Below are 57,671 nucleotides of genomic sequence, written 5' to 3'. Positions count from 1 at the left end.
GCCAGGTCCTGGAGCCTGAGTGTGATCAGGTTGGCGACGAGCGGAAGCCGGTCGGTGTCGGTCGGCCCGAGACAGTCGATGATGTGGTCCACGGTGGTCACCGGCTCCAGAACGTGTGCAGCAGGGCTGTCGGTGGACATGACGAGCTGTCTCCTCCGGAGGTAAGTCGAGGCAGGGTGGTTCATCGGTGCAGGAACGGTCAGGGGGATGCGGGAGCGCGGCCTGTCCGACCAGTTGGCGTGTTTCGGCCAGCAGCACGGCGAGCGCGCCGACAGGGCGTCAGGTGGCGGATCGCCGTGGCGGTCGAAGCGGTTTGACGTGGCCGTGAGTGCACTCGAAGTAGCCGCAGTGGATTCGGTACAGCACGCACCATGGCGAGCCAGGATGGTTCTGCGAGAACTTGACGGGCGGGCGGGGCTGCGCGCGTAGGTGCGGGGCCTTGATCGTGGCGGTGGTCGTGGCGGTGGTCATCGGCCGCCGCCAGGGGGCGCCTCCGCTGCGGCTGTGCCGGCGTGCCTGCGTTCCCCGGTGCGGTGACGCCACCACCGGTTGTCCAGCAGTGAGCCGACGACGACGAACGCTATGAGCACCAGCAGCGCGTTGATTTTCAGGTCCGACACCAGGTTGTAGGCGATGTGGCCCATGACGATGCCGGGCAGGCTCCGAGTGTGGCGCCAGCACAGCACGGTCAGGTAGACCGGGATGACCAGTACGAGCGCCCGCAGCCCGTAGTGCAGGTGATAGGAGAGATGGACCGCGATCACCAGCACAGCGGCGAGACCGGACGCGGCCCACGTCCGGCCGTTGCGGCGGCGGACGTGCTCGAGGATGACGACGACCAGGACGGTCGCGATGACCTCCTCGCAGAAGCCTGAGCTGATCGACCTCAGTGTCTCCACCCAGCCCGGCCATACCGCTTGGACACCGGTCCACGGCTGCAGCGACGGCCATGACAGCTCCACGGTCCGAACCACTATGAACCCGATGATCGCGGCCGGGCACACGAGCCGGAGGTAGTAGCCGAAGGCGGCCACGTGGTCCCGTGGTGTCGTGCGTTCGTCCAGGCCCATCATCGACCGCCCGCCGATGCTGTGCAGGCAGACGAGCACGAGGACGGCGAGCAGCATGAGGAGCACCACGCGCTTGGCTTCGCCGATTGGGGTCACGTCAAAGCGCAGCAGCGTCGTTGGTAGCGGCAGATGCAGGCCGGTGCCGGCGTTGACGAGAGAGAAGGACCGTTTCCACACTTCGCTGAAGAACAGTGTGGCGGGGATACCCGCCAGGATGACCCAGACGCAGCGCTGCCGGGTCCAGGTGATCGGTGCCGGCTGGGACGGGATGGCCGTGCCGGGGTAGAGCAGACCGGTGACGCGGCGCGTCCAAGGCGGCTTCGCGGTGTCTGCCGCCGCGCGGAAGTCGGTGCTCACGTAGATGTCTCGTCTCGCATGGTGGGTTCGCTGGGCGGTGTGTGGGACCGGGCGGCGGCGCGAAGTGGCATGAGGAGGTATCGCGCCGCCACCCGGCTGCCGCGGCCGCGGTGCTCCAGGCACATGTGCGCTGATGCGTCGTCGGTGCGCGGCGACCGCCTCGACTGCCGGGTGTCGGGCGGTCCGATCGTGTGGCTAGGTCGTGCTTTCCTGCTGACGGCGGCAGTCCGGCGCCAGGACGTGGCTCTCGCAGCGGCTAGGCCGTGTTCTTCTTGGGTGGACAGCGCATCCGGCTGCGGCGGGGGCGCGGGTAAGGGGCTGGGTCCTGCTTGTGGTCAGGCCGGTGAGGCGGTCGTCTCGGGCCGCCGGAACCGTGCTGGGTGCGTGACGTGATCGGTCTTGCGTGGTCGGTGGCGGGTGGTGGTGCGGCGAGCGTGCGGGTGCTGCACCACCTGGGCCGCCACGCACGCCCCGCGGTTCGGATACGCGTGGCTGTGCGGTGGTGTCCCCCAGACTCGGATCCGATTCCCGTCGGGCCGAGGGCTGCAACGAGGTAGGTCGTGCCGACCTCGAAGCCTCCGGCCAGCGCGATGGTCGCTGAGGAACGGCTGCTGGTTCTCACGCCTTCGCTCCAGCCGGGGGCTGCGGCGTGGCACGCACGTCCGGCGTGAGGAGGGTTCCGAACAAACCCACCAGCTTAGTGACTTCGAAGCCGACAACGCCCAGTTCGGCGTCAGGGCTGGCGAGCACGCCGATGCTGCTGCCATCGGCGACTGAGCTGACCAACAGGAAGCCGCGTTCCATCTCCACGATGACCTGTCGGATGCAGCCTGCGTCGAAGCACTTCGCCGCGCCCTGAGTAAGGCTGACCAGTCCGGAGATCACCGCAGCCAGTTGATCCGCACGATCTTTGGGCAGTCGCCGTGATCGAGCCATGAGCAGGCCGTCCGCGCTGAGGACGGCGGCGTGCGCCACGTTGATTGTCCGGTCGACGAACTCGTCGAGTGACCAGCTCAAGTCAGTAGGTGCTGTGCTCATCGGTCGGTCACCTTCGTGGTAGCGATGTGGGTCCTCGGCGTGCCGTCCTCCTCACGGCCTCGCTGCACGCCTTGCTGGAACCTCGCGAGGCGCTCCCGTATCCGCGCCGGATCGGTCGCCGATGCGGATACGGGGGTCGGCGCGAGTGGTGAGCCGGGCACGAGGCGGGCTCGGGGGGTGCGTTTGGGCAGATGACCGGATGACCGCGGAGCGGGCGTGGCAGCGGCCAGGATGGCGTTCGCCATCTCCCATCCGGGATCTCCCGGCGAGTCCCAGACGGTCGCCTCGCGGATTCTTTTGCGCGAAGCGGACAGCTCAGCCAGCGCAGTTTGCCCGCTGCGAGGCTGCGCGCCGTCGGACTCGGCTTCGCGTGCCCTCGCGCCATTTCCGTCCGCTGCTTCCAGGACCGCGTCCTGAGCGGGCGTGAACCATTCGGGCAGCTGCGTGATCGGCTCGAGTACTTGGGTGGAGTCGTGGTCTGCTACACGGTCGTCGTCCTGCGGGGCCGGGGCATCAGCGACGTGTCTTGCCAAAGTGTGCCGAGCCGGTGGCGACGACATGGGCAGCACGGCGGTGTGCGCCTCAGCCGTGTCCGGGGCATGCTCGCTTTGCGCACGGGGCTGGAAGAGGTCTACATGGTGCGTATCCGCGAGGAGTTCTGGTTGTGGAGCAGTGCTTGCTTGCGGAGCGGGTGCCGCGGGCGGCTGGGCCAGGTCGAGCAAGTCGGCCGGCACTGCGACTCTGGCGGTGATGCCCCCGCAGAGGTCGTCATTGGCCCGCAGAGTGACGATGATGCGGTGTCGCTCTGCAAGGCGGCCGATGACGTGCAGGCCCATGCGTTCGGCCGCTCTGACGTCCAAATCAGGGGGCGCGGCCAGCTGGCGGTTGTACTGCCTGATCTGGTTGTCGTCCATGCCGACGCCGTCGTCGCTGACTTCGATGACGAGGTCACGTGCGCGGCCTAGGGCACCGCGCAAGGAGACTCTTGTCGTCGGTTCCGACATGACGGTGGCGTTGTCGAGCAGTTCTGCCAACAGGTGCACGAGATCCTTGACGACGTGTCCGAGGACCGCCACCTCTGCTTGCACCTCGGTATCCACGCGGGTGTACCGCTCGACTTCGGAGACCGCGGCTCCGAACACCTCATGCAGCGCCACCGGGCGAGTCAGCAGCGGTATGCCCAGCCCTGCACCGGAGAGCACCAGGAGGTTCTCCGAGTTGCGGCGCATGCGGGTGCCTACATGGTCCAGCTCGAACAGCTGCGCGAGCCGGTCGGGATCCTGTTCGTCGCTTTCCAGCACGTCGATCAGCTTCATCAAACGTTCGATCAGGGTTTGCGAACGCCGGGCGAGGTTGACGAGCCCAGCGTTAACGCCGTCGCGCAGGACGGCGTGCTGGGCGGCGAGGCGCACGGCCGCGGTGAGGACCGTGTCGAACGCGCGGGCCACCTGACCGATCTCCTCACTGGAGTCGATCGGTACCGCCTCGATCGCGGTGTCGACCACGGCAAGGGGATCCTTGTGGGCGAGGATGCGGTCGATCGCGACGGGTAGGTCACGCCTGGCCACGCGCAGGGCGGTACCGCGCAGGACCCGCAGCGGCCGCAGAATGGTGCGAGCCACCAGTGCGGCCACCGCGAACGCGATCAGTAGCACTACGACGAGCCCTCCGCTGACCGCAACAGTCGCCGTGCGAGCGGCGGTAGCCAGGGCATCGGTCGTGGTCACGGCACCGGTAGTGACCTCATCGCGCACCGCGGTGATGCGGTTGGCCGTGGCCTCGCCGGTGCGTGCAGCGGCAGCTGCGTCCACGGTGATCGGCCGGTTCGCGCCGGACTGGACAAGGGCCAGCTGAACCAGCCGGCTGCGTTCGTCCACTTCCGCACCGCTGACCGTGTCCTGGTACCGCTGCCGAAGCGCCGGTCCCGCGGCCGTGTTGAACTCACCGATCGCCGCGTCGAATCGGGACTGTGCCGCCCGGAGCAGGATTGCTTGTTGCGGCGGGAGATCACGGGTGTGAGCGGCGGCGAGCAGGATCACGTTCTGCACGGTCAGGTGTTCCTGCGCGGCGCCAAGGGACTGGAGCGCGGCCACATCGGAGCCGACCGGCAGTGTGCTGACGCTGTCGGCGGTGCTGCGGCCCAACCGCACGAGCCCATCCAGGATCTGGCCGTAGCGCGCGAGTGCGGAGACATCCGGGTACCGCGTCTGCTGCACCGTTCGACGCAGACCGTCCAACCCGTCCAGCTCGGTCAACGCCTTGTCCGCGGTAGCCGCCATGACCACTGTCAGCTTCTCGGGCTTCCGAACGGCCGCACGCAAGGCCTCGTGCGCCGTGTCGACCCGCTGCGCGGCCTCGACCAGCGAGGTGGTGTCCCTGCGGCCACTGTGGATATAGCTCATGACGGCGCTGCGCTCGGTCTGCAGAGCGTCGGTCACTTCCCAGCCACGCGTGCACACATCAAGAGCGTGCTGTGCGCTGACGAGCTCGCCGTAAGTGTTCTCCTGCGCCACGATCTGTTTGCCGGCCAGCCCGAACACGGCAAGAGCCAGCGGCACCATCACCACAACGAGCTTGGTGCGCACGCTCCAGTGCGACATCGTCGACAGCCGCCAGGAAGACACCATGGTCAGCGGACCTCGCTGTGGGCCGGTCCGGCCTGAGCGTGCGCGAGTCGGCCGCGCGGTGCCTGCGGCAGGCCGCCTGACTTCACCTGGTGCCCCGCACCGGACGGAACCTCTTCGTACGCCGAGAATGTTTCTTTCATGCCGCAGTGTGATCCCTACTGGCTCGACACCATACGAGCGGGATATTGCTGCCCGTAATCTCTGCCGTTGATGGCACGAAGGATCTTGGAGTGATGCGGGCAAGAAATAAAGACCGCAGGAGGGGACATTTTATTGGGGCATTTATAGATGCCCCCGCGTCAGAAGGATCGTGATGGTTGGCACTGCGCCGGCCAAGACGACCAGCATGCGCGGACGGCCGCGCGTATGCGGGTCGAGGATGTGTGAACTGCGCAGATATGGAGTCCCGGCGTATCGCCGGCGTCGAAGCGTCATCGCCGCCTTGGGCTTACCCGAATGCGGTTGACCGCAGCTATCAGGCAGCTGGCAATGGTTGAGGCAGCCCTATTCGGGCGCGACGCTTTGCCCGACGACGGCGTCGATGATGTCACCGCTGGCGCATACACGCGACCGGGTGGACGGTGGCTCGCGCGGCGCCCAGATCGGAGCCTGGATGCAACTCTGCATTCGGCGAGGCCGGTCGTCTCGTTCTGCGGCGATGAGGTTCTGCCTGTGACCTGGTCTTAAGACCGGTCAGGGGACAGCGGTCCAGCCTGACCATGGCCGGGGACCGAGATCGCCGCGAAGGCAGGCGAGCCGGTGCGTGGCCTGCTGCTGCTGGCGAGGATCGTCAGCAGCGATCTGGGCGGCGAACAGGGCCAGGCGGAGCTCACGGATATCGCGTAGCACCGGATAGCCCTGCCAGTCGGTCACGTCGAGCCCGTACTTGCGGCAAAAATCCTGATACTCCCGCTCAGGCACGATGCCCACGGTCGCGTGGCTGATGGCGGTGTGCAGCAGATCCCACTCGGGTGGTCCGACGGCGATCTGCTCGAGGTCCAGCACGAGCAGCGAGCCGTCGTGGGTTCGTGCGATGTTTCCCGGCCAGGCGTCGCCGTGCACCACACACTGGGGCAGACCGGCGGGCAGAGCCGTGTACTGGGCTTGCAACTGGGCCAGATGGCTGCGGAGGAAGTCCTGTTCGCCGCCGGCTGTGCTGCTGGCGCTGTCGATGAGGCGCGCGAGCCCTTCGAACGGGTCCAGTTTCGGCAGGTCGAAGCCGGGAGCGGGCAGCGTGTGCAGCTCGCGCAGAACCGTGGCGAGCTCGACCCGGCTGGCGTAGTTGTGCGGCGGCAACTCGTGCCAGAAGGTCACCGCGTGCCCGCGGACCACGATCGGCTGGTCGATGTCCTCGATCGGCCGTACCACAGGCAACCCGACGCCGGTCAGCCAGCGGGCGACTTCGATCTCCTTGCGGGCCACTGCGAGCCGGTCAACACGGGCGATGCGAGCGATCACGGCCTTGCGCAGCCGGTAAATCGCGTTGTGGCCCAGCCGGATGAGATGCGCGTTGTCGCCGCTGGCCCCCGCATGGGCGGCCGCGGCCAACACGACAGGGCGCAAGGCGTCCGCGTTCACTAGGTCAAGACTAGTGCGCCAATCCTCAGACGCGCTGACCCCTTCGCGGCGGTGGCAGCAGCGCCCGGATCCGTCCGTGCAGTTCGGCCACGTCTGGGTTGCCGGTGCGCTGTGCCGCGAGCTTGCCCAGATCCAGCACGGTGCCGTCGATCCGCGCCGACCGGATGGATGCCGCCTCCTCGACGGCCGAGATGCCCACAGCAGCGCCTTCCTGGAGTTCGCCGGTGGCCAGCAGCATGCGCGCCAGCCGCAGCTGGCAGAAGGTGCGCGACCTGGTGTAGTCCCGCCCGTGAAGGCCGATGGCGGTGGTCAGCCGCCGTTGTGCGGCCTCGGCGCCACGGCCACCGTGCCGGACCAAATCCGACAGCGCGTGTCCGGTTTCCCCGTGATGCTCGGCCATGTCGTAATAGGCGGCGTAGCCGACGTCGTCGGTGGCATCGGCGAAAGCGTCATCGGCCTTGGCTACCGCCTCGAGCGCTTCGCGGACCTGGCCGAACGTGGCCAATGCCCGCGCATGCACGGCGAATACCATCGCCCGCTCAGTCGGCGTGATCAGATCCAGGCGCACCATGGCGTACTCGATGTTGGTGCGTCCGTTCTCGGCGTCACCTTGCCAGAACGCCTGGCGTGCCATCGAGGTGTAGATGCTGGCTCGCAGGCTCCAGTCGTCGACTTCCTCCGCGCAGTCCTTGCCGAACGTGAACAGGCTGGTGGCGTCGCCGTACTCCTTGGCGTCGAATCGCATGAACGCCGCCGCCTGTGCAAGCCGTCCCACCGCCGAATACAAGTCCTTGCGGTGCTTGTCCGGGCAGGGAACCCCGAGCAAACGCGCGGCGAAGTGGACACGGTCGAGCGCCGCCTGGCGCAGCACGCCGCCGCCGTGGCTGGCATCCCAGAGCCGGAACAGGTCTGCGGCCTCACGTATGTCGTTGATGTCGTCCGGGCCGACCACCGTGGGCAATACCACTGCCGGCAGGGATTGTGCCGTGACCGGCACATGCCGCGTACCACTGGCGCGGGCTGGGCCGTGGCAGCCGGAGCTCGCGACGACCGAAACGCGTGCGGCGTCGTGTGCTCTGCGCTGGCTGGGTGGAAGGAACCCGAGCTCCGCGTCATGTTCGACGCCCAGAACGGCGCGCAGTGCCTCACGGCGCACCGCGTGTGGCCATCGCACAGCCTGACGCTCCAACCGGGCCAGATCCTTCGGCCCGAGCACGTAATCGTGGCCATTTTCCGGGTAGTGCTCTCGGATGTACCGGTTGACAAGCGCGGTGAGCTCGGCTGTGCCCATCGTCTGGCCAGGTTTGTGCTCGGAGGGCAGCCGCATGCGTGCGGCGCGAAGGGGCAACTCGGGCATCGTCCGACTCTTTCGTACGCGCGTGTTCGAGCAGTTACATAACGTAGCGCGTTCGGGGGCGCACGGTAGGGGGCAGATAAAAATGCCCCCTAAAGAATGCCCCTCTGCTCGGGCTGTCGCAGCTGCCTTTGAATTCGCCATGATCACGGCCTGTCATTCATGTTGTTTCGAGGGGGTTGGTTCGCTGTGCTCGGTTCACTGCGCTTCCGTGGCCGTCACTGCAGGAAGGCTGGGGCGTTAGCCGCAGTGGCCATGCTGCTGGGCATCAGCTCCTGTGGCCTGCTGAATGGGACGTCCGCCCCGGACTCGCATTCAGCACCGCAGGGCGATCTGGAAAAAGGCCGGATCACGATCGGCATTCTGGCCACTGTGGACAACGCGCCGGTGCGCCTGGCCGAGAAGCGGGGGTTCTTCCAGCAGGAGGGCCTCGGCGTCGAGGTGAAGGTGTACGGGTCGGGCCCTGAGGCGTTGACCGCGGTCAGCGGCGGCTCGCTGGACATCTGCCTGATCAACTACGTCAGCTTCTTCCAGGCGGCGGCGAGTCGGGCAGTGAACGGCCGCATCGTGTTCGACGCCTACCAGGGCACCCAGGACTCGCTGGTGCTCGTGGCCAAGCCCGAGGCGAACATCCGCGAGCCCAAGGATCTGGCAGGCAAGAAGATCTCCGTGCACGCCAGTGGCAACATCAATGAGCTGCTGTTGCGAGAACTGCTACGGAACAACGGTCTGGAGCCCGGCGCGGCGGCATACGTGCCGGTGAAGTTCCCGGAGATCCAGGCCGCGCTCGCCAGCAACCAGATCCAGGCCGGCGTGCTCGTGGAGCCCTACATCTCGCGCGCCGCGCAGGAACTCGGTGCCAAACCGGTTCTGCCGCTGATCATCGGGCCGACGGCCGACATGCCGCTGAGCGGCTACGTCGCACAGACACAGTTCACCCAGGACAACCCGAAGACGGTAGCGGCGTTCCAGCGCGCGATGAAGAAGGCGAACCAGCTCGCCGAGACAGATCGCAACGCGCTCACCGAGGTACTGCCGGACCTGACGAAGGTGCCTGCGGAATCGGTGCCGTCGCTGTCACTGGGCCGGTTCCCGACCTCGCTCGACGCCACCCGCCTGCAGCGCGTCATCGACCTCATGCGCGTGCACGGGACGATGCCGGACAAGGACTTGCGTGCCGATCAGCTCATCGTGCCGAACGCAGGCTAGGACCCGATGACCACTGCCCCTGCACTGCGGGCCTTGACCGGGCTGGCCGGCACGCTGGCCGCATGGGAGGCCCTGAGCAGATCAGGACTGGTCGATCGCGCCTTCGTCCCCCCGCCCAGCGCGGTGACGTTCGCACTGGCCGATCTGGTGACAGACCGGGAGTTCGGGCGTCACGTCGTGTCCACCGGCCTGTCCTGGATGATCGCGACCACGAGCGCGACAGTGCTCGGCGTGACGCTCGGCCTGCTGCTGGGATACCTGCCTGTGCTGCGGCGGGTACTGCAGCCGCTGGTGGAGTTCCTGCGGCCGCTGCCCAGCGTCACGCTGATCCCGCTGGCGATCGTGGTGCTGGGCAGCGACGCCCAGACCAAGATCAGCCTGGCGGCCTTCGCGGCGACCTGGCCGATCCTGATCACCACTCTGCACGCACTCGACGAGATCGAACCCCGCCTGGTCGACATCACCCGGATCTTCCACATCCCGCGCAGGCGGCGGTTGCTGTGGCACGTGCTGCCCAGCATCGCGCCGTTCGTGCTGACCGGGGTCCGCCTGTCCACCGCGATCACGCTGATCGTGCTGGTAGGCACCGAGTTCCTGGTCGGCGGCACAGTCGGTATCGGCCAGGCCGCCTACCTGTGGGGCTCCTCGGCCGGGCGCATGGACCTCGTGCTCGCCGTGACCCTCCTGGCCGCCACCGCTAACTGCGCGGTCGACCTCGCGCTGAGCGCCGCACAGCAGCGATGGATGCCCTGGGCTTCGCGAGGTGCCACCGCATGAGGCTTCCCTCCGCCGCGTGGTGGCTCGCCGCGATGCGCCCGGTGGCCATGGCTGCGGGCTGGATCGCGGTGTGGCAGCTCGTCACCACCGCGGCCGGGCACCCTTACTTCCCCAGCCCGCTGCACATCGCCGACGCGGCTGCGCAGCTGTGGCTGGGCGGCCCGCCATCGCGGCTGTGGCTGGGCGACACGGTCACCGACGACATCGTGCCGAGCCTGGCCCGGATGCTCGGCGGCTGGGCCGGCGCGGGACTGCTCGGCGTGGCGTTCGGGTTGTGGCTCGGCCGCTGCCCCGCCGCGCTGGCCTACGCCCAGGTTCCGATCAACCTCGCCCGCGCGGTGCCGCAGCCCCTGCTCGTGCCGGTCTTCCTGGTCACCCTCGGCCTGACCCCGACCATGGAGGTGGTCACGATCATCACCGGAGTGATCTGGCCAGTGCTGCTCAACACCATCGACGGTGCCCGCGGCATCAGCCCCGAGCTCACCGACACCATGCGCGCGTTCCGGCTGAGCCGCGCGCGGTGGGTCTTCTGGATCGTCATCCCCGCCGCCGCGCCACGGATCTTCGCCGGCCTGCGGATCAGCTTGGCCATCGCGCTGATCCTCATGGTCATCTCCGAGCTCGTGGGCAGCACCAGCGGTATCGGCTACCAACTCAACCTCGCCCGCAGCACCTTCGCGATGCCGCAGATGTGGGCCTGGATCTGCCTGATCGGCGCACTGGGCTACACCCTGCACCTGCTGTTGCAGCGCGCCCAGCTCCGCCTGCTCACCTGGCAGCACCACGACACCGAGCGGCGGGGATCGGCACGATGACCACCTCCGCGCTGACCGTGACCGATGTCGGCCACACCTACGGCACAGACTCGGTGCTCGACAGCATCTCCTTCACCGTGGCGGAAGGGGAGATGCTGTGCGTGGTCGGCCCGTCCGGCTGTGGCAAGACCACCCTGCTGCGCATCCTCGCCGGCCTGTTGCCACCGACCCGCGGCGGCGTCACGGTCGCCGATCACCCGGTCACCGAACTCGGCCGCGGTGTCGCCGTCGTGCTGCAGGACTACCACCGCTCACTGCCGCCCTGGCTGCGCGTCGCGGACACCGTCGCCCTGCCCCTGCGCGACACCCCACTGAGCAAAATCGAACGCGCGCAACGTGTCCACGACGCGCTCACCGCGGTCAGCCTGTCCGATGTGGACGCCAGGTGGCCCGCGCAGCTCTCCGGCGGCATGCAGCAGCGGGTGGCGCTGGCCCGCGCGCTCGCGACCAGGCCCAAAATCCTGCTGCTGGACGAGCCGTTCGCCTCCGTCGACGCCCAAACCCGCTTCGAACTCGAGGATCTGCTACTGCGAGTCCGCGCCGAACACGCCGTCACCACCGTGCTGGTCACCCACGACCTCGATGAGGCCGTGTATCTCGGCGACCGCGTACTCATCCTCTCGGGCGGCTCCGCCACCACCGTCCACGGCGCGCTCACTGTGGACCTGCCCTCACCACGCCACCAGATCCGTACCCGCGAGTCCGCCGCCTTCGTCTCCCTGCGCACCGAACTCGCCACCGCGCTACGACCCGCCAGCGCATCGGCCACGCCCCAAGAACCGAGGAGAACACCCGTGCCGACCGTCCGCGACGCCGTCCGCGACTTCCTGCGCGCCCAGGACATGACCACCGTGTTCGGCAATCCCGGCTCGACCGAACTCGGATTCCTCCATCGGTGGCCTGTGGACTTCCAGTACGTGCTCGCCCCCGAGGAAGGTGCCGCCGTGGCGATGGCGGACGGCTACGCGCAGATCACCAGCAACGCGGTGCTGGTCAACCTGCACTCCGCCGCCGGCATCGGCAACGCCACAGGCAGCGTCATCACCGCCCACCACAACCGGACCCCGGTCGTCGTGCTCGCGGGCCAGCAGGTCCGAGCGATGCTGCCGCACGATCCGTTCCTGGCCAACCTCGACCCCACAGGTCTCGGCGGCACCTACTTCAAGGGGGCCTACCAGCCCGCCCGCGCGCAGGACGTACCCGAGGCCCTCGCGCGCGCCGTACGGCTCGCGACTCAGCCGCCCTGCGGGCCGGTGCTGCTGTCCGTGCCAGCAGATGACTGGAATGAGGCCGCCCCACCGGTGGGCGACCGGCCCCGGCCAACGCCCTGCGGCCCGGACCCGGCGGCGGTGCGGGAACTCGTCGACGCGCTCGGGCGCGGCTCGCGCACGGTGTTCGTCGTCGGCGCGGCCGTGGACCAGGACGGCGCCGTCCCGGCACTGGTCACGCTCGTCGACCGGCTGGGCGCGGACGTGTGGGCAGCACCGCTGTCGCACCGCTGCAGCTTCCCCGAGGACCACCCACGCTTCGCCGGGCACCTCCCCGCGTCCGCGCAGCCGCTGACCGCAGTTCTGACCGACTACGACGTGATCGTCGTACTCGGCGCGCCCGCGTTCACCTACCACGTGCACACGCCGGCACAACACGAACTGCCACCGCTCTTCGTGCTCAGCGACGACCCTCAGATCCTGGCCCGCACACCCGCCTGCGCCACCGGCATCCACACCAGCCTCAGCCACGGGATCGCCGCCCTGATCGCGGCGACCGCGTCCTGGGCACCAGTGCCACCACCGCCCCCGCGGGAACCCACGACGCGGCCAGCGGACAGCAAGATACTCACGGCCGCGCAGGTGCTCGCCACGCTCGCCCCGCTCCTGCCCCGCGACGCGGTAGTGGTCGAGGAAATCCCCAGCCACCGCCCCGACTTGCACAGGCATCTCCCGATCACGCACACCGACGCCGGATTCCTGACCACCGGCGGAGGCGTGCTCGGTTATGCGGTTCCCGCCGCAGTGGGCGCCGCGCTGGCCGCGCCCACTCGCCGCGTCGTGGCACTGGTCGGCGACGGGTCGCTGATGTACCGGCCACAAGCACTGTGGACCGCAGCCCAGCAGCAGACGCCGATCACGGTGATCGTGCTGGACAACGGCGGTTATGGCGCCCTGCGCGCCATGGCGGCAGACGCAGGCGCACACGGTGTGCCCGGTCTCGACATCGACGGTCTCGACTTCGTCGGGCTTGCACGGAGCTTGGGTTGCCACGCCTTCAGCGTCACAGCCTTCGGTCAGCTGCGCGATGCGTTGACCAACGCGCTCGCCGCCGACGTCCCCACCGTGGTTCACGTCGCCGTGCAGTAAGACCGGCAACCGATCTCCGCCCAGCACGCGCGTGAATCCAGCCGCTCGTCCGCGTGTCCGGTCCTGTGCCGACGGCCGAGCTCGGCAACTCGGACGAGGTCCCGCCACAGCACCAGACCGAGGACGAGGCCAAGTTCCACTCCTGGGGGCTCGGACATGCACCCAGTCCGCAGAGAGCTGATATCCGACTAGATGGCCACGACGCTGAGGGCAATGGGAATCAGACTGCCGACGGCGCCATCAAGCGTCAAACGGACGGCATCCAGCGTGCGAAAGCATTCGCCGAGACTGCCAAGGACATGAAATGCCCGTCATTCGGTCGTAGTTGACCCAGCTCAAGAGGCCTACGCGTGTGCGAAAACGCAACTAACGAACTGGCGCTGTTCGAAGTTGAAACCATTACCGGCAGCGGCAGAACAAAGATCTCGAAGCGGTACTACCAGGTCGAAGCCGTAGCAGCGTGCGCAGTTGGACTGCGCCAAGGTGGTCGCGGCCAGCTCCGGTGCGCGTGCGGTACAGGCAAAACGGTGATCGCACAGCGCGTCGCCGAACTGCTGTGTTCGCACGGCGGCCTGGTGGTCATCTTGTGCCCATCGGTCGCCCTCGTAGCGCAGACGCTGCGCGAGTGGGCCAGCACCAACAAAGATCATGTCGCGCTCGCCGTATGCTCTGACAACACCGTCGAAGACTCGATCGCGTACTCCGACGTCGACTTCGGCACGGCCGTAACCACCAACGTAGACAACATCAGCACGTGGCTGCGTCGACCCGCGTCCGCGGGCATCAAGCTCATCGTCGCGACGCACCTGTCGGCAGACCTCGTTGGCAAGGCCTTGCTGGCCACCAACAAGAAGGCCGACCTCCTCGTCGTTGACGAGGCCCACCATTCGGCTGGCAACGCAGAGAAGCACACCGCCATCGTGCATGACGACCGGTTCCTGCCGGCGGTACGACGCCTGTACGCCACAGCCACGCCTCGCATGATGAAGAAGAAGAAGGCGTTCGGGCCGGACGGAACAGAAGTCGAGCTCCTGGGCATGGACGACCTGCGGACCTTCGGCCCTGTGCTCTACAACTACGCGATCAGCACTGCAATCAGCGACGGCTTCCTCGATGACTACCGGGTCGTTGTCGTAGGCGTCACAGAGGCCGAGGCGCTGGCCTACCTCAGACAGCTGCCGAACACCGCGTCCAACGCGCCCACCGGGGCGCCGCTGCACATGGCCGTAGCTCAGGTCGCGCTTGCCCGCGCAGCGAAAGAGTTCGACCTCCAGCACGTCCTGGCGTTCTGCAGGAGCGTCAACGCCGCCGCAGAGTTCTCCAGGACGATGCACAGGACGCTGGCTGCCCTGCCTGCAGACCGCAAACCCTCGCGGCCGCTGTACGTGTCCCACGTCCACGGTGAGATGGATGTACGTCAACGCGAGCGCGAACTTGAACGGCTTGCCGACCCGCCCAAGAAGGGGTGGAGCGTCGTAGCAAACGTTCGATGTCTCGGCGAGGGAGTCGACGTTCCCGCGATCGACGGCGAGCTGTTCACCTCGACCAAGAGCTCCATCATTGACATCGTGCAGGCCGTGGGCCGCGCACTGCGGACCTCCACGGCGGGCCCCGGTATCGCCACTCTCGTAATTCCCGCCCTCATGTCTGCCGACCCCGACGGAACCGACTTCGCCGACATCGACGCCGCGTTCAACGAAGGATTCGACGTCCTGTTCCAGGTCGTGCTCGCGCTACGCGAGAGCGATGAAATCCTGGGCTCCGACCTGGACCGCCTCCGCTCGATCATCCGAAACGACGACCTTCGCCGAGTCAAGCCACTTCAAAGACTGCTCGTTCGGCTTCCTGATGGCTACGACCAAGAAGAGATGCTGCGGCAGATCACCATCCGGACAGTCAAAGCCACGACATCCTCATGGTGGGAACGCTACGGTCAGCTACTCGACTTCAAGCAACGCCATGGGCACTGCGATGTGCCTACAACCGGAAGCCCCGGCGACCAACTCAATCTGGGACGCTGGACCACCATGAACCGACGGATGTACAAACGAGGCCAGCTTCCCGTCGCATGCGTCAACGCGCTGAACGAAATTGGATTCACATGGGATCGCGCGAAAGCTCAATGGCAGCGGAACCTCTCCGTGGCCCACGCATTCTATGCACAAGAAGGACATCTAGTCCCACCGACCGAGCTGCTCGTAAATGGCATCAATCTGTCGAACTGGGTAGCTAACTGTCGCCTGAAGAAGCGACAAGGCAAACTGACCGACGAGCAGATATCCGAGTGCGAAGCCGCAGGCATAGTCTGGGATACGGACGAACGCCTTTGGGAATATCCGCTCGCCGCATGCCAAAAGTTCTTTGCGGAACATGGACACCTACGAGTTCCAGATGGCGTCTTCTATGGCGACAGGAAATCGTCTCTTCGCTCCTGGCTCACCCGGCGTCGAGGCGACTATCGTGACGGGCAGTTGTCGGCAGACCAGATCGCAGCGCTTGAAGCGGCCGGAATGGACTGGGATGCAGAAGGTTCATTCAGGGAAGAACAGTGGGCTCAGTGCATTCAGCCGGTGATTGAATTCTATCGACAGCACGGCCACGTCGATCTGCCGCATGACCATCAATCATCCGGCTGGCTGAACCGTCAGCGCAAGTTCAGGCGCGCGGGAACCTTGGCGGGAAGCAAGGTCGCCGAGCTGGACGCGATGGGAATCGATTGGGAGCCAAGTCAATACGGAGAACTCTGGCAAGAAAACTGGACGAAAGCTAAGGAATTCTTCGACGAACATGGCCATATCCGCGTTCCAGCGATCACAGGAAGCCCGACACACAAGCTGTACATGTGGCTTAACACGCAAATGCAACTACGAAGGGCCGGCAAGCTCTTGCCGGAACGGGAGCAGGCGCTTACCGATATCGACATAGAGTGGGAAGCGCCATCTCGCCCCGAACAGCGCTGGCAAGAAAAGTTTGCCGAGCTAGAAGAATTCGGTCGCGAACACGGTCACTTCCGCGTTCCAGCAGCGGGCGAAACTGAGAAACTTAGCGATTGGCTATGGGGTCAGAAAAGCGTTTTCAAGAGCGGGAAGATGTCAGCCAGCAGAGTTGCGCAGTTCGAAAAACTTGGCGTGGACCTCAAACCGCGCGACTACGCCACCGAGCGGTGGGAAGCAGGCCTCGAATCGCTTCGACAATTCCACGAACAACACGGCCATCTCAATGTCCGCGTGTCAGACCGCCCGCTCTATGGCTGGCTGCGCAATGTACTCAATCGCCACGCGCAGGAAAAGCTACCGCAAGAGAGAGTTCAAATTCTTCGCGAGTTCGGCTTGTTGCAATAGCGCAATTTCGACATATAGGTTGCCCTGGAAGGTGTCGAACCTTCGGTCTCCCACGCGTCAGGTAGGCGCTCTTCCGTTGAGCTACAGGACGTTATGAAGAAATCCATAGCGGAGCAGAGGGCCGCCGCAGCTCAGAGGTCTGGTCCCAGTACGCAGTTCTTTGTGCTCATGCCGGATGATGAAGCGCAGTCGGGGAAGGAAGTCGATTCTGTCGGGCTGCCGCCGTTGCAGGTCGGCGATGACACGCCAGCCGGCACACCTGGCCTTCGCTCAGTACCACGCAACTAGCTCCCACGAACGTCCCGGTCGCAGGAGCCCGGACCCCTACCACGGATTCGTGAATCTGCTAGCCAGCGTTGACCTGCCCGAACCCTCTGCACATTGTGGACGGACACCAACGCGGCGTGTGGACCGGGGGAAGCGCTGTGGCCGACAACAACAACATCGATAGCGCGACACCGATGCTGAATCTCGTCCAGCACATGGCGGGCGGGAACACCGCGGCGAACCGACGTGCGTCAGATGAAGTACAGCGGCGCTGGGACACCGCGGTCCAGTACCGCAACGCCGAACTCCAGGTGCTCTTCCCGCCTGGGCGGACCTGGCACAGCCAGTCGCCCACGCCTGATGACGTTCCGTACCACCTCGCGGCGATCGACGACGCTCGGCAGTTGCTGTCGGTGATGACCCTCGTCCATGAGCTCGCGATCTTGCAGCGAGCCGGTGTGCACCCAGCGGAGCTCTTCATCCAGCCTGACGGGCCTGGGCGCGTCTTCGAAGAGCTCAACGCCGAGCACGACCTTAGCCATACCGGCCCGAGCAACGACCCGTTGGAAACAGACGCGGCGCAGTTGTTCGCGCGCTGGGTCGAGCGCTCTCTGTTCGGTGCAAGCGCCCAAGTTCTCAGAGATCACCGCGAGGCAGCTGGCTTCATGCACCCTGACGGTCTGCAATGGTGCATCGAGCTGACGCGGCGCGCCTGCGCGCGGCTGGAGGGCCCGTGGACGCTGGAGTCCTTTCTGACCAACCCCGTCGGTAGCGGCTACTACCTGCCGCAGACCACTAGCCCCCGGAGTCCGTACGAGGGGACCGCCGTCGCACTCGGACGCCAGGGCGCCCCGCTGGGCAAGGCTGAGATCGACGCATCCCGCGCCCAGGCGGATGCCGACCTTGCCGCCGAGATCAACAGAGTAATCGCTGAGGACCCGCCGAAGGACTTGCCTGAACTGCGTGACATGCCACAGGACAAGCTCGCGGGCATGCATGCCGAGATGCGTTCAGTAGCGGATCTTCTCGCTGCGGCTCTCTGCGTGCGTCGACTTGCCGAAGACCACGGTGTTCGCCTGGACGGCCGACTAGTGGCTCCCGGTGGGCGGGGATGGGTCCTGGATCACCTGATCAGCCGAGCGCGCTTCGCGATGGCGGAGGTCGGCACACTCACCCTCGCTGGGACCCAGGTCACCTTCGCCCGGGACGACCGCGGCGTCGTCGCCACGGTCGACGCCGCCGGCATCCGCAAGGAGTTCGCGTCAGACAGCCTCCGGGACATTCTGGCCGTGCTGGAGTTCCCAGGCACCCTCACCACGGTCGCGAAGATGCGTGCCGGGGTCGACCGCATCGGAGAACACCTGAGCGCCGAGCGTGCGTCACCATCCCGCCGCGGCGTACGCGGGATCGATCCACGCCGCAGCCTCCACTACGACCGCGGGCCGAACAACGACGGGCAGCGCCGGCATCGTTGATCCGAAGTCGGATCGGTCGATTAGAGCCGGTGGAGCACGCGGCGCGCTCGCTGTCCGTGCCGGGCAATGAGCGCCACTTCACGAACGATCACGCCTTAGGTTTGCGGCCGACTGCGACGTAGTACAGGTCTGGATGCTGGCCTGGATCTCCTCGATCCGGGCGCCACTGCGCTGGAGTGGTGACGCCCGGCTCGAGGAGATCCAGGCCAGCGAAGCACTTGCGAAGCCACGGTTCATCTCGCGGCCACACCGGAGTGGTGGTCGCGGCGAAGCGCTCCTGCACGACGGCGGCTACCTCGGCATCGTGATCAGCGGTCATGTGAGACAACGCGAGATAGCTGCCAGGGCACAGCGCGTCGACGTAGGCCGCGACGAGGGCAGCGGCATCGTCATCCCTGTCTCCGGGAAGATGTTGCAGGCTCGCGCACATGAGCACCGCGATGGGCTGTGTGAAGTCGAGCAACTTGCGCGTTGCGTCGTTACCGAGAACGAAATCCAGGTCGGCCAGGTCAGCCTGGACGACGGCCGTGCAACGGTCTCCCTCGGTCAGGAGTTCTGCATGTGCAACGACCAACGGGTCGTTGTCGACGTAGACCACGACCGCCCCGGGAGTGACCTCGTTTGCGACAGAATGCGGAGCGCTTAGCGTAGGCAACCCGGCCCCGAGGTCAAGGAACTGGCAGACGCCGAGTCCGGTGATCGTGTGCACTGCGCGCCTCACGAAACCGCGGTGCGCCACTGCGGCGAGCTTGATGCCCGGGACGGTCGCTACCAGTCGTTCACCGGCCGCCCGATCAGGCCAGAAGTTGTGGCCCCCGCCCAGCAAGAAGTCGTCGATGCGCGCGACCGCAGGTATCGACACGTCGACCTGCAACAGAGGTTGGGTGTGAGCTGGCAACGAGAATCCTTGTACTGCCGGTCAGCGAGCGGAACGACAATCAGTTAAGCCGAACAGAGCAGCTGAAGGTACCCGGCTGGCTCCGGGCTGGCTCCGGGCTTCTATCGGGGCTGGAATCCCGAAGAGGCCACCAAGATCGGCGCGCATCGCGATGTCGGGCACGATGGAGGCTTGATGCTGGTGCTCGGATCAGAGAACCGCGCCCTCAGCGGCGGCGCGAGTGGGCTGGAGGAAGTTGTGTCGCGTTTCGATGCCGTTATCGACGCTGTGGTGTTCGACGTCGGCGAGATCGTGGTCGACGAGACCACCGAGTACGCCAACTGGGCGAAATGGCTCGGGGTCAGCACACACGAATTCTCCGCTGTGTTCGGCGCGGTGATCGCGGGAGGAGGCGACTACCGCGAGACCTTCCAGGTGTTCCAGCCTGGGTTTGATCTCACGGAGGAACGGCGCCTGCGGGCGGAGAAAGGTTTTCCCGAGACGTTCACCGAGCGCGACCTCTACCCCGACATCCGCGAGTGCCTGGCCACATTGCGTGAGAACGGCTTGCAAGTCGGGCTCGCTGGAAATCAGACCGCGCGGGCCGAGGAGATCCTCAACAGCCTTGAGCTCGGCGCTGACTGGATCTGCACCTCGGACACCTGGGGCGTGGAGAAGCCCGCGCTGGACTTCTTCGCGCGGGTGGTCGAGCAGACCGGTGTCCCCGCCGCACACGTGCTGTACGTCGGTGACCGGCTGGACAACGACGTGCGGCCTGCGCAGGAAGCTGGTATGCAAACGGTTCTCGTCAGGCGGGGACCGTGGGGCCGGATCCTGTCCGACCCCGCAGTCGAGTCCGCGTGTATGGCCGTGGTGAACGACCTCCGGGGGCTGCCAGACCTGGTCGCACGGCATAACGCCGCTGCAGCGTAGGGCAGTTCAGGAGGTAACAGCGGGAAGAGCGCGCAGCCGAGCATCGAGTTCGCCCGCGAACGGCGTTCCCTTCAACGCCGCAGTCAGTCCGGGAACGCGGGTCGTCAACGCGGTGGCGTAGGGCGCGGCGATCAACGCGTCGCAGCCCTCCCTCGCTGACGAGGCTGCGCGTTCAGCATCGGTCGGCACTTCACTGAGCGCGCGGTCGAACAGCAACACCGAGCGCTGCTTAGCGGCGTTCGCGCCGAGAGCGTCCAGCGCTCGTTGCAGGTGGGTCGTGGCAAGTTCGTGCTGACCTGCCTGCAAGTAGGCGTTGCCGGCAAAAGCGTCGTAGCGGTCATGGCCGAACCAGTCCAGCCACGCCGGGTCATCACCCTGCTTGGCGAGTGCGTCGTGCGCCTGCTTGACGCTGCGAATGCTCCGTTCTGTCCGACCCGTGAGGCCGTAGAGTTCCGCGGCGACGCATCGGAACCAGGCTTCCAACAGAGGACTGGGCTGGGCCCTGGGCAGGCATGCCTCCGCTCGTTCCAGCAACCAGTCGGTCCTCACGCGGTCCCCGGTAAATCCTGGAACAAACGCTTGATGGGTGTACACGGCGACCGCAAGGGTGTGGTCCATCGCGTGATCGACGGCTGCTCCGGCGATGGCGAAGCAGCGTTCGGCGCGTGCATGTTGGCCCAGATCGAAGAACAGCAGGCGGGCTGCGGTCAGCGCATCGTGTGCGACCGACGCCGCCAGGCCTCGGAAGCCCGAGGACTCGACCTGAGCGGGCTTGAGCATCCGCACGCCGAGCATCAGCTGCTCAAGCACGCGGTCCAGCAGTTCCTGAGGATTCCAGCTCCAGTACCAACGGAGATGAGCGCGACTGTTGACCTGCGCCGTCGTGACATCCTCTGGGTCCAACGACAGCATCGGACCCGTACCAAGCCCCACAGAGTTCAAGGCCGACTGGATCGACAAGATCTGCTCGTCGCGTCGAGTCGTCGCCGCGGAGTTCTCATTTCCTGACTGCACCTTCGACTCCATCTGGTTCACGGCCAGTTGCCCGGTCACAACCCCCTCTTGGGGTGGAGGCACAAAGTCGGCTGGCAGACGTCTCAGCTCATCTGGGGTGAGCAGCCCGAGTTCCGCGGCCGAAACGCCGAACACCAGAACGAGGTGCTTTTGAGAGTTCGCGCCAGGCCTGGAATGGCCGTTCTCCCAACGACCGATGGTCCTGACCAACTCGTCGATGGAGCCCACTGTCTCGCCGGCCTTGCGGATGCTCGCCGCGAGCCGCACGGCCAGTTCCTTCTGACTCCAGGCGTGCACGCATCGTCTGTAGGCGAACAACCTGTCATTCGGGGTGTGGCCAGGTGCGAGCACCACATCGCGCGCGTCGGCCTTTGCCATCATGTTCGCGCCTTCCCATGATCATCGTCTCGGCAGACCCGGCCCCTACTGCTCATGCAGACTGTAGAGCCGGAGGCGCAGTCGGATCGACGTCCGTCCCGCGACTTGCCGGGTCGTAGCCCGGTTCCAGCCGGGTACCGCAACCCGCTCAACCACGATTTGATCATTCCTGCGTTGGAATAGCCTCGCCCGGCCCTTTCTGTAAAGGCTGAACCGGCGCACGAAAGGCCGCCGTCCTCGTGACGCCCCCCAGCGTCGGGCGGCGACACCTGCTCACGACCGGACACTCCCCCCGAGAACGGTCGTGAGCAGGTCTCCGGACACAACAGAGCACGCCTTCCGTTGTGCGCTCGCGAGCCGTGAGGGCCACATCCCATCGCTGACCAACGATGACGACATGGAGGCGGGTAGTGAGCGAACCCGGCGGTGGCTCTGCCCGGTTCAGCGTTGGCGTGTTCAACATCGAACACTTCGGCGTAGATGGGGCGACCGGGTGTCACAGTCGCCTCCCGCTCGCCGTCGACTTCGTCAAGCAGACGACGCCCGTGCCACCCGATGTGTTGATCTTGCCCGAGTGCACACGCTTCGAAGACGACGGCCATGACGCTTTGCGTCGTGTAGTCAACGAACTATGCCGAGCACTTCCTCATGGCGAGCTGTACGAACCGTTTGTCGACGACTGGCGAGAGCGCCGCAACCCACCTGGCGTGCTGATCAATCGCGCGAAGTTCGAGGTCGACAACTATTACCGACCCAACTCCAACTCGGGGCCCTACAAGGGGGTGGTCAAAACGAGGATCGACGGCATCCCTGTGGTGTTCATCCCGGATCATTGGCCCGGCGGGGCTGGCCGACCCGAGTTTGACCGTTCTGCACAGCGGTGGAAGCCGTGGAGCACCATGAACACGGTGGCCGGCGGCGACCTCAACATCACCAGCTCATGGGAACGCGACTTCCGATTCGCAGATCCAGACGGACCGACGTGGTACCAGGCCTGCGAGCGACGCGGTGAACGGCACAAGTTGAAGCAGAAGGGTCGCAGGAACCCCGTCACTGGTGAGTGGGAGATCGACACCGAAGCGCTGGACGAACTGCGCGAGCTCGGGTGGGTCGACGCCGGCGAGGAGGCTGACAATCCCGCGATCACCGACCGGCATCCCGTCGACGGTCTCGGCCTGCGCATCGACCGCATCCTGCGCTCCCCTGGCTTCAACGGTGAGCAAGTGCCCGACTCGTACTTCTGTGCGCAGCCGCCTCGCAACGTCAGCGATCATGCCTATGTCGGCGCTGACTTCATCGTTTGCCGTTGAGGTCACTATCGTGCCCGGTCTACTGACCAGACGAGCGGAGGAGGGGCTCGCTCCCCCAGCGGACCCCTCCTCCGATGTTGCAGCTGCGCTAACTGATCGCGTCGAGCGGTGCCAGTTCGGCCAGCACCGCATCGCGGTCGAACTCACCCGCGACAACGCCGGCGCGAAACGCGATGATCTCGTCGTGCGTGAAGCTGAGCGACGCGTCGTTGCGGACGGCGTGCACCACCCATCCCTCGGGCACCACCTCGACACGAACGCCACCGTTGCTGTTGGCGAGTTCGTCCGTCAGTACCTCCTGCAACCACGCTGACCACTCGGTCGGTGTGAAGCTGATTGATGGCCCTGTGGGCGCCTTGGAGTGGCGGATTTCTGCGCCGTCGCGTGTGAAGTCCACGTCGACGCAGCTTTCGCCGTTGCTGCTGTAGGACGAGATGCGCCATCCGGCCCGGCCCGGTGCGGTGGTCACGACGTCCCTCACCTCCCGAAGGTTTTCACGCGGCAAGCCGTTCTTCGATGGCTTTGCGCGCAGCGTTGTCGGAGAGGGCTTTTGCCGCCAGATCAGTGGAGCTGTCAGTGTACTGAGTGACTCCGGCGCGAGTCGTCACGTACAGCGCACTGTTGGGCACCTCGATGTAGGCGACGGGGCCTGCCTGCACCTGTCCGTCGGGCGTGCAGAACGACGCGAACTGGAAGCGCCCTTCGAGCCCGTCGTGTCGGCCGACCTCCCGTGGAAGGATGCGCACGTCGACGTTGTCCTGCTCGGAGAACTCCAGAAGTCGACGCCACGCCTTGCGCATGCCGTCGCGATCAAGAATTGGCCGATCCAGCGCATCCTCTTCGATGACGACGGTGAGACCGAGGCTTCCGTTGAGCACTCGTTCTTGACGGAACATCCGGAAGTCGACGAGTCTGTTGGCCTTGCCTGGCTCCACTCGGGCGCTCGGTGCTGTCACCGCCAGGGCGTAGTCCGCCTCCTGTAGCAGGGCAGGAATGAACATTTGTGCGTAGTAGAAGACGTGGGTGGCGATGCCTTCTGCTCCGACGTAGCGGCGCATGAAGTGGTCGCCGGGAACGACGTCCTTCCAGCGGTCCAGCCAGCTGGTGGTACTGCTCTGGTCAGGGCGGCCGAACTCGATGAGTCGTTCCGCGGCCTCGAGTGAGGCGGTACAGAGGTTGTACCACTGGCGGATCTGATCCGGTTGCGGAAAGTAGCGTCCCTGCTCCCAATGCCCGATCAGGCCGCGAGTGACTCCCATTTCCTTGGCGAGTTTCTGCTGGCTAGGCGGTTCTCCGGTTTCGCCGTCGATGGCCTCTGCTCGCGTGTTCGAAAGTTCGACGCCAGTCAGCCATTTCCGTGCGATCGCGTCATCGCGGATCACCGCGCCGTACCTCCGTCTCTTCAGGGGTGTCCCCCTGTGGTTCGGGTTCAGTCTGCCCTGCGTGGTCACTGACAGACACCGGAGACCACCCAGACGGGGTATCGCGAGAGCTATCACGATAGCTAGCATGTAAGACGCGGTGCGGGTAACACCGTGGTCGCATGTGATGGCGGTTTTCCGAACGGCTCCACGTTCGGATCCTCAGGCCGCATCGCATGCGCAGCGGTCGGAACCGAGCTATCACCCCCGGATGTGCTCGGTCCCGGCCGCCTCGAAGCCACTTCGGGACGCAGGAGTCGATCATGAGGCGTCGTAGGAGGACTCGGCCTGCCGCATCGCCGCAGGCGGTCCAATGGCAAGGCGTTCAGTGCCGCGTTCACCTTGGGCGTGGATGCGCCCTGCCGAGCAGAAGCGCGATTCCGGCAGGCGGGACAACGGTCCTGTGGAAGGCGCCTAGTGAGTACGCGTCGTTTCCCTGCCGGGATTCGATCACTCGCACTGTCGAACTGGCCTGTCGCCAACAGCGGGACCGGGCCATCCAGGGAGCGTTTGCCGTTGCCAGCTGCGTCCTTACCAGCTCGGATCGGCAATACGACACCAGGAGCTTCGGATGACTCAGCCACTGAACTCGTCGACCGCTTCCCAGCCTGACGCTGAGCCGCGCGAGGTGACCAACCTCAAGCGCGTTCGGGCATCGCTTGCATCCGGTGGGTGCGCGACCCCGCACTTCAGGTCCGACACCGAGTTTCGTGCCGCACGAGTCGCCGTGCGCGAGCACGCCACGAGAACGCGGTTCGGTAGCGACACAGTGACCGGCTGGCGGGCGTGATGGGCGCCCACTACAGCGATTTCGTCGTGATACCACCGTTTTGCTGGGCCGATGTCCAGGTTGAGGACGGTGCCAAGACGCACAGCGTGCGCCACGCGGTCAAACGCGAGCTATGTCCAGAAGACTCATACATCGTCCACGCGGGACAGACGCTGTGCGGAATCGCCGTGACCAGTGGCAACGCCACCCGCGCCCTGCGGACCTGGCCGACCTGCGAGCAGTGCGACGCCTCGTGGCGCAAGCAGGTTAGGCAGGAGACCTTCGAGGAACTCAAACAGATCCCCGCGCAGGAACGTCGGAGGCTTCGTCTGCTGGCGGACGCGGCGTGACCGGGGCGGTGATTGATGTGAGGTGGGCGAGCAACTGCACTGACGCACGGCAGCGCGGCGACCACCCCTTGTTCACGCCGCCCTGGGTGGGGCTGTCCTCTCCCTCCGGCGATCTCTCGCGGGCCTTTTCTCGGTCTCGGCACGCTGGTCCACCACCGCTCACCGAAACGGAACGCACCGGCTTGATGCCCGCGGTGGGTGAGGATGGCTTGCCGGTCCAGCCGCAGGCAGAACAGCCGGCACTGTCGATGCTGGCGATGGCAGCGCAGACGACTGTGCTGCCGCAGTTGCCCAGCCACGCACGGCCACCGCTTGCCGCCTGGTGTCAGGACTATCGCATCCACCAGGTCAACCGCGACCTGTCGCCGTTGCGTGGCGGCCTGTGGTGGTCGGAGTGCTACATCACCGTGACTCGCCGCGCGCCCTGCGACCTCGATGCGTTTCCGCTCGCGCGGTTCTGCCCTATGTGCTGGGACATCGAACGTCTGGCGAAGCACCGACTTGAGGACGCTGACCGGAAGCCGGGAGGGGCGGCGTGACGAACGAAGCCAAGCCCGCCGTGCTTGGACCACCATTCATTCCACAGGACTGCCCTGTGTGCCAGCGACCTGGGTGGACACGTCAGCGTCACATCCAGCGCATCATCAATCGCGGCCAACTGTCCGTGACTCGTGAGCTCGTCGGGCCGCTCCTGAACGACCGTGGCGGCCAGTTGCGTGAGTTCCGTTGTGGACCGGACGCGGGTGGCTTGTGGCATCCGACCAATCTGGACACCCGCCAGTTGCAGGCGGTCGTAGCACCGACAGTCATCGCGCTGCCGCCCGCTCCCGCAGGTCGGCCACCACGAGATCCCGCCGGCCCATGGCATGAGTACCTGGCGCAGGTGTTCGACTTGCTGGCGGATGCCGTTCTCACACCCGCCGCTGGCCTCAGCGGTCAGAGTGACCACACCGCGCGGCCGCTTGCTTTGCCCGGAAGCACCGTGCTGGCTGAGCGGTACGGGGTACCGCGGTCCTGGGTGCGACACGTGCGTGCGGGTCTCGCGAGTGCTGGCCACTTGCGCTGCATCGGTCGCGTGTACGTCACCGTCGCGGTAGAGGTCGACGACAGGCCAGCATCATGACAGCGGCCTTCGAACTCCAGCCATCCCGACGTTGCTCATCGCCCGCGGCCAGTCCGCACGATCACCTCGTGAACGTGCAGAGGTTGGTGGCGGCTGCCGTTGTCGCACAGGACGAAGGGCTGATGCTGCCGTCGCTGGACCGCCTTCGCGCCCGCTTCGGCCTCAGCCCCGCGACGGTATGGCCCCTGCGATCACAGCTCGCTGAGAAGGGCTATCTGCGATGCCTGAACCATGACCAGTTCGACACCGTGCATCCCAGACGCCACAGCGAATCCACAGGAGTGGCTCATGGCCGCGACTGATCGTCTGCTCACACTTCCTCGCCGCCCCGCCCAGGAACCTTTCGCCGGAACGTCGACCTCGGCTCGTCTGGAACGCGAGCGGAGGTACCGGCTCGCTGCCTGGGATGAGCTCGTGCGAGCGGTCCGCGATCAAGGCCCGCGCGTGCGACTACCTAACCCTCGAGTGATCGCCGCTCACTTCGGCGCGCTCACGGTCACACAGGCCCTGTTCTGGTCAGCAGTGCTGTGTGAGAGGTACGGCGCTGTCCTGACGAACAACGACTCGAGCTGCCGACCGTGATCGCCACACCACCCGGACACGGCCCTGCTTCCTTCTACGAGCGGGCAGTGAACGCGGCTGAAGCCTGCAAGCGGCAAACCTCGACTGCCGCCCAGGAAATCGACGTAGTTCCTACCCTGCAACGCATTGGAGAACACGATGGCGGAGCTATCCCCCACCGCCAGCTGGGTACGCAGCACGCTGGCAGGGATGCCGGGCACCCCCGACGTCGTCCCCTTCGCCCTCATCGCAGCAGTCGTCGCTGACGCCGCGAACCCGCAGGACGTCATGGGTGAGCTCCTCGAGGCTGGTATGGCCGTCCGCGTGGACATGGCCCCCGACTGCTACCAATTCGAGCGCTTCGCGCCGGCGCTCGGCCTGGACGACGATCTCACGGGCTATGCCACCGTCCTGTGGTGGTACGCGATCGCCGCGGCGAAGGCCGACCGGACTCTGTACCCAGACGGTGACCGGCACGGCGTCGTGTACGAGAAGGTGACGGAACTCTTCAACACACCCGCAGCCGCGGCGGCGTGGTTCCACGAAAACATGTCGTGCCTCTCGCAGATGCTGACCGGAGGCATGAAGTACGGCATCAGCAACGCGACGTGCGAACTGGCCGAGCCCTTCGAGGCGTTGGCCAGCTATATCGGCGATCACCGCTTCGCACACCTTGCCTTGGTCATCGCGGACATGGCGCTGAAAACCGTCGAAGACAGGCATGATCACCGACGGGCCAGAGTCACCGCGCGCCTCGCGTACTCCCTATCGAGTATGAAAAACCATGAGGAAGCCGTCCCAACTGCCCATCGCGCGGTCGAGCTGGCCACGAACCTCGGCGCCACTCAGACGATGGCCTTCGCGCACGCGGTCCGAGGACGTGCCCACCAACTCAACACCAACCTGGCGGCCGCGCTGGTGGACTACACCACCGCGCTCACCATCCTGGGGCAGGGCAACGACTCCGCAAATCCGCGGCGGCACCTGCGGATCGCGCCCGACTTGGTCGTCGTGGTCGGCACGGCAAATGCGCTCACGCACTTGCTCACCACCGAGCAGTTGATGGTCGAGATCGGTGACGCTCTCTGGCTCAATATCGGCGGCAAGGTCAACGATCCCGGCTTCACCGTGTTGCTGAACCTGCACATCGCGTCGGTTCAGGCTGCGGTAGGCGACACGGCCACCGCCATCACGCATCTTCACACTGCAAAGCGGTCGCTGAAGGGGACTGGCAACGCGACCTCACGGGCGCTCGTTCTGACCTGCCTTGCCCGAACCCTGCTCGACGATGGGCAGCATGCCAAGGCGTTCGCCACGATCAGGGCCGCGGTCGACCTGCTCAAATCCGCCGGAGGCACCCTTCACTTCGCCGAGGCAGCGGCCATCGCGGGCGCAGCCGCCGAACCCACCGACCCAGCTCAAGCTCGCGGGCACTACATCCTCGCGATCTCGACTTTCGGCCTCCATGGCCAGCGCACTCGCGCTGCTCAGGTTCAACATCAGCTTGACCAACTCGATCGCGCACAAGATCGGTAGGCGTGCGTGGACTCGGTTTGCGAGCGCACGGATCGCGGCGCGCACGAACGTGAAGCCGGTGCCGTTCTCGGCACTCCCCCTTTTTTCGACAAGGCCGCCCGCGATTCCGAGCGACCTGCCACTGATGCCCGTCGGGAGGTGTTGCTCATGCCCGGCGATCGCGAGTTCTAGCGCACACCGAACTGCTCTCGCACGGGGAGCAGGGCTCCACGAATCCCCCATGTGCACGCGATGACGTGCCCTCATTGGAGGGCGCACCTCGTCCGCAAAGGAGTCACCATGGCCACGAAACTGCACGTGTGGCAGGAGTTGCTCGCTCCATCCAGTCCGTTGGTGAACCAGTCCCAAGAACTGCGTTCGGCGCTGATCGTCGGAAGCTTCATGGGCGCTAACGTCTGCATCTACCAGGCGGGGCGTGACGATCAGCTGTCCGCAGACGCCCAGCGGGTGTTGCGAGGACTCGCCGTCTACTTCGAGCACATGTGGTTCTCGGCGCGCCAGGACTACCGCAGAGCGGAGACGTGCCTTGAGTTGGCGTGCAGAGTTAGTGAGGGCGACACACAAGAGGTCAGGCGTCTGGCAAACGTCGTGACTGCTATCGCCGTTGGCACCCTCACCCCGCAGAACTTCAGGGAGGCGACGAACTTCATCCACAGCGTCCTCGATCCGGACCGAGCACGGGCCATCATGCAGACATTCCATGTTCGTCGGCCGAAGCTGCAAAGGTTGGCTACGAGTGCCATACATTTTGTCCTGCAGGGGATTCGCGCGCGGTCCTGCAGCTGGAGAGCAGCGTCTTCGCCGCCACGCCGGCGAAGGTAGGGATCGGTCAACCTGGGCACACGCAAGCCGTCGCCGCAGGAAAACCGGCGGGCGCATGACCCCGACTCGCGAACGAGTTCGCCCTTTCACTCGCCAGGGGCGAATCAACACACAAGAACCCCGCTGTACGCCCATCACGACCGAGGACGGCACGGCACCGATGTGCGGCTCGAGGTGAACATCGGCGGTCTCCACACAGACCAGATGCGGCATTCGAACCGGCTTGCCGTCAGCGGTATCGTTGTGACCCATCACGATCGCAGGGAGAGGGGGATAGAACGATGCAGCACCAGCACACTGCAGCGAACCCGTGGGCTGCGGCGGCCGACGTCCGCGAGTACCTCGCGCAAGGCGGCACGCTCCCGGCTGTCCACAGCCCTGTGCCGCTCGACGCCGGCGAGCACGCCGTCGCGGTCCTCAACCACCACACCGGCTCGGCGTTCCACTACGAGCGATACCTCTGGGCCGAGGTGACCGTGCCGGCCCCGGGCCCCACCGTCATCGTTGGACCTCCCGCGTTCGTGGCCGGCGCCGTCGCGATGAGCGCCCTGCGGCGCGCGAGAGTGCAGCACCAAGCGCAAATGGCTGCGGCATGGCAGTGGCGGCCGTCCCCGGTCATGGGAGTCACGCTGACCACGAAGCGGTTGTGGGTGCATCCGTACGGAACCGAGCGGCGGCACTTTACGTTCGACTCCGTCACCGGGCTGTGGGTGCACCACAACACGATGACGCTTGAATTCCCCCAGACAGCGGCAATGCGGCTGACCGGAGCGGCGGTGCCATGGCTGGCCACGGTGATCGAGCACTACCGCCGAGGCGCAGGCTTCGGTCCCGCGCACTTCGGCTGGTCCAACGCGGCAGCCGGCTGATCGGCCTGGTCTCGCCGCTCGAACCTGCGGCCAAGGCGGAGTAGAAGGACGCCGGGGCGAGGGGTGTTCTCGACGTCGCGCCTGACGCACCTCGTCCGTGCGGCTCGCGACTCCGCGCGCCGAAGCGCGCGGGTGACTGCCGAGAGCCCTCGCCCCAGCCTTCTTCCCCGCAACCCGCACGTGAATCCGCGCTCGTCACGAGAGCACCAGATGCTACTCGTCGGGATTCAGACGGCCTGCACCACGTCCGTTGCGTATGGCCTCCGTTGTGCCCGCTGCAGGCACGCCTGCCACCAGACCGACGGTCAGTTCGGCCGGGCCAGCGAGTCTGCGTTCGCTTTGACGGATTCCTAATCCCGCGCTGTGCGTCGACCTCGGTAAACGCCCATCTGTTTCTGATGAATCCCACAATGCTCAAATTGTGGCTATATTGAATGCGTGCCAAATCGGAGGTGACGCTCCCATTTGGCGACTTCTTCCCCACATTTTGACGCAGGGATTCTCATGCTCACAATCGCCGACCATTTCGCGGGGGCGGGCGGCAGTTCTCAGGGATTCGAATCGATCGACTGGGTCAGTCTCGCCCTGGCGATCAATCACTGGGATGTTGCTGTTCGCAGTCACGCGCTGAACTTCCCGAATGCCGACCACGCGATCACTAACCTATCCGTGGTGCCGCCGCGTTACTTTAAGCGCACCGACCTGGCCTGGTTCTCCCCTGAGTGCACGAACCACAGTGTCGCCAAGGGTAAGAAGCGCAATTCGAAAGCTGACCCGACGGCCGTGCGCTCGCGGGCCACGATGTGGGATGTCGTGCGGTTCACTGAAGCGCATTTGTATGAGGCCATCATCGTGGAAAACGTCGTCGACATCATGTTCTGGGACGAAATCGACGACTGGCTGCGGAGCATGCGCAATCTCGGCTACACGTACCAGATCGTTTACGCGAACTCCATGCATTTCCCGTCCGCCAACACCGCAGCCGCTCCGCAGTCGCGCGATCGCGGCTACGTCATCTTCACGAAGGTGGGCAACAAGGCACCCGACCTCCAGTTGCGTCCACCGGCCTACTGCCCGTCGTGCGACAAAGTGGTCGCGGCGATGCAGGTGTTCAAGAAGCGCACCAGCAAGTGGCCCTGCGCCCAGTGGGGCAAGTATGGCCTGCGCAACCAGTACGTCTACCGCTGCCCCAACTCGACCTGCCGCAACGCCGTCGTCGAGCCCTTCACGGTCGCGGCGGAGACGATCATCGACTGGGACACGCCGGGCGAGCGCATCGGCGACCGAGCCAACGAGCTCAAGCCCGCCACGCTCGCACGTATCCAGATCGGCCTCGACCGGTTCGCCAACCCGTTCGTGCCCTTCATCGCCGAGCTGCGCGGTGGCGGCTCCCGTAAGAAGGTCCGCCCGATCACCGACCCGTTCGCGACCATGTGCGCCTCGGGCAGGCACCACATGCTGGTGCGCAACAACGGCACGCGCGGCGCCAAGGACGGCAACATGTGCAGCCCGGTCACCGAGCCCGCGCGCACCATCACCACCCGCGGCCACCAGTCTTTGGTCGGCTGGGAGGGCCCGGCACCGGCCATCGAGGACTGCACCTACCGGATGCTCACCGTGGACGAGATCCGCGCGGCGATGGCCTTCCGTGCGGGCTATCTCCTGGAAGGGACCCAGACCGACAAGATCAAGCAGTTGGGCAACGCGGTCACTCCGCTCTCAGCGGAGTTCTTCGTAGGTCGAGTCGCGGAATCCCTCGGATACCCGCCGGTGGAATACCCCGACGACTACGGCCTCGCGGCCTGACCCGGTTGGGCTCCGGAGATAGATTCTCCGGAGCCCCACCCTGTTCTGTCGCCGAACGGCGCGCATTCGCCGAATCCTAAAGACGGCGAAATTGGATAGAGTAGTTCGTGTCGGACGGGCAATGTTCCGCCATCGACACATCTAATACTCTCTAATCTTCGTGGAGATTTCCATGAGCGAGGAAACTCGTCGCGCCGTTCGCCCTGCAAAACTGCTGACGCAAAACAGTCAGTTGAGAGCCCTTGGAATCTACAACTGGACCCTTCCAGCATGGGCCGACCGATTCGAGGACGACGGCTCCAGCTTCAATACATGCCCCTCGGCTGGCGTCTGCGCAAAACTCTGCTATGCACGGACTAATGCTTACCGTTACCCGGTTGTTCGTCGTAGGCACCAGCAAAACCTCCGCTACGTGCTCGACGACCTGCCCGGCTGGGAGAAGGCAATGACGGCCGAACTCAGCCACAAGAAGTTCCGCGGTAAGTGGATCCGCATTCACGATGCTGGCGACTTCTTCTCCGACGACTACCTCTCAGCTTGGCTTCGCATCATGACCGCATGCCCCGACTCTATTTTCTACGCCTACACCAAGGAGGTTCCGAGATTTCGGCAGCTCGTAGAGCCCGAATACCCGTGGAACTTCAAATGGGTGTACTCGCTCGGCGGCAAGTACGACTCGATGCTCGACCCCGCCTACGACCGCGTCGCCGACGTGTTCCCAAGCGAAGAGGCCATCGCAGAACTGGGCTGGTTCTCCCAGCTCGCCGACGACCGGCTCGCCGTCATCGGCCCAGCCCCGGTCGGCATGGCCAGCAACCGCATCCCGCATCTCCAGAAACTCCAGGGACCTTTCCGGTTCGGCGAACTCCAGAAAGCCCAGGACGAGCGCGCACAGGAACGCCGGAAGCGGCGCACGACAACACCGCCGCCCGACGCCGCGCCCGACTGAGCCGCGCGGCACTGGTACGGCCGCCTGACACCAGAAGTCCAGCGTCAGGCGGCTCTTCCGCCGACCAACAACCTCCCCCGCGCCGGACTGGCCGCCCACGACCAGCGCTGGGAGATCGCACGCCGCCTGCTCACCGACACCGACCTCGCGCTCGTCGACCGCGTCGCCGGACTGCTGCTCGTGCTCTATGCCCAGCCGCTGAGCAGGATCGCCATGCTCACCACCGCACACCTCCTGCGCACCGACACCGGCCACATCCAGCTCCAGCTCGGTGCGCTGGACCTGGTCGCGCCGCTCGATCAGCTCCTGCTCGACCTCGTCGGCAACCGCAAGGGACACGCCGTCATCGGCCACACCGACGACCACCCCTGGCCCTTCCCAGGCGGCTCCCCCGGACGCCATCTCGGCTCCGCCCGGCTCGCCCACAGGCTCAAGAAACTCGGCATCCAGCCCCGCGCTGGCCGCAACAGCGCGCTCATGGAGCCCGCCGCCGAAACGCCAGCCAAGGTCCTGAGCGACCTGCTCGGCATCAGCATCAGCTCCGCCGTTCACTGGACCGAGGAAACAGGCAACGCCCGGCCTGGTTATGCAGCCGAACTTGCACGTCGCCGGCGCTGAGGACTCCTGCCCCCCACCTCACCGCCGAGAAGCCTCATCAGTCATGACGGCGCGAGCCCTTCTTGCGTTTGTCCTTCTTGGGCGAGGTCGTGCCATCGGACGGGGGAGGGAGTTCCTTCTGATTCCGCTGTTCGACCAGCTTCTGCGGCTGGGAGTTCTCAACGTCGCGGGCGCGCGGGTCCTGCCGCTTGGACACGTCGCCGGTCGAGGGCCCCCGAAACAAGCGGTTGAAGGCGTCGATCTGGTCGGCAGTGAGCGTCATCACTCCCAGCAACAACACAGCACCGGTGAGGACCAGCAAGAACCACCACGGCGAACCCACGACCAGAGCGGTGATGAGCGTTCCAACACCGGCACCCTGACTAACAAGTCGCATCTCACGCTGCTTCCTAGGAACTCGCAGGAAGCAGCCTCGACCGCCTTATGCCACGACGAGGAGTCTTCCGCGAGTGGCTTCAACCGTCTGGGTTAGGGCCACTCGCGAAAAGTCAGGACCACGCGGAACACGCGCAGACGACACCACAACCTCACCAGGAGGCCGGTCAGTAGCCGTCGCTACTGCATGGCGAGCGAGCTGATGCCGTTGCACAGCCAGCTGCCGCGCCACGTCAGCACGCCTACCAAGCCTGACCAACCGCTCCAGGAACTGCAACAAGGCCGATAGAGGGTCGACCATGACAGCCCAAGTCCTCGGCGCGCTGAGCGGGCCGACGAGCGACATGACAGCCCAAGGACTCGTCGCACTGCGCGGGGCGAGAAGTGCGCGGGCCAGGGAATCGTGGTCCCCAATGATCATGTCGGCGGACGCCGACAACTCGCGCCACGAAGCCTGGGCGAACTCCGCGACCTGCTTGCGGCTAAAACCGGTCGCTGCTGCCGTCTCGTTGAGCAACACGACAGCGCCCGACGTCTTCAGCAACGCGCGGTAGTAATCCCTCGCGCGCTGGTTCTCTGGAGACGCGAGGAGATCGAAGGCGCTGGAGCCTGCGAGGGCGCGATGCGACTCATCCGCACTCGCCTCCGCAGTCGTCGCCATAGCACCCATTATGCCCACAACGTCTCGTTGCAACTCCGCAACATCCAATATCCGGGGTTACCAATAGCGCGGGCGTTCACACTCGCCGCCGAGAACGACATCCGCGGCCTGGTCGCCTTCTCCGACCCGATGGAGCGTTGGCCCGTGAGCGCGGACGGCCGGCCCGAGCGGTTCATGCCTGGGCACTACGGCTACGTCTACCGGGCCCTGAACTTCGCCTACCTCGGCACGACCACCCCGCGGCAGATCATCGTCCTGCCCGACGGTGAGCAGGTGCTGGAACGGTCCCTGAGCAAGCTCACCGGCGGAGAACGGGCTGCCGACAGCGTCATCGCCCGCCTGATGGCGAAAGGAGCCCGCCATCTGAGAACAGTGGTGACCGCGCGCTGTGGCTGGAGGCCGCACTGCGAGCCTGCGGAGCCCGAAGGCTGCGGCACTCTGGCAAGCACAAGTACGCGATCCGGATCGGGCGCACCCGAGCCGAGCGCACCGACACCGTGCTCGCCCGCCAGGCGGTACGGGCGTTCCCAAGCGGCATGCCCAGCTCGACATCTTCGCGCCGCTCGAGGAGCCGTCGTGAGCACGTCAAGGCGGTGCGTGGTGCTCACGCTCGGCACTCACGCCCCGCTGCGGATGAGGGTCTTGAACGAGTTGGCGAACCTGCGCCAGGAGTATGGCGGTCTCACAACCAGGCCCTTGATGCTCCCACGCGTCAACGAGATGCAGCAGATCAGCTGCCACTTCCGCCGACCACGGACGCCATCCCGCTGCTTCGACTTCACCGCGCGCCTGGGCTGCGTAGTCGGTGGGCACCAGACTCAGGATCTCGCGTGCGATGCCCAGAATGCGTTCATCGATGCCATCAGCTGGAGCACCCGCGTCGAGCTGGCTGAGTTCGATGCCGATCTCGTCTGCGGCGATCTCGGCCAGGCCGGCAGGAAGCACAGTCGAAGCGAGCGTGGCAGCGCGCCGCAATACGGCGGCGGGATGGCCGTTCACCGTCCGGGCCCTGTCTGCACAGAGCCCGCCTGTCCGTAGAGCGACGGCGGGTGACCTGCGAGCTGGCGCATGATCGCCTCTGCGATCTCGTCGTGCGCACTTTGGAGACCAAGTCCGTCCAGAGTGGACTCGACGTCGGTGAACTCAGGGTCGTGCTCATCACGCCATAGGGTTGCCCAGGCTCGTTCACCGTCTGCTGGTGCTACCACGAACAGGTGGTCGTCGTACCCAGCGATAGCGATCGCGGCCTCTTCTTCGTCCGACGCGCCGGTCAGACGAGCCTTGAGACCGTTGAGAGCCAACAGGGCGATGACGGGATCGGCGAGAATTCGGGCGTCCGCGACCGGGTGAAAGAATCTCTCGTACAACACGCCGAGCTCCACAGGGGCCGCGCCATCCACCTCGTCCGGGTCGTACTGCACGGTGATGCTCAGCAGTCTCACGGAGTCCTGGGTCTCCTCGGTCAGCCATGAACGCATCTCCTCAACGGCTGCGAGCGCGGTGGTGCCGCCGAACGCGCGGCGGGTCACGTGCACGTCCGTGCCGTAGCGACTGCGCGCGGAGGGCTGGACGGGGATCGCCTGAGGCGACAGGTAGCTGACGTGGACCGTGACGTCGTCGATCGGCACGCGCAGGTTGTGCGCGACGTGCGTGCGTGCAGCGTCGGCTACCGACGCGGTCGTGGACTCCTCGACGGTGCCCGGGAAGCCCTCAACCCGGATGGACCACCCATCCTCACCGTAGGACTTACGGGCGAACGCCGTGAAGCGGTAGCGCGGCATCGAACATCCCTCTCACCTTCATGTGGGTCTCAGCAGGTACACCCGCCGAGCCGCCACGCGCGCGCCCCGCCAGCCTCCGGGCACAACGCATCCAATCGCTCAACCTTGTTGCCGTCGCGCGCCTGGAGATTGAGCCTCAGGCACGAGATCAGGCATGCGTGGTGGCAGGTGTGGGAATGAGCGCTCACCCCGCCACCTCAGCTGTCCCTGAGGCCGACTGCTGTGGTTGCAGTCCTGAGCGTTAGACCAGACACCGGTTCACGGTCGCTGCTGGTGCTAGCCGGCGTCGACTGAACCATCCCGCTCGGCGCCGCCGAACTCCGCGGGTGGGTCCGCTGCGGGCGGCTCGTCCTGCGTGCTCTTCGATGCCGTGCGTTGTCTGGAGGCTGGGCGTGAACTCGGCTGGTCGAGGTTCAGGCCACGGAGTTCCTTCGAGGTCCACCCCGCCGAGCGGGCCGTCTGGAGGGCCACGCGCGCTTGCTCGACCCGATTGGCCTTTTCGGCTTTGGCGCTATCGAGGATGCGCTGTGCTTGTTCTTGCGCGTCCGAGAGCACTCGCTTCAGTTCTTCTGGCGCGGCCCTACGCGAGGCGACCGCGAGATCGGCGAGCGCCTTGAATTTTGGTTCGTGTAGCTCTCGGGCGGCCTTCTCCGCCGCTGCTCGAATCTGCTTCTCCCCCATGTACGGAGCCTAGCTACGTCGGACGCGATTGGATCCTGTGGGAGGGCCGAAATCCCAACGCGCGGCACCCATCGAACTGACTGTTTCTGTCGCTCTCGTCGAGATCTGCCACCTCTGCCGGTGCCGCTCGATCACGGGCCGTGACCAGGCGTGCGGGTCTCGTGGCAGCTTCGATGCAGTCGGCGATCGGGCCGCCGCGCCTGTGTGGACGGATACCGGGACCGTCTGCGCTGCTGATCGCTGATGAGCCACCTGGTGCGGCGCGGATCATTTGACGACTGGTGTTCTACGGCCCCGTGAACGAGAAGAGCAAGCGGCAGTCGAATGCAGAGGATCTGGCCCCTCGCTCCATTTTCTGCCGGTCCCCACGGCTAGCCAAATTGCGCTAGATTTGCCTTGTCGGAATTCAGGGTGACGCCCAATTCCCGACCTTCTTCCCCGCAACTCACAAGCCAAGGAATAGACCCATGCTTTCGCGTACCCTCCATCAGTCCACCGAAGTTCAGGTGCTCCCGACGTCTCTTCACAGGTGGGACGTCAACCAGGAACATGACCCTGCTATCTGGCCATACGACCTCGCGTGGCACGGGCTCGCTCTGAAGCCCGACGCATCGGCGTGCCGACTCGTCGCGGCTCGTCTCACCGGATTCTCGCTGCAGCGCCGCAGGCCCGCCGCGCCGCTCCCGGAAACGGTGACCGTCACGATGACCGAACCGACCGTGCGAACCGCTTCGGCAGCGGCCTGGGCGCTCGCACCGGGCGTGGCCCTGGTTCTCGAACTGCCCAGCGCGTCCGAACTCGCGTTCAGGATCCGGCTGGACGCTGACAACGGATGGTTCACCCTGTACCCGCGCATCGCCGAACGCTGGGCGTCCGCGCTGCTGACCATCGCCGCTCTGCTCGACGACGCGCACGCCTACGTCGCGACGGTGCTGAACCAGCGGTGGGCAGGCCACACCGTGGAGGCACGCCTCAACCTGTTTCTCGACGCGGCCGAGCCCGACCTCACTGCCGAACAGTGCGCGTTCGCCGACAAGGTCCGCAAGGTCCTCGCCGACGAGCAGGACGCCGCACAGACCGACCTGATCAACGCCGCGTTCGACGTCGCCAACCCGGATCTGCCCTTCGCGCTGAACGACCTCGTGCACGGCGACACCCTCGATCACTGCGACGCCGCCGAGGTCATCCGGCGCCTTGCATACAAGTACCGCATCCCGATCTTCGCGCTGTCCGCAGCACACACGGAAATCCGCGCCGCCCTTAAGCGCGATGGCATGGGTGACGACCGACTGACCGAGGCGCAGTGGCGGCGGTTGACGAACACCGAACATGTGCGCGAGCTCCCCGACCGGATCGCGCACGACGTCAGCTGTGGTCTCCTCCTGACCAACGTCGAAACCGCGCTGCTTCAGGCTGGGGTCGTGTGCCGGGGTCCGGCCGACGACCCGTGCCACTGCCCTGAACGCCTGGAGAACGGCGTGGACGTGACGTGGGGACGATGCGCCGAACACCGCCCCGCAACCCTGGCGAGCGCAATCGCCGCGCCGTGCCCGACCGGCTGGCGGGGCTTTGAGGAACACAACGACGACGGCACGGGCGTGTGCAAGGTCTGCTCGATGCCGCTGACCGAGCACGATCTCGCGGGCGTTGCCGACCCCGACGGGCACGTGCCCGACACGGTCTAGTCGACCACTGCTGGTCGTGTCCCGCACCCCGCCGGGCACGACCAGCCCACAACACCCGCTCATCGCCTATCTGGGCGGACATCGGAAACACCGGCAGAAACAGTCGCCGCACCACGTGCGCGCTGACGTCCCGTCGGCCGGACCGCACCTGTGCCAAGGAAACGATCACCGTGCTAATCCTCAACGGCGGAGCCCTGCCCACCCTGCAACGCTGGCGCTCGGAGAACCCCAAGGCCCAGCAGCACCTCGGGCGGCTTGCCCGCCCCCGGCATTGCTCGGACCTGCTGGAAACGCTGGACGCCGGAATCCCGGTCGGAGTCGACAACGAGGCCTTCAGCAAGTGGAACCAGCCGCTGTTCATCAAGATGCTCGGACGCCTTGAAACCGCGCTGTACGGCCGCCCGGCCCGCATGAGCGAACGATTCGCGCCACTCGCCGCCGGTATGGGGCTTGATATGACTCAAGTAGGTCTTCCTGCCGAACCGACGCTGCCATCGTGGCACGAAAACCTGCTATTCGTCACCGTCCCCGACGTACCTTTCGACGCGGCAGCCACTGCCGAGCTCTGGCAGCAGTGGACGCCGCTGATGTCGCACCTGCCTCTGGCGTTGTGCGTGCAGGACGGCGCGGGCGACATCGGCATTCCGTGGAACACCCCCAACCTCCGCTGCCTGTTCATGGCCGGATCGACCAGCTACAAACTCTCCGACGAGATGGCCGCTATCTGCCGCGAAGGCAAGGCCCGCGGACTGCACATCCACGCCGGCCGGGTGAACAGCCGCGCACGCATCCGCTACATGCTCAGCCTCGGCATCGTCGACAGCATCGACGGCTCCGGCTTCGACACCTGGCGCGACACCCACCTCGGATGGGGACTCGACGAGGTCTCCCGGCAGGACTACCAACTCACGCTCTCTCCGGGAATCGACCCAACCGCGAAAACACGATTCCCCGCAAATGCGCTAATGTTCTCGTAGGCCAAGAAAGCTCGTCTATGACTGGCGTCAAGACGGATCAATTTCTGGCTCCTGCATATATCGCGAGCGCGGCGTGACGGCCGCGTTCGCTACTTCTTCCCACGATTCGCATAAAGGCGGAAACCTCATGCAGCACAGCTCTGCCCAGACCAGCTCACCGACGGCGGAACCGCGCCCTAGCCGCGTCACGCTGACCGGCGCCACGAACGGCGTCGTGCCCGCCCCCTTCACCGCCCCCGAGTGGACGGTCGGCGACGACGTGATCGCAGCCCGGTGGTGCGTCAGCGGCCCCGACAGCCACGGCAAACTGGGCGCCACGACCCTCGTCACGACCCCGCTCCGCTCATTCCTCACGTCTCAGGACATGGCGGACGTGATCTCCTGCGCCACCCCGGAGTACCGCGAGGAGCCCACGGCGTTGCAGATCAAGTCCCGGCACCTCCCGGCTGTCCTGCCCGCTACTCTCCAAGAGTTCGCCGATACGGCCCTAGGAAACCTGCGTCACGCCGTGATCAGCGGCGATGCGGACGTCCTGGCGTTCTTTCCGCACGGCTCGTTCCTGTCCACCCCTACCACTGCTGTCGCCGCCTACTACATCTGTGACGCACTGGAAGCGATGGCACGGCGCCTGCGGGATGCCGCCCACACCGCGACCAGTCCGCTGAAGGAAGCCGTGCACCACGCTGCTCTGCTGCTGCACGCGCAGGCCGCACACGTCCACGTCGTGCAAGCACTGGGTGAGGTCCAGCACGAGATCGACGCGCGATTGATCTCCGTCGCCAGCAACCTGTACGACTGGGCCGGGCCTGCTGACGATCAGGAGACCGCCGCCGCCGTCGACGCCGTGGTGTCGATGATGCTCCGCCCGGCCGAGCCGTTGAGGCTTCCCGTCGAGGCCGCGGTCACCGCCGCGCGCGCCTTCGTGGACGCGATCGGATGCGCTGGTACGCACGAGATCGCTACGGACACAGCGGGAAGCAGCCCCGAGGACCAGGCACGGCTGCTCCGCGTCCTCGACGAGGTGCGCGACTGCCTCACGGAGTCGATCCAGGATCTTGCGGACGCCGGTGTCGGGTACGTCGGCTCCAGCGTGCTGGCTGATGCGGCCGCGAAGTTGAGCTCAGCGGGCGAGGACCTCCAGTCGCTGATCGTCGGGCTCGACACCGACGAACTCGACACCGAGGTTCGTCGCGCGGCCGAGTAGCCGAGGCGAACGGTCCTGGGTGGCGGGGCAGCGCATCGCACTGCCCCGCCACTCCGATCGCTGATCTTCACTCGGGCAACCGGCCCACTCCTTTTCTCTGCCACGAACAGCACGTTCCCGTCCACGCAAGGAGATCCAGTGAGCAACACCGCCGAAGGCTTCTACGTGCCCGGCCCTGCGGGTGGCCTGATCCACACCACTGACCCCGAGGTCGCCCAGGTCGCCATCGAGGAGCAGGGCGACGACTGGGACGACTACGACCCCAGGACCCACGACACGAGGACCTGTTGGCGTGACGCCGGAAGGTGCCCCGGATGCCGTGACGAGATCTGACATAGGGGAGAGAACAGCCGTGACTAGTAAGGGCCCCCAGACGCTCGCGGAACAGGACGGCGTGCGCGCGCTCGTCGCACCGTACGTGCACGGTGCTGGCAAGCGGCAGATGTGCCTGTTCGACCTCATCGCACCGGCTCCGCCCGCCGGGTTCGCGCCAGAACCAGAACTCGCGAGCTATGACTGGATCCTGTTCAACTCCTCCGGCGGCAAGGATTCCCAGGTCGCGCTATCGCACGGTGTCGCACTCGCCGACGCGGCCGGCGTCGACCGGTCGCGCATCGTGGTCGTCTATGCCGATCTCGGCCGCGTCGTGTGGCCGCAGACTCGTGAGATCGCCGAAGCTCAGGCCGGAATGCTCGGCGTGCGGTTCGAGGTGGTGAGTCGGGAAAAGGGCGACCTTCTCGACTACGTGATCGACAAGAATCGCCGCCGCGTAGCCGATGGCAAGACCGGCACACAAACCTTGTCCTGGCCATCGGCATCGGCTCGCTGGTGTACAAGCGATTTGAAGACCGGTCCTGTCGCGAAGCTGATGACGCGGTTGGTCGCCGAAACCCGCCTCCAACGTCCGTCGCATCGTGTTCGCGTGCTGAACTGCCTCGGCATCAGGGCCGAGGAATCGCCCCACCGCGCGAGGAAGACGGCGTTCGGTCCCGATCCTGCGACGTGGTCCTCCGCGCGAGAAGGTTCCGGCTCTCCAAGGCCACACAGCAAGCGCGAGGTCGATCGGTGGCTGCCCATCTTCACCTGGACACGCGCACAGGTGTGGAAGGAGATCCGCCGTTCTGGCTTGCCCTGGCACTGGGCTTACCAGTTCGTCGACCGGCTCTCCTGCATCGAGTGCGTGATGTCGCCATTTCGGCAGCTGGTCATCGGCGCCTACTTCAACCCAGAACTTGCCCTCGCCTACCAGTCCGCCGAAGCCGCGACGGGGCACAGCTTCAAGCCGGACCTCACGATGACCGAAGTCATCGACGCGGCAAGAACAATGCCGCCACCTCGACCGCGGGACCCGTTCCAACTCGCACAGGCCTAGCTGGCCTCGCCCGAGACGCGAAGCCGACCCCGGTGTTCACCTCCCCCACCCCCGCCGTGGCCTCACACCAGTTGGGATCCAGCTCACTGGCGTGACACCGCCTGATCCGCGCCCCCCCGCCACGCGGCGGGGGGCGCACTCCGCTCGCAGGCCCCGTTTCAGCCGCCATCCACCGAAGATCGTGCCGGTCCGTAGCCGGCGCGGCGGGCACCAACGGCGGCGACACCCGCAGCGCTTTGACGCCGCGATCAGCTCGCGCAGACCGCCCACGAGATACCCCCATGGGGTATAGTTGATCTTGTTGGGCCGGTGAGTACACCCGGTATCTCCAGCGAATTCGTCGATCAGCAGCAACCTCAGCGCGTCAGCGCCCAGGTTGCCCACGTATCGAACCGTCCACTCGAAATTGGGACTGAGAACGCATGAACCACGAGCAGAACACCGCCGGGCGCACCCGCATCCACGACGGACACACCGATCGAAGCGCAGTTCGCGGCAACACGGAGGCGGCAGACCGATGAGCAACGACGGCTTCTGGGAAGTGATCGGCGACCAACTCCACGAACTGGAGTCCGCGAGTAGCGCCGCTGACGTGGTGGGGATTCTCTCGCACGAACGAAACCCCTACGGGTCGGGCACGACTGGCGGGGACGGGTTCTTCGCCGGTAGCGGTGGAGACGACACCGTGCAGGACGCGTTGCGCACGGCCGGGTGGGAGTACGAGTGGTACGACGCTCGCTACCACTTCTGCATGCGAGCGCCAGACGGTTCCCTCATCACATACGTCGAAGGTGACATCTACCTCGGCAACAGCCGAGCGCCGAAGAACGGATGACCCGTCCCGGCACGGCCATGCGGCAGCAAGGTGTGGCCGTGCCGGGATGTGGACGCTGAAAGTCGGCGTGGCCCAAGCGCGGGTGCGCACGCTCCGGGCCACAGCTCTTCCCCGCACTCGACCTGGGACATGTCCCCATGCCCGGTCACACGGGTTACCTACAGCCCCAGCCAGACCGGAGAACGCGGGTGACGCCACGTTCTCCCCTCTTCCCCACAACGACCCGCTCTCAGAAAGGCCGTACATGCTTCCCCAGAGCACTGCTGACGCAGGGACACGACACGCGCTCGACCTTGCCGCAAAGCACGGGTTTCAGGTCACCCGGCTCACGATCGACGGCAACACCCACCAGCCCGGCTCACCCGGTTTCGATCCGCGCCTCGTGCTCCACACCGAGACTCGAAGCGAGGACCAGTGGGGAGTGCGGGACGCAGTGCACGGTGGATCGTTCTTCAACGTCACGACCGGGCAGTGGGACCCCGAACGGGTAGCCCGATGCAGCGAGACGCCCGAAGAACACCAGGCGTACTTCGCGACGCTCGCGGAAACGCTGCAACGGGCACAAGCCGCACTCTGCCAACGCCTCGAAAGCGTCCGCGGACATTCATCGTGCCCAAGGTGCGAGGCGACGACCACGGCCACAACTGGGACCGGGCCGGCGGCCCCTGCCGAAGCCGCGATCACCGCTGCCCGAACGTTTGTCGACGCCATGGAGCGCGCCGGGCTGCACGAGGTGGCCGCCGACGCTGCGGTGAGCAGCGTGGACGTGCAGGTGGGGCTGATCCAGGCTCTCGACGGTGTACGGGACTGCATCGGGGAGACGTTCACCGAGCTCGCGGGAGCCCTCGACCGCGACATCGACGCCGACGCGCTGAACGACGCCGCCGCGCACCTGAGCACGGCGGGTGAGGACGTTCTCGGCTTGCTCGACGTGCTCGACCCCGAACGGGACGCGGCCCACCGCCACTGACCAGCAGCGGTTCCCAACGCGGCGGGGCATGTCACTCCTGCGCTCCGCCGCGCCCTTCACCGCGTCGTTCAGCGGCCCGCCACGCGTACTGACCGCACCGATTCCCACCACCGAGGTGAAGCAGCGATGACGGACACCCTGGATTTCCTGCGCCAACGACTCGACTTCCTCGAAGCCGCCCACAGCCACAACCGCGACGACTGCCCCTGTGACGGGGACTGCGACCCCGCCACGTGCGAGTGCGGCGACGGCCATGACTGCGACGAGATGCAGACCTACGAGGGCGACCAGGACAGGCACCTGACCGAGACCTTCGCAGCACTGGACGAGTTCGTCCGCAACGTGCGGACGTTGCTCGCCGACCACAACCAGACGCCGGACACCCGCGACCATGGCGCGAGCTAGCGCCCGAACTACCAGCTCGCACGAGAACTGAGGAACGAGGGGATCACCATGAAGACACACCGCATGTCACCGCGGATCCAGCCGGCGCGAGCACTCACGCGAGACGACATCGAGGCCCTCCGCAGTGCGGGACGGATGGAAGTCCGCTTCGAGGCTAAGACCGGAATAGCCGCGGTTCGGGTAGAGAGTGCCAGCGTTGACCGCCGCGCCCAGTACTACCCGGACAAGGGCAGCGAATCCGGCCTGCGCGGCAGGACGATCCGGACCGATATCGAGATCTTCGGCAACGAGCCTGGCGGCCACAGGCAGCTCTGGGGCATTTCCGACGCGATCACCACTGTCTGTGAAGCGCACCTCACTCCGACGGGCGGACTGGTGAGCACTGCAATCGCATTGCTGGAGGAGGGCGACACCCTCACGCAGGTTTGGTTCGCCGACTGCGCTGGGCCAGGACTGCTTCACGAGGCGAACCTGACCCTCGACGAACTCGCGCTCCGGATCAACCGGCCAGGACACCGAGCACTGGTGTTCAGCCTTGCCAGCTATGCGACTGCTCCGGCCGACCCCGAACGCCTGATCCGCAAGCATCGGGACACCCTTCGATGACGAGTTCCGTCGTGCAGCCTGCATGACCCAGATATCCGAGCGCCTCAGCGTCGGTAGCCGCTGTACTCCGCAACCACCGCACCGGGCTGCGGAGCACAGCGGGTCTCAGAAATACCCCGAACCCACTCTTGTCACAAGGCGATACCCCTGCGCAAGTCAGCGACAGGAGTGCGATCCGCCGACCGAATGCGAGCGCCGAAGTTGCTGTGCCGCGGACGTAGATTCCCAAGCCCGCGGCGCGGCCTCGCGCCGCTCCCCTCGTCCTGGAAAGGACTCATCATGCGGACAAATGACACCGTCCAATTCGCTCGGCTGATCGCCGAGCTCGCGGCCACTGGCCGGTTCGACAACGACGCGGTTGCGTCGGTCTCGACTGCGGCGAGGATGCGGCCAAGCGACGTCATCGAGTTGAAAGACCACGCGGTCCGTCTGTGGGAGGAGGTTCAACAGCACGCTAATCCGGCGGCCTGGGTCGAGGAGACTCTGGGCTCAGAGACGCCGAGTGCACCCGCCGATACGCAGGCCGACGCTGTTCACCAGCTCGCATACGGCTACGCGTTGGGAGTGCTGCACGCTCAGCCACAAGGTGTGTCATACGGCGTGCGAACCGAGCAGGAAGCGTCTGAATTCGCGCGGGCCTACCGCGCGCAGTTCGAGATCGACGCGTTCACTCGCGAAGTCGGGTCCGCGTTCGGCGAGTGGCGGACCACTGGCTCGGTGATCACGTAACCAAGCCCGACCATGTCGAGCCGCTCGTTGACGAACCGGGCTCGGTGAGACCAGACCCGCCAACGGAGCAAGTCACCGTCCGGCCGGCGAATCGCACCCCGGCTCGCACGGTCGGACGTACCGCGATCGCAGGGATAATGGCGCCGCTACGACCTTCGACACGCGAACCGTAGGCGCGCTGACTGCGCTCCGTCACCGTGGCTCGACGCGCTCATCTTGGGCACTGCTGGTGATCCTGGTGGCCAGTGCCACTGGCCGTCACGGCAGTGGCGCTTGCGCTGATGCGGCTGCTGGACGTTGCGAGCCCGTACCCGAAGGGCGTCCGAACACCTACGTTCAATCGCCCAGCTCGGAACCTCCTCCGCTCTAGCCGGCGGGCACACTCGATCCGACAGTGCCACCCGAACAGCCCCGCGGACATCGTCCTGCGGGGCTGTTCGCATGCCGATAAGTGCCGACCGATCCAGCGTCATGTCGCCATCAATACCGACATGAACCACGAATCGACTCACGCACCGGCATACCCCCAGGGGGTAATGTTGATCTTGTCGATCCGGTGATGACTTCCCGGATTCTCTGACGCCTTCACGCAATCCCCCCACAGCCTTGGAGAGAACTGTGACGACCGCGCACGCCGAACGGACGGTAGAAGCGCTCAGCGACGCTATTGAGCGAGCGCTACACGACAAGTACACCCTGGTCCACCTCGACCGGGCCGATTCGCTCTCTGCGGACGTCGTGGCAGCGCTGGTCAGCGGAGACAACCCGTGGGAGACCAAGGGCGGCGAGGCACTCACGGAGTGGGAGGGCGAGGCTCAATGGATCAACGCGTGCGACGTCGTAGACGAGCTGGCCAAGAACCACTTTCGCCTCTGGGAGCGGCAGGACGACGTCGACTATGAAGAGTTGCTGAAGGACGAGTGGCTCGGTAGCGATGCGCGGATAGTCCTGATCGAAACGGTGCAAGCGCGTGACGAGTCGAAGTGGTTCGGGGAACTGGTCAACCGCCACGGCGCCGTGCTGTTGAGGGTGACCATCAAGCAGATCAACGAAGACGCAGACCTCGGCTTCACCGCGCTTGAGCCCGAACAGTTCCTCGACCGAATGGGTTTCAGCCACACAGAGCACAACTTGCATCTCGCCGGTGAGGTGATCGACAACGCGTCGCCGGAATTCAGCGTGGCGATCGGCCAGGCGCTCATCGGCGTCGATCTGGCGACGGTCGTCCGCCTGCCAGCCAGCGGCACGGTAGAACTCCGCAATCCACATGTGTGGCTAGGCAACCCGTTCGCGGGGTCCGGTTGGTGCAGCGAGGAAGCGTTCACAGGAACGCTCACCGTGGACCGCAGCGACCTGAGGACCGACAAGGACGCGTTCGGCTGCTCCTGGGACGAGGTGGTCGGCGGCACATCACCGAGCACCTACACAGGTGAAATCGCGGCATCCGCGGACGTGCGGTAGGCCAGTCATCGCCTCAGCCGCGCTGCCCGGCGGTCGGAATGACCGCCGGGCCCTTCTGCTGACGGGGCCTTCAACGGACCGGCGCAGCCATGATCAATATGAGCTCTCGGCAGAGCAAGATAGGCAAAACCGAGTCGGTTTTGCCACGACCGCGGCGTCAGCTGGCAGACTGTCGGTAGGCAGCCCCCCACCGCTTGCCTCAGGCCGGCGGGCCGGTCATCGGGGGGTGGTCCAAGATGGACGTTGAGCACGATGCCGGCCACGACGCGGCACTGCCTTCGCCTCGTTATCGCGATCACTCGAAGTCCGGAACGCGCAAGCAGCGCGGCATACTGCGCTTCTCTGACGCGGAATGGGCACCAATCGTGACCGTGTCCGCAAAGGACGGATGGGTGCCGCAGGCCTGGGCTCAGCAGGTCGCGTTCGCTGTTGCATCCCGTCGCCTGGCAAGGGCGGCGGGCAGCGGCGCCGGAGTTGATGAGCACCTTGAATCGTTACGGGGCGCGCGACGTCTGCTGACGGTCATCGGCGGCGACATCCACGAGATTGCCAGAGAAGCGAACGCAAGAGGAGAGCTGCCGAGCGAGGCCGCGCTCGTCGAGATGCTGGCCATCCTCGGGCAACGCGTGCAGTCGCTGGACACGTGTATCGCCGCACTGCGTCCTGGGCTGATGCCATGATTGCCAAGGTGGTACGCGGCTATCGCCCGGCTGGTCTGTTGCGGTATCTGCTGGGGCCTGGCCTGCACGAGGAGCATCGGAACCCTCGCGTGGTGGCATCGTGGGACGACGCTAGCTGGGCACACCAGCCCGCCAAGATCGGCCCTGGGGAGTTCGATTTCGACCTCCGTGCGCTCACCACGACGATGCAGGAACTCGCGGCGCTTGCTGGCCTACCATTGAGCAATCCTCCAGCACTGACCGATGAGTGGCGGGAGCATCTGCTGTCTGGGGCGCCACCGCGGGCGGATGCGCCGGAATGGCTGACGCAATACCAGTACGACCCGCGTAAGCGCGCGGTCGTGCTGCGTCAAGGCTATGTGTGGCATTGCCCAGTGCGTCTGCACCCCGACGACCCAGTACTGAGCGATGCGCAGTGGGAGCACATCGCCAAGCGGTTGATGAAGGCCGTGGGGATTCACGACGAGGGATGCCGGTGGATCGCGGTGCGGCATGCCGACGACCACATCCATCTGATGGCGACGCTGGTGTCCGAGCGGACCGGTAAGCGTGTCTACCCGTTCCGGGACTTCGTGGCGTTGCGTGAGGAGTGTCGCGAGCTTGAGCGTGAACTTGGGTTGGTGCGAACCGCTGGAGCGGACAAGACCGCGTTGCAGGCTCCCACACGCAAGGAGAAGGGGAAGGCTGCCCGGCTAGGCGAGCGTGTGGGCTGGTTCCAGGACCGCGACGGCAGTGCTCTCACGCCGAAGGTGGTGCTGCGGCGTGCAGTGGGTCGACATGCCGCGGTGTGTCGGGACGGTGAGGAGTTCCTGGACGCGCTTGAGAGCGACGGCTTGTCGCCGGTCGTTCGGCGAGATGGCGAGGGTCGGATCGTGGGATACGCGGTTTCACTGCCTGGCGACGTGACCTCGGCTGGTGCATCGGTGCTGTACTCGGGGTCGAAGCTGGGTGCGGACTTGAGCTGGCCGAAACTGGAGACGAGGTGGCGCTCGGCGAGCGAGGCCGAGGATGGCAAGCTCGATCCGGAGGCGATTGATCCGGGATCGTTGGAGGGGCGCCGTGCGGCGTTGCAGGATGCGGCCCGTGTTGTCGAGCTGGCGCTGGCGGCGGTGCGCGGGAGTGAAGACGCCGAGGACGCCGGAGGGATCGCGCATGCGACTGGTGAGGTGCTGGTCGCGTTCGCCCAGGGGCGTGATGGTCGGGTGGCAGGGGAACTGACTGACCTAAGCGAGGTGTTTGACAGGGCGGCTCGTGTGCCCCATCGCGTCCTTCCATCGGTGCTGGGTCCGGCGGCGGCGGAGTTGCGGAGGACGGCTCGTCGAATCGGGGCGGTGGGCGTGCTGTCCGGCCGCGGGCGTGAGCGTGATGCGGCCGTGGCATTGGTGGTGGCGCTCGCCGCGCTCATCACCGAGATCGCAGCGTGGCAGGAGATGCGGGGCAGGGTGCATCAGGCTGCGGCTGCTCGTGTTGTAGCGCGTGGGTTGCGGCTGGAGAGGGATGCTGCTGTTCGTCGGCCAGCAGGGACTCCAGCGCGGCCGGCGCCTGGCCGCCGGGTGGCATGGGTTGCGGCGGAGCCGCAGGAGCGAGTGCCCAAGCCAGGTCCGCGGTCGCGTTGAGCGCAAGTGGCCATTGCACGCCTCCTCCTTTCGATTGGGCGCCGTTTGGGCCGTGCCGCCGAGACCGTGGTGCGAGTCAGTCGCCGAGGTCGTGTGCTGGCGCGTCACAACTGCAACGCATCGAGGCGGTGGCCGCAGCACGCATGGATTCCGTGGCTGACAAGGCAAAGGGCCTCCGCAATCAGAGACCATCCGTAAGCCTGCCACCGAAGGTGGCCGGTGCCGGTCAGGTATCCCGCGCAGAGCTCCGGCAACCGGGTGCGAACCTGAGTTAGCGCCGCCACGAGCACTGTCAGGGCAGTGGTGTTAGCAGGGTGGGGCGAGAGTGCGGCGACGCGCGCTCCTCGCGGCAAAGGCCACGCGGCGTTAGCTTGAGGTGTTGTCGACTGTCCGCGCCGCGGCGATATCGGTCGGCGGCGTATCGCGGCGTTTGCTTCACCACTTGCCGCGAAGCGAAGGCCGCACGTCCGCGAGGAACGTCTGCCACCGCAAGCCGGCCCAACGAGCGGCAAGCCGCACGACTAGCTCGGCGTTGCGCGGTGAGGCGACAGCCTCTAGCGCCGTGCGTACCTCTGACGTGGCCGATTCGTTGTCCCCAAACCGCTGGCGCATCCGTCTGTGGCGGGACACGTCGGTCACGAAGTCGACCAAGCGCTTCGGATCAGCGTGCATGAGCAGCATCTGCGGGTAGAAGGCCAGTAGGTAGTCCGGCGTATCGTCGCGCCACCCCCGCGCGCGACAGTCGTCCGCCCAGGCGTGCAAGGCGGCGCGGCATTCGGCGAGGCGAGCCGGTCCGAGCCCGGCCGACGCGGCGTCTACTCCCTCGGCGTGCGCGAGGTGGTAGACGGAAACTCCGTTTCTCTCAATCTTGGCGAAAATCCGCCTCGTAACGAACTCCTGGATCACCTGCTCGGGTGAGCCGGTCAGGTCGCGGAGATCCGGCACTGAAAGACCGCCGCCGGAAGCGGTGATCAGGCCGAGCACGTCTGGATCGGATGATCCACCGTTCAGGACCTTAGCCAGTTCTCGTTCCATGTCGACTCGAAGGTGTTGTGCGTGCGCGCTCGGGTTGAGATGGCGGACGATGCCTGCGGCGCGCAGGGTGTGGTGGTGGGGCAGGTCGCTGGGAAGCGGCGGATGGGGTCGCGTGCCGACAACAACGCGTAGCCCTCTTGGCACGTCGGCGGGTAGCAGTGCGGCGATGCTGTGGGTTACGGGCCCAGCTCCCGCTCCTCGGTCCTCGTCCAGGCCGTCGACGAGCAGGACCAGGTGCTCACCGCGAGCGAAGCAGGCTTGCGCCGCTTCCCCTAGAAGTTTGAGGAAGGTGGCATCGCGACCAGCCTCGGTCAAGAAGACCGGGCTTTCCCTACCGAGCATCACCAACAGCTGCTCGATCACGTTGTCGACGAACGCCGAGCGGTCGTCCTGGCCAGCTAAGCGTCCCGTGACGAAGAACGACACGACCCGTACTCCGGTCGGTGGGTGCAGTGCGAACCACGACAACAGCGCTGTTTTGCCGGACCAGGGCGCGGCCACTAGCTGGAGGTAGCCGGGCTCGCCATCGGAGGTGCAGAAGGCCGCCAGGTCCGCGAGTTCACGGTCCCGGTCGGCCAGCATCTGGGGGGCGATTCGCCGGATCTGGTTCAAGTAGCGAGACTGCACCGGAGAGAGTGCGACATCGTCGACGGTGCCGGCGTCGGCGGTTGAGTAGATCTCGACGTCGTCACCGACCTGGCTCTGCAGGTACGCACCGAGCCTGTCGAACAACGAACTCGCCTGCTCGTCGGACACCTCAAGGTTCTCGGCGTGCTCGATCACAATGCTGGCGTGCGCTGAGAGCAGTGCACAGAGCGGCCATTGGCCGACGTCCTGCGGCTGCAGTGGAAACAACCGGTTCACCAGTGCGGCAGCCCGTCTCGCCCACGCCCCGGCGCCGGGCCCTAGGTGCAACCGCGTCACCTGCGACACCAGGCGGTGCACGCTGATCCGGTCCGCGTCTGTCCTGGTGACGAGGTGGGTTCGGACCAACGCGCCCACCACGCGCTCGCGGTCGATCGAACGGACGGCGGCAGCCGCGAGCTCCGGTGGCAGGAGGTCGGGAACCGACAGCATCATGCCTAGGTCGATGTCCTCCGCGTCGAGGAAGGCGCACAACCTCAACAGCTGCAAGGCGGCGGGCTCGTCCTCGTCGAGCTGGTCGTAGTGCAGCAGCCAGGTCGTGGCGACGCTGGCCGGGTACCCGTCGACTGCCTCCGCGAGCAAGTGCCCCGCTGAGTCGCGGTCACGGTACAGCTCGAGGTACCTCGCGATCGGCAGGTCGTGCAGGTCGACGTAGGCCGTCGCCTGGACGAGTGCCAGCGCGAGATCGCCGAGTGCATGGGCCAGCGCGTCCGCGGCGGCCGGGTCACCGCGATCGACCCTGCCGGCTAGGAAGACCAACGACTCCTCGCGGGTGAAGCGAGCGATGTCGATCTGCACTGCTACCGCGCCCCACCCGCGGAATCGGCTAGTGATCAGCGTGGCACCCGATCCACTGGGGAGGAACGACCGGACGTCCTCAGGACTCGCGACGTTGTCGAACACGATCAGCCAGTCGGTGCGGCTTTGGAGTGCGGCGTGCACGTCCTCCACCGTCTGATCCTGGTCCGCCGACGGCGTCACCGCCAAAGCCGGTGCCAGGTCCGTGAAGTCTTCGACGAGCGTTGACTCCGTCTCCGCCCGGACCCACCAAGCGATGGCGTACCGTCCGGACGTCAGGCCTCGGTGTGCCAGTTCGAGGGCGATCGCCGACTTGCCTATACCGCCCAGTCCGTGCATCGCCGCGACCGCGACAGGCCCTCTCGCGAACTCGGCCTCGATGCGGTCGAAAACCGCGTCCCTGCCGACGAAAGACGGATTGCGGGGCGGCAGGTTGTGCAGGCGCCTTGCTCCCCCGGCGCACTCCGCAGGCACCTGGCCGGGTTCGCTGGATGACTGCCGCTGAAGAGCGACCGCGACGACGATGACCAGACCGACGAGAACCACAGTTGCGCCCCAGGTCCAACAGGGGTCATCTGTCCAGCGGGTGAAGCGGTCGGGAACCGTGTTGGTCGCCAGGTTCGTGGCCACAGCCAGCAATGCCACCAGAAGCGCGCTCAAGCCGGCGAGGAGGCCGAGCAATCTCGTGCGCCGTCTGTGACGCACGCGCTCACCTGCGGCCATGACAGGTCATCATCGCAGACGTCGGCCGGCGTGGGGCGAGGCTGGTCAACTCGCGGTGTACTCCGGCTCGTGCCGCTGGCGCATCATGTCCGTCAGCTCCTCGACGAAGACGGTGAGGCTCGGTAAAGACCACATCAGTGCGCCCGAGCGCTGGCGAGCCGCGCTGTTGGGTGATTCGGGTTTTCCCGGTCACGACTTCGTCCTGTAGCGGGTGGGTGCCTACGCTGGCTGGGATCGGGTGTCGTCCGGGGGAATGGCACCCTGGGTCTGGTCGCGCGGGTAGGTGCCAGGACGTAGCGGTCGGCGTGGGACGACGCCGACCGTTCGGGACCGCCGACGGGGTCGGTCGGGTCCACTCCCCCGCCTGGCCTGGGCGCCGCGCGTTGTGAGCCCACGCCAGTACGCACCACGCTGGTGAATGGGCGCTGGGACGCTGCAGGCAGCGAATCGGCGCCTGTCCGGCAGCCACACCGTCGGGGGGACGATGAGCGACGACGCACCTGGATTGGGGCTATCGGCGCAGGAAATCCATACGTGGACCCAACTCGTGATCGGGTTGGCCACGGTGTCGTCACTCGCGCGACGACACCTTGAACGTGCCCGGCTGGAACGCCTCGCGTTCGCCGACGCCGAGCACGCGGCGCGGATGTATGAACAGAGTCTTCACCCTCCGCTGCGGCAAATGAACGCCGAGGAACACCAGGCGTGGCAGCGTCGTGTCCCGCGGGAGCTGGCCGGGCCGCACCGTGGCGAGCCGCTGACCGTGTGGACGGCGTGGATGGCCGACGCGCTAGGGGCTCCTACCGGCGAGTGGGGCGTTGAGGCGCACAGTTGGAGTCCTGACGGGCACGCAACATCGTCGTTGTGGGTGGTGTGCCGGGATGCGGAGGATGCCATCGGGATGCAGGCGTACCTGCGGAAGTTCGGTACGGCCGAGGATCTTGGGCGCCTGCGGTACCTGGCGGGTGTCGGCGAGGGGCGGTTCATGGAGTCCCCACAGGTGACCGGAATGGAGACCGTCAGGCCGCGCTCAACCTCGCCGCTTCCACCACGTTGGCAGCAGAACTTCAAGCAGTTCGAGGCGGCGCTGCGAGCGCTGTTGCCTGCTCACGCGGAGGACATCCTTCACCCACTCAGCTTCGGCGAAGAGTTCGACGCTGCCAGGGAACTGCGACGCCTGGTGGACAACGAGGTGAGGCAGTCGGGAGTGACCCCGTACACGTTGGCCAAAGCCGTGGCGACCGTTCCTCGCTGGAACGCCAGCGAGGGGGTGCGCAATCCGTCGGCGCTCGCGATCTGGGCCATCAAGCGCGTGCGATCGTCCGGCGGCTACGAGCGCCTTGCGGAACAGTCTGCTCGACCTGGCTCCGCGCCTGCCGTCGAGGCCAGCACATCGCAGGATGCGGCCGAGAAACGCTCCGCAGCGGCGACCCGCCTGAGGGAGGTCCGCACGGTCGCCCAGGCCAAGAAGTGGGCCGAGCGCCTGGACCCGCGGAGCACGGAGCACCGCATCGAGGCGAAGCAGGGGTTTGGTGAGTGGGGTCCAGAGGTCGACGCTGTTCTGGCAGCAAAGTTCCCGAGCCTGGTGCCGCAGGCCCTCGCGGCGGCGAAGAAGACGCAGGACAAGCAGGCTGCTGTCGTCGTGGCGGTGGAGGGGAAAGCCGTCGATGGTGCTGTGTCCCCCGCCGCTGCGGATTCGTCCACTGTGGATGATGCAGCGATTCGTGCACCGGAGCCGAGCGCGCAGAAGCTGGCCGAGATGGCGGAGTGGGTGGACACCCTCGATCCCAAGAGGGGCATGGACAAAACGTTTGCCCGTACCACACTCGGCCGGTCCGGGGTCGAGATAGATCGGCTGCTGGCAGCCAAGTTTGACATGGTCGATCACGAGACCGCGACGAAGAAGGCCAAGGAAGACGACGCGTTCGCGATCAGGCTGACGGAGCTGTATCCGGACGGACTGCCCGATCCGACCGCAGAGGCGGAGGCCGCTGCATGGCGCGGTCGTGCGGACGGAGACGAGCAGCAGGCCGCCGCGCACCTGACCACACCTGACGATCGTCACACGCCGGAGCGCGAGGACGTCACCGGGGCCGAGCAGGCGGCCACGGATCACGCAGTAGCTGCCGTTCACCGCGGAATCAGCTCCGCCGTTGCGAAGCGCTCCGCGGTGCCGCGCCAGGCCGTCGCAGCACGGCCACCGGCCACTCGGTGAACGTCGCGCGGTCGCAGCGCACCATTCGGATAGACCAGGGGGAAGTCCATGACAGAGGCCATCAAGTCGACGGTCGTGATGCCGCCGCCGCAAGACGGCGCCCGAGATCCCGTGGACGGACGCCCTACGCCAGACCCGGCAGCCACAACGACGGTGCCAGCAGCGGTGCCGGTGCCGCGCCCAGGCGACGCTGGCGAGCCAGCGGTGCCCGTGGAGGCGGAGGAGGCTCCGGATGCGGCATGGGATCTGTTCGGGGACGACTTCGCCAACCACGTCTCGGGCCTGGCTCGCGATGCGGACGCCGCCGAGCGCAGCGCACGGGAGCAGTTGTCGCGTGGGCACGGCGTCGACATGGCGGTCGCGCTGCGTGCGCTCGCGGCCGAGGCTCGCCAGCGCGGCCGCGACGACGGGGTGATCGGGTCGGCGCTGCGTGGTCTGGGCATCGATGTCACGGCGGCGCATCTCGACGCGGTGGCCGACCAGATGGCCGCAATCGGCAAATTCGACCTGGTCGAGGTCATCGGTCCGGGCGACGAGACTACGGGCGATGAGGACCTGGTGGCGTCCGCGCGTGCCGATGCCGTCGACCAGTTCGACCTTCTCGCCAAGAATCATCTGACGCCCGAGCTCGCCACGGAGGTGCCCCAGCCGCCAGCCGACCTGGCAGACGAGCGATTCCCGCTGGATCTGCAGGAGCGTGATCTGCGGACTCGCGGGCTGCTCGCGATCACGTGGCGGCGGCAGATCGACGAGGTACGTCAGTCCGATCCCAGCAACCTGCCGGTACAGCGCGCGCTCGCGCTGGCCGTTCTCCTGATCGAGGACCGCTCGGAACGCGGCTCCTTTCCCATGACCCAGTTCGCGCGCACGATCGTGGGGACCGACTCGACTCCGCTGCACACCGGGGCCCGGCTGCGGCAGCTCGCAGCCTTGCTCGACGAGCACTTGCCTGATCGCCGGGTACAGAGCCAGGTGCTCAGTGCGGTCGACGGTCTCTCACCGGCCGGGAAGCTGTCGGCGGTTGCGCGCGAGATCGAAAGGATCGCCACCGCTCCCGCTGAGCGGGCCCAGGCACGCGTTGCCGGTGCGTTCGTCACCGCGAAGCAGCGGGCTGTCCGTGATCGCGAGCGTGGCGGATCAGCATCCGCCCCGGTTGTCCCTTCCCAGGCGGCTGCTGTGGCAGCCGGCTCATACGCAGCGGCGCTCGACTCGGCCACCGGCCCCACGGAGGCTGCTGGCACCAGTTCGCCCGACGAGACGTCGACCCAGTTCGATCCTGATCTGCCGATGGAACAGGCGCTGCTGGGAAGCCTGCTCAACGCGCCGGCCGCAATCGGGAAGATCGAGAAACTTCTGGGCGCTCGTGACTTTTCTAATCCCGAGATGCGCGTGGTGTACGAGGCGCTGCGGGCGCTCAATCGCAGCGGCGGGCTCTACGACGTCGTGTCCATGCCGACGGAGGCTAAGCGTCTGAGCGCGGCGCAGGAGAACCACGTCAAGCTGTTCGAGGCGCTGCAGAGATCGCTCGTGCCGCACAGTCTGTCCAGAAGGGACATTCAGCGGCTCGTGGCCGAGATCAACGCGGCAGCCCCTGCGGCGAGCGTTCCGTTCCGAGGCGTGTTCGATCCCGCCGCGCAGTTCCGCTTGGCGCGCAAGGTGTGGGAGACCGGATTCTCCCGGCGGCTGGCCGCAATGGCAGTGCAAATGGATCGCGGGAAACCGCTGATCTCTCCGGAGCGACTGGTGCCGGACCGCTCGGCGCGCTCGGCGCGCTCGGCGCGGAACTTGGCGGCGACCCTGACGACGATCGACGGACAACTGGACGCGATGTCGGCGCAGTTGGCCTCCGCAGTGCGGCGGTCTGGTGTGGACGCCGATGGGCAGCAGGCTGCTTCCGCTGTGATCGAAGCGTCACGGTCGTGGCGCATGCCTGATCCCCTGCGGCCGGTTCTCGCGCCGTTGCGTCACCGCGCCGAGCGGCACGTCCTGCATCTGGCGCTGCACGCCGGGCACATGGAGTCGATTCCGCAGGCGATCCTGGACCTGCAGCCGGAGCACTTCGGCAGTGAGCGTCACGCGAACCTGTGGCGGACGATCAAGGATGTGCAGAGCAGAGGGGAACCGGTGAACTGGGTCTCGGTGCACTGGGAGACCCGTGCCCCGGACTTCGCGCACCGGCCGATGCCCAGCGTCAAGGAGCTCGCGAAGCTGGGGGCACCGCCCGAGGTCGACCACGGTAAGGTCCGCCGATCGCTGGGGCTGGTGGTGTCGTCTGCCTTGGCGCGCGCCAAGGCAGACGTGCAGGGCGCACTGGTGGGCCTTGCCGACACGTCGACAGTGCCGACCGAGGCCGGGATCGCGGCGGCGCAGTCGCAGGTGCGGAACCTCCGCGCACAGGCCACCACGGCGGCTGAACAGCTCGAGCAGACCAGCGCGATGCGCGCGAGTACGCGGCCGCACCCCCCACGGCTCCATCCCGGTGAGCCGTTGACTCGAGTAGGAGGGCCCCGAGCATGATCAGCCGCGCCACCATGGACGAGCACGTCGCCGCAGGCCGGGCTCAGCGCTGGACGCATGAGCTCGGCCCTGGTCGGCTGGTTCCCCAAGCCGTGCTGC

General features: G+C 66.3%; 50 protein-coding genes and 1 tRNA gene (2 of these 51 only partly in view). 35 read left to right on the top strand and 16 right to left on the bottom strand.

From position 1 onward, the window contains the following. From ACIQF0_RS02105 to ACIQF0_RS02075, 7 genes are all read right to left on the bottom strand, one after another. A protein-coding gene (locus ACIQF0_RS02105) for a hypothetical protein (protein ID WP_401023549.1) crosses the window boundary here: on the bottom strand, nt 1–140 show its beginning. It extends 601 nt beyond the left edge of the window; 140 of the gene's 741 nt are visible here — the first part of the coding sequence; the start codon lies at nt 138–140; the stop codon falls past the left edge of the window. A 327-nt stretch (nt 141–467) separates the two neighbouring features. Then, the gene (locus ACIQF0_RS02100; RefSeq protein ID WP_401023547.1) at nt 468–1,427 is read right to left on the bottom strand and encodes a hypothetical protein; all 960 of its coding nucleotides are present in this window, start codon (nt 1,425–1,427) and stop codon (nt 468–470) included. A gap of 618 nt (nt 1,428–2,045) precedes the next feature. Then, the gene (locus ACIQF0_RS02095; protein ID WP_401023546.1) at nt 2,046–2,465 is read right to left on the bottom strand and encodes a roadblock/LC7 domain-containing protein; all 420 of its coding nucleotides are present in this window, start codon (nt 2,463–2,465) and stop codon (nt 2,046–2,048) included. After that, a complete protein-coding gene (locus ACIQF0_RS02090) occupies nt 2,462–5,092 on the bottom strand; it encodes a nitrate- and nitrite sensing domain-containing protein (RefSeq protein WP_401023544.1) in 2,631 nt (876 codons plus the stop codon). The genes ACIQF0_RS02095 and ACIQF0_RS02090 overlap by 4 nt, the downstream gene beginning before the upstream one ends. 2 nt (nt 5,093–5,094) lie before the next feature. Continuing rightward, complete coding sequence (locus ACIQF0_RS02085) at nt 5,095–5,232, bottom strand: hypothetical protein (protein WP_401023542.1); 138 nt, start codon at nt 5,230–5,232, stop codon at nt 5,095–5,097. Nucleotides 5,233–5,785: 553 nt separating this feature from the next. Next, the gene (locus ACIQF0_RS02080; RefSeq protein WP_401023540.1) at nt 5,786–6,670 is read right to left on the bottom strand and encodes a phosphotransferase enzyme family protein; all 885 of its coding nucleotides are present in this window, start codon (nt 6,668–6,670) and stop codon (nt 5,786–5,788) included. 25 nt (nt 6,671–6,695) lie between these two features. Beyond that, nucleotides 6,696–8,027: an XRE family transcriptional regulator gene (locus ACIQF0_RS02075; RefSeq protein ID WP_401023539.1), complete on the bottom strand. Its 1,332-nt coding sequence runs from the start codon at nt 8,025–8,027 to the stop codon at nt 6,696–6,698. 252 nt (nt 8,028–8,279) lie between these two features. Between ACIQF0_RS02075 and ACIQF0_RS02070 the strand changes: the two genes are divergently transcribed. From ACIQF0_RS02070 to ACIQF0_RS02050, 5 genes are all read left to right on the top strand, one after another. After that, nucleotides 8,280–9,233 (top strand): ABC transporter substrate-binding protein, encoded by a 954-nt coding sequence (locus tag ACIQF0_RS02070; protein ID WP_401027652.1) that lies wholly within the window; start codon nt 8,280–8,282, stop codon nt 9,231–9,233. A gap of 6 nt (nt 9,234–9,239) precedes the next feature. Then, nucleotides 9,240–10,010, top strand: a complete 771-nt coding sequence (locus ACIQF0_RS02065; RefSeq protein WP_401023537.1) for an ABC transporter permease — start codon at nt 9,240–9,242, stop codon at nt 10,008–10,010. After that, nucleotides 10,007–10,825 (top strand): ABC transporter permease, encoded by an 819-nt coding sequence (locus tag ACIQF0_RS02060; protein WP_401023535.1) that lies wholly within the window; start codon nt 10,007–10,009, stop codon nt 10,823–10,825. Before ACIQF0_RS02065 ends, ACIQF0_RS02060 begins: the two co-directional genes overlap by 4 nt. Next, the gene (gene mdlC / locus ACIQF0_RS02055) at nt 10,822–13,182 is read left to right on the top strand and encodes a benzoylformate decarboxylase (protein WP_401023534.1); all 2,361 of its coding nucleotides are present in this window, start codon (nt 10,822–10,824) and stop codon (nt 13,180–13,182) included. Before ACIQF0_RS02060 ends, mdlC begins: the two co-directional genes overlap by 4 nt. Before the next feature lie 350 nt (nt 13,183–13,532). Then, the gene (locus tag ACIQF0_RS02050; RefSeq protein ID WP_401023532.1) at nt 13,533–16,523 is read left to right on the top strand and encodes a Helicase associated domain protein; all 2,991 of its coding nucleotides are present in this window, start codon (nt 13,533–13,535) and stop codon (nt 16,521–16,523) included. A 19-nt stretch (nt 16,524–16,542) separates the two neighbouring features. Here the strand turns inward: ACIQF0_RS02050 and ACIQF0_RS02045 are convergent. After that, nucleotides 16,543–16,614 (bottom strand) — tRNA-Val (locus ACIQF0_RS02045). Nucleotides 16,615–16,948: 334 nt separating this feature from the next. On the opposite strand from ACIQF0_RS02045, the gene ACIQF0_RS02040 reads away from it, so the two are divergent. Further along, the gene (locus tag ACIQF0_RS02040) at nt 16,949–18,265 is read left to right on the top strand and encodes a hypothetical protein (protein WP_401023530.1); all 1,317 of its coding nucleotides are present in this window, start codon (nt 16,949–16,951) and stop codon (nt 18,263–18,265) included. Nucleotides 18,266–18,353: 88 nt separating this feature from the next. On the opposite strand, the gene ACIQF0_RS02035 is transcribed toward ACIQF0_RS02040, so the two are convergent. After that, on the bottom strand, nt 18,354–19,139 hold the full coding sequence (locus ACIQF0_RS02035; RefSeq protein WP_401023528.1) for an SAM-dependent methyltransferase: 786 nt from the start codon (nt 19,137–19,139) through the stop codon (nt 18,354–18,356). 198 nt (nt 19,140–19,337) lie between these two features. Between ACIQF0_RS02035 and ACIQF0_RS02030 the strand changes: the two genes are divergently transcribed. After that, nucleotides 19,338–20,075 carry an HAD family hydrolase gene (locus ACIQF0_RS02030; protein WP_401023526.1) on the top strand — a complete coding sequence of 246 codons (738 nt, stop codon included), beginning with the start codon at nt 19,338–19,340 and terminating at the stop codon, nt 20,073–20,075. Nucleotides 20,076–20,081: 6 nt separating this feature from the next. Here the strand turns inward: ACIQF0_RS02030 and ACIQF0_RS02025 are convergent, their stop codons facing one another. Then, a complete protein-coding gene (locus ACIQF0_RS02025; RefSeq protein ID WP_401023524.1) occupies nt 20,082–21,470 on the bottom strand; it encodes a multiprotein-bridging factor 1 family protein in 1,389 nt (462 codons plus the stop codon). A 407-nt stretch (nt 21,471–21,877) separates the two neighbouring features. On the opposite strand from ACIQF0_RS02025, the gene ACIQF0_RS02020 reads away from it, so the two are divergent. Next, nucleotides 21,878–22,777 carry an endonuclease/exonuclease/phosphatase family protein gene (locus ACIQF0_RS02020; protein WP_401023522.1) on the top strand — a complete coding sequence of 300 codons (900 nt, stop codon included), beginning with the start codon at nt 21,878–21,880 and terminating at the stop codon, nt 22,775–22,777. A gap of 88 nt (nt 22,778–22,865) precedes the next feature. On the opposite strand, the gene ACIQF0_RS02015 is transcribed toward ACIQF0_RS02020, so the two are convergent. Both ACIQF0_RS02015 and ACIQF0_RS02010 read right to left on the bottom strand, forming a co-directional pair. Further along, entirely contained in the window at nt 22,866–23,246 is a 381-nt protein-coding gene (locus tag ACIQF0_RS02015) for a DUF397 domain-containing protein (protein ID WP_401023520.1), read from the bottom strand. Between the two features lie 25 nt (nt 23,247–23,271). Then, nucleotides 23,272–24,159, bottom strand: coding sequence for a Scr1 family TA system antitoxin-like transcriptional regulator (locus ACIQF0_RS02010; protein ID WP_401023518.1), 888 nt, complete (start codon nt 24,157–24,159; stop codon nt 23,272–23,274). An 828-nt stretch (nt 24,160–24,987) separates the two neighbouring features. Between ACIQF0_RS02010 and ACIQF0_RS02005 the strand changes: the two genes are divergently transcribed. From ACIQF0_RS02005 to ACIQF0_RS01965, 9 genes are all read left to right on the top strand, one after another. After that, entirely contained in the window at nt 24,988–25,317 is a 330-nt protein-coding gene (locus ACIQF0_RS02005) for a zinc finger protein (protein WP_401023517.1), read from the top strand. Beyond that, a complete protein-coding gene (locus ACIQF0_RS02000) occupies nt 25,314–25,856 on the top strand; it encodes a hypothetical protein (protein WP_401023515.1) in 543 nt (180 codons plus the stop codon). The genes ACIQF0_RS02005 and ACIQF0_RS02000 overlap by 4 nt, the downstream gene beginning before the upstream one ends. Nucleotides 25,857–26,508: 652 nt before the next feature. Next, entirely contained in the window at nt 26,509–26,742 is a 234-nt protein-coding gene (locus ACIQF0_RS01995; RefSeq protein ID WP_401023513.1) for a hypothetical protein, read from the top strand. 406 nt (nt 26,743–27,148) lie between these two features. Beyond that, a complete protein-coding gene (locus tag ACIQF0_RS01990; RefSeq protein ID WP_401023511.1) occupies nt 27,149–28,537 on the top strand; it encodes a hypothetical protein in 1,389 nt (462 codons plus the stop codon). Between the two features lie 279 nt (nt 28,538–28,816). Then, the gene (locus ACIQF0_RS01985; RefSeq protein ID WP_401023510.1) at nt 28,817–29,359 is read left to right on the top strand and encodes a hypothetical protein; all 543 of its coding nucleotides are present in this window, start codon (nt 28,817–28,819) and stop codon (nt 29,357–29,359) included. A 281-nt stretch (nt 29,360–29,640) separates the two neighbouring features. Next, nucleotides 29,641–30,228, top strand: a complete 588-nt coding sequence (locus ACIQF0_RS01980; RefSeq protein ID WP_401023508.1) for a hypothetical protein — start codon at nt 29,641–29,643, stop codon at nt 30,226–30,228. A 504-nt stretch (nt 30,229–30,732) separates the two neighbouring features. Further along, the gene (locus ACIQF0_RS01975) at nt 30,733–32,034 is read left to right on the top strand and encodes a DNA cytosine methyltransferase (protein ID WP_401023507.1); all 1,302 of its coding nucleotides are present in this window, start codon (nt 30,733–30,735) and stop codon (nt 32,032–32,034) included. A 172-nt stretch (nt 32,035–32,206) separates the two neighbouring features. Then, entirely contained in the window at nt 32,207–32,983 is a 777-nt protein-coding gene (locus ACIQF0_RS01970; RefSeq protein WP_401023505.1) for a hypothetical protein, read from the top strand. Between the two features lie 213 nt (nt 32,984–33,196). After that, the gene (locus tag ACIQF0_RS01965) at nt 33,197–33,601 is read left to right on the top strand and encodes a hypothetical protein (protein WP_401023503.1); all 405 of its coding nucleotides are present in this window, start codon (nt 33,197–33,199) and stop codon (nt 33,599–33,601) included. A 37-nt stretch (nt 33,602–33,638) separates the two neighbouring features. On the opposite strand, the gene ACIQF0_RS01960 is transcribed toward ACIQF0_RS01965, so the two are convergent. Then, nucleotides 33,639–33,902 carry a hypothetical protein gene (locus tag ACIQF0_RS01960; RefSeq protein WP_401023501.1) on the bottom strand — a complete coding sequence of 88 codons (264 nt, stop codon included), beginning with the start codon at nt 33,900–33,902 and terminating at the stop codon, nt 33,639–33,641. A 373-nt stretch (nt 33,903–34,275) separates the two neighbouring features. Between ACIQF0_RS01960 and ACIQF0_RS01955 the strand changes: the two genes are divergently transcribed. After that, entirely contained in the window at nt 34,276–34,530 is a 255-nt protein-coding gene (locus ACIQF0_RS01955; protein WP_401023500.1) for a hypothetical protein, read from the top strand. Between the two features lie 68 nt (nt 34,531–34,598). Continuing rightward, entirely contained in the window at nt 34,599–35,675 is a 1,077-nt protein-coding gene (locus ACIQF0_RS01950; RefSeq protein WP_401023499.1) for a hypothetical protein, read from the top strand. Here the strand turns inward: ACIQF0_RS01950 and ACIQF0_RS01945 are convergent. Together ACIQF0_RS01945 and ACIQF0_RS01940 are read right to left on the bottom strand one after the other, a co-directional pair. Continuing rightward, nucleotides 35,633–36,418 (bottom strand): hypothetical protein, encoded by a 786-nt coding sequence (locus ACIQF0_RS01945; protein ID WP_401023497.1) that lies wholly within the window; start codon nt 36,416–36,418, stop codon nt 35,633–35,635. The genes ACIQF0_RS01950 and ACIQF0_RS01945 overlap by 43 nt on opposite strands. Before the next feature lie 276 nt (nt 36,419–36,694). After that, entirely contained in the window at nt 36,695–37,099 is a 405-nt protein-coding gene (locus ACIQF0_RS01940) for a hypothetical protein (protein ID WP_401023494.1), read from the bottom strand. A gap of 704 nt (nt 37,100–37,803) precedes the next feature. Here ACIQF0_RS01940 and ACIQF0_RS01935 point away from each other — a divergent pair. The 13 genes from ACIQF0_RS01935 (at nt 37,804) to ACIQF0_RS01875 (ending at nt 49,639) form a co-directional block, all read left to right on the top strand. Then, nucleotides 37,804–38,784, top strand: a complete 981-nt coding sequence (locus tag ACIQF0_RS01935) for a hypothetical protein (RefSeq protein ID WP_401023492.1) — start codon at nt 37,804–37,806, stop codon at nt 38,782–38,784. Between the two features lie 170 nt (nt 38,785–38,954). Next, nucleotides 38,955–39,761 (top strand): hypothetical protein, encoded by an 807-nt coding sequence (locus ACIQF0_RS01930; protein ID WP_401023490.1) that lies wholly within the window; start codon nt 38,955–38,957, stop codon nt 39,759–39,761. A 127-nt stretch (nt 39,762–39,888) separates the two neighbouring features. Then, entirely contained in the window at nt 39,889–40,965 is a 1,077-nt protein-coding gene (locus ACIQF0_RS01925; RefSeq protein WP_401023488.1) for a hypothetical protein, read from the top strand. A gap of 138 nt (nt 40,966–41,103) precedes the next feature. Further along, nucleotides 41,104–41,298, top strand: a complete 195-nt coding sequence (locus ACIQF0_RS01920; protein WP_401023487.1) for a hypothetical protein — start codon at nt 41,104–41,106, stop codon at nt 41,296–41,298. A 19-nt stretch (nt 41,299–41,317) separates the two neighbouring features. Next, a complete protein-coding gene (locus tag ACIQF0_RS01915; RefSeq protein WP_401023485.1) occupies nt 41,318–42,337 on the top strand; it encodes a phosphoadenosine phosphosulfate reductase family protein in 1,020 nt (339 codons plus the stop codon). Between the two features lie 517 nt (nt 42,338–42,854). Further along, a complete protein-coding gene (locus tag ACIQF0_RS01910; RefSeq protein WP_401023484.1) occupies nt 42,855–43,172 on the top strand; it encodes a hypothetical protein in 318 nt (105 codons plus the stop codon). A 709-nt stretch (nt 43,173–43,881) separates the two neighbouring features. After that, nucleotides 43,882–44,142, top strand: coding sequence for a hypothetical protein (locus tag ACIQF0_RS01905; protein ID WP_401023482.1), 261 nt, complete (start codon nt 43,882–43,884; stop codon nt 44,140–44,142). A gap of 126 nt (nt 44,143–44,268) precedes the next feature. Further along, nucleotides 44,269–44,547, top strand: coding sequence for a hypothetical protein (locus ACIQF0_RS01900; RefSeq protein WP_401023481.1), 279 nt, complete (start codon nt 44,269–44,271; stop codon nt 44,545–44,547). A gap of 48 nt (nt 44,548–44,595) precedes the next feature. Next, nucleotides 44,596–45,153, top strand: coding sequence for a hypothetical protein (locus ACIQF0_RS01895; protein WP_401023480.1), 558 nt, complete (start codon nt 44,596–44,598; stop codon nt 45,151–45,153). A gap of 279 nt (nt 45,154–45,432) precedes the next feature. Further along, on the top strand, nt 45,433–45,882 hold the full coding sequence (locus tag ACIQF0_RS01890) for a hypothetical protein (protein WP_401023478.1): 450 nt from the start codon (nt 45,433–45,435) through the stop codon (nt 45,880–45,882). 618 nt (nt 45,883–46,500) lie between these two features. Next, nucleotides 46,501–47,343: a hypothetical protein gene (locus tag ACIQF0_RS01885; protein WP_401023476.1), complete on the top strand. Its 843-nt coding sequence runs from the start codon at nt 46,501–46,503 to the stop codon at nt 47,341–47,343. A 236-nt stretch (nt 47,344–47,579) separates the two neighbouring features. Further along, nucleotides 47,580–48,023 (top strand): hypothetical protein, encoded by a 444-nt coding sequence (locus ACIQF0_RS01880; RefSeq protein ID WP_401023474.1) that lies wholly within the window; start codon nt 47,580–47,582, stop codon nt 48,021–48,023. Continuing rightward, the gene (locus tag ACIQF0_RS01875; RefSeq protein ID WP_401023472.1) at nt 48,020–49,639 is read left to right on the top strand and encodes a relaxase/mobilization nuclease domain-containing protein; all 1,620 of its coding nucleotides are present in this window, start codon (nt 48,020–48,022) and stop codon (nt 49,637–49,639) included. Before ACIQF0_RS01880 ends, ACIQF0_RS01875 begins: the two co-directional genes overlap by 4 nt. A 435-nt stretch (nt 49,640–50,074) precedes the next feature. Here the strand turns inward: ACIQF0_RS01875 and ACIQF0_RS01870 are convergent, their stop codons facing one another. Next, nucleotides 50,075–52,822, bottom strand: coding sequence for an NB-ARC domain-containing protein (locus tag ACIQF0_RS01870; protein WP_401023470.1), 2,748 nt, complete (start codon nt 52,820–52,822; stop codon nt 50,075–50,077). 502 nt (nt 52,823–53,324) lie between these two features. On the opposite strand from ACIQF0_RS01870, the gene ACIQF0_RS01865 reads away from it, so the two are divergent. The 3 genes in view from ACIQF0_RS01865 to ACIQF0_RS01855 are tightly spaced (at most 48 nt apart) and all read left to right on the top strand, a layout consistent with a single transcriptional unit that may run on beyond the window. Next, a complete protein-coding gene (locus tag ACIQF0_RS01865) occupies nt 53,325–55,055 on the top strand; it encodes a hypothetical protein (protein ID WP_401023469.1) in 1,731 nt (576 codons plus the stop codon). Between the two features lie 48 nt (nt 55,056–55,103). Continuing rightward, complete coding sequence (locus ACIQF0_RS01860; RefSeq protein WP_401023467.1) at nt 55,104–57,572, top strand: DnaB-like helicase N-terminal domain-containing protein; 2,469 nt, start codon at nt 55,104–55,106, stop codon at nt 57,570–57,572. Beyond that, nucleotides 57,569–57,671, top strand: the 5' portion of a protein-coding gene (locus ACIQF0_RS01855) for a hypothetical protein (protein WP_401023465.1). Its footprint extends 164 nt past the window's final position; the window shows 103 of its 267 coding nt (coding positions 1–103); the start codon lies at nt 57,569–57,571; its stop codon lies beyond the right edge, outside the window. The genes ACIQF0_RS01860 and ACIQF0_RS01855 overlap by 4 nt, the downstream gene beginning before the upstream one ends.

Source organism: Lentzea sp. NPDC092896 (assembly GCF_044754905.1).
Lineage (GTDB): Bacteria > Actinomycetota > Actinomycetes > Mycobacteriales > Pseudonocardiaceae > Lentzea.
This window is presented reverse-complemented; position numbering and strand designations above follow the sequence as displayed.

What these genes read in the sequence shown, in the direction of transcription:
- ACIQF0_RS02095 (WP_401023546.1), bottom strand. Translation starts at nt 2,465, where the DNA reads ATGAGCACAGCACCTACTGACTTGAGCTGGTCACTCGACGAGTTCGTC.
- ACIQF0_RS02090 (WP_401023544.1), bottom strand. Translation starts at nt 5,092, where the DNA reads ATGGTGTCTTCCTGGCGGCTGTCGACGATGTCGCACTGGAGCGTGCGC.
- ACIQF0_RS02085 (WP_401023542.1), bottom strand. Translation starts at nt 5,232, where the DNA reads ATGAAAGAAACATTCTCGGCGTACGAAGAGGTTCCGTCCGGTGCGGGG.
- ACIQF0_RS02075 (WP_401023539.1), bottom strand. Translation starts at nt 8,027, where the DNA reads ATGCCCGAGTTGCCCCTTCGCGCCGCACGCATGCGGCTGCCCTCCGAG.
- ACIQF0_RS02070 (WP_401027652.1), top strand. Translation starts at nt 8,280, where the DNA reads ATGCTGCTGGGCATCAGCTCCTGTGGCCTGCTGAATGGGACGTCCGCC.
- ACIQF0_RS02065 (WP_401023537.1), top strand. Translation starts at nt 9,240, where the DNA reads ATGACCACTGCCCCTGCACTGCGGGCCTTGACCGGGCTGGCCGGCACG.
- ACIQF0_RS02060 (WP_401023535.1), top strand. Translation starts at nt 10,007, where the DNA reads ATGAGGCTTCCCTCCGCCGCGTGGTGGCTCGCCGCGATGCGCCCGGTG.
- mdlC (WP_401023534.1), top strand. Translation starts at nt 10,822, where the DNA reads ATGACCACCTCCGCGCTGACCGTGACCGATGTCGGCCACACCTACGGC.
- ACIQF0_RS02030 (WP_401023526.1), top strand. Translation starts at nt 19,338, where the DNA reads ATGCTGGTGCTCGGATCAGAGAACCGCGCCCTCAGCGGCGGCGCGAGT.
- ACIQF0_RS02025 (WP_401023524.1), bottom strand. Translation starts at nt 21,470, where the DNA reads ATGATGGCAAAGGCCGACGCGCGCGATGTGGTGCTCGCACCTGGCCAC.
- ACIQF0_RS02005 (WP_401023517.1), top strand. Translation starts at nt 24,988, where the DNA reads ATGGGCGCCCACTACAGCGATTTCGTCGTGATACCACCGTTTTGCTGG.
- ACIQF0_RS01985 (WP_401023510.1), top strand. Translation starts at nt 28,817, where the DNA reads ATGGCCACGAAACTGCACGTGTGGCAGGAGTTGCTCGCTCCATCCAGT.
- ACIQF0_RS01980 (WP_401023508.1), top strand. Translation starts at nt 29,641, where the DNA reads ATGCAGCACCAGCACACTGCAGCGAACCCGTGGGCTGCGGCGGCCGAC.
- ACIQF0_RS01975 (WP_401023507.1), top strand. Translation starts at nt 30,733, where the DNA reads ATGCTCACAATCGCCGACCATTTCGCGGGGGCGGGCGGCAGTTCTCAG.
- ACIQF0_RS01970 (WP_401023505.1), top strand. Translation starts at nt 32,207, where the DNA reads ATGAGCGAGGAAACTCGTCGCGCCGTTCGCCCTGCAAAACTGCTGACG.
- ACIQF0_RS01965 (WP_401023503.1), top strand. Translation starts at nt 33,197, where the DNA reads ATGCTCACCACCGCACACCTCCTGCGCACCGACACCGGCCACATCCAG.
- ACIQF0_RS01955 (WP_401023500.1), top strand. Translation starts at nt 34,276, where the DNA reads ATGACAGCCCAAGTCCTCGGCGCGCTGAGCGGGCCGACGAGCGACATG.
- ACIQF0_RS01950 (WP_401023499.1), top strand. Translation starts at nt 34,599, where the DNA reads ATGCGACTCATCCGCACTCGCCTCCGCAGTCGTCGCCATAGCACCCAT.
- ACIQF0_RS01945 (WP_401023497.1), bottom strand. Translation starts at nt 36,418, where the DNA reads ATGCCGCGCTACCGCTTCACGGCGTTCGCCCGTAAGTCCTACGGTGAG.
- ACIQF0_RS01940 (WP_401023494.1), bottom strand. Translation starts at nt 37,099, where the DNA reads ATGGGGGAGAAGCAGATTCGAGCAGCGGCGGAGAAGGCCGCCCGAGAG.
- ACIQF0_RS01935 (WP_401023492.1), top strand. Translation starts at nt 37,804, where the DNA reads ATGACCGAACCGACCGTGCGAACCGCTTCGGCAGCGGCCTGGGCGCTC.
- ACIQF0_RS01925 (WP_401023488.1), top strand. Translation starts at nt 39,889, where the DNA reads ATGCAGCACAGCTCTGCCCAGACCAGCTCACCGACGGCGGAACCGCGC.
- ACIQF0_RS01910 (WP_401023484.1), top strand. Translation starts at nt 42,855, where the DNA reads ATGAGCAACGACGGCTTCTGGGAAGTGATCGGCGACCAACTCCACGAA.
- ACIQF0_RS01905 (WP_401023482.1), top strand. Translation starts at nt 43,882, where the DNA reads ATGGAGCGCGCCGGGCTGCACGAGGTGGCCGCCGACGCTGCGGTGAGC.
- ACIQF0_RS01900 (WP_401023481.1), top strand. Translation starts at nt 44,269, where the DNA reads ATGACGGACACCCTGGATTTCCTGCGCCAACGACTCGACTTCCTCGAA.
- ACIQF0_RS01895 (WP_401023480.1), top strand. Translation starts at nt 44,596, where the DNA reads ATGAAGACACACCGCATGTCACCGCGGATCCAGCCGGCGCGAGCACTC.
- ACIQF0_RS01890 (WP_401023478.1), top strand. Translation starts at nt 45,433, where the DNA reads ATGCGGACAAATGACACCGTCCAATTCGCTCGGCTGATCGCCGAGCTC.
- ACIQF0_RS01880 (WP_401023474.1), top strand. Translation starts at nt 47,580, where the DNA reads ATGGACGTTGAGCACGATGCCGGCCACGACGCGGCACTGCCTTCGCCT.
- ACIQF0_RS01875 (WP_401023472.1), top strand. Translation starts at nt 48,020, where the DNA reads ATGATTGCCAAGGTGGTACGCGGCTATCGCCCGGCTGGTCTGTTGCGG.
- ACIQF0_RS01865 (WP_401023469.1), top strand. Translation starts at nt 53,325, where the DNA reads ATGAGCGACGACGCACCTGGATTGGGGCTATCGGCGCAGGAAATCCAT.
- ACIQF0_RS01860 (WP_401023467.1), top strand. Translation starts at nt 55,104, where the DNA reads ATGACAGAGGCCATCAAGTCGACGGTCGTGATGCCGCCGCCGCAAGAC.